The following is a 54806-nucleotide window of genomic DNA, read 5'->3' on the forward strand; positions in this document are numbered from 1 at the left end:
TGGCACATCGACGAGTGGGCCGATTCCTATCCGGGCCGCTTCATCCCGATCGCGATCCTGCCGACCTGGAACCCCGAGGCGATGTGCGCCGAGATCCGTCGGGTGGCGGCCAAGGGCTGCCGTGCGGTCACCATGCCCGAGCTGCCGCACCTGGAGGGCCTGCCCAGTTACCACGACGACGACTACTGGGGCCCGGTGTTCCGCACGCTGTCGGAGACCGGGGTGGTGATGTGTCTGCACATCGGCACCGGCTTCGGGGCGATCAGCATGGCCCCGGGCGCCCCGATCGACAACCTGATCATCCTGGCCACCCAGATTTCGGCGATGTGCGCCCAGGATCTGTTGTGGGGTCCGGCGATGCGCAACTACCCGGACCTGAAATTCGCGTTCTCCGAGGGCGGTATCGGCTGGATCCCGTTCTACCTGGACCGCAGCGACCGTCACTACACCAACCAGAAGTGGCTGCGCCGCGACTTCGGCGACAAGCTGCCGTCCGAGGTGTTCCGCGAGCACTCGCTGGCCTGCTACGTCACCGACAAGACGTCGTTGAAGCTGCGCCACGAGATCGGCATCGACATCATCGCCTGGGAATGCGACTATCCGCACTCGGACTGCTTCTGGCCGGACGCTCCCGAGCAGGTGCTCGCCGAGTTGGAGGCCGCCGGCGCCGACGACTCCGACATCAACAAGATCACCTGGGAGAACTCCTGCCGGTTCTTCGGCTGGGACCCGTTCGCGCACACCGCGCGTGCGCAGGCGACGGTAGGCGCGCTGCGGGCGACGGCCACCGACGTGGACGTCTCCATCCGGCCGCGGGCCGAATGGGCGCAGCGGTACGCGCAGAAGCAGTTGGCGCAGGCCTGACGCGATGGTTTCGGTGATCACCGGCGGCGCCGGCGGGATGGGGCTGGCCACCGCGAAGATCGTCGGTCGCGAGCAGCCGGTCGTGCTCTGCGATGTCCGGCAAGACCGGCTGGACGGCGCGGGGGCCGCCTTAGCCGGCCTCGACATCACGACCGTCAACTGTGACGTCACCGATCGCGACGCGGTCACCGCGCTGTTCGATACCGCGGCCGGCATCGGGCCCGTCACCTCGGTGATCCACACCGCCGGAGTCAGCCCGAGCATGGGGGATGCCGCCTACGTCGTGCGGACCAATGCCGTGGGCACCGTCAACGTCAACGAGATCTTCTTTTGTGCGGCACCCGAGGGCGCGGCGATCGTCAACGTGGCGTCGATGGCCGCGCACCTGCTGCCCGACGAGGTGATCCCCACCGGTCAGTTTCCTTTGGCGCTGCAGGATGTCCACGGCTTCACGCAGGCCATGGCCGCCGTGTGCGAACCGCTTCCGCCGGAGGTGCGTTCGGGTTTCGCCTACGCGGTGAGCAAGGCCTTCGTGCGCTGGTACTCCAGCGCGCAGGCCGAACGGTTCAACGGCCGAGGGTTGCGCATCGTCTCGGTCTCTCCGGGTTCGGTGGACACCGAGATGGGCCGGTTGGAGGAGCGGGCCGGTGCGGGGGCGATGGTCGCCGACGCGGCAGTCCCGCGTTGGGGGACGCCCGAAGAGATGGCTGAACTGCTGGCGTTCTGCGTCAGCACCAAGGCGGGCTATCTGACCGGCACCGACATCCTCAACGACGGCGGTGTGGTGGCTTCGGTGCGGGAGCGAGTGCGGGTGGCGGCCGCCGGCTGAGGGCCGCCGAGATTTGCGCACGTCGACTATTCGACGTAGTTTTCGAAAGTATGACGGCAGCGATGGACGGGGACGGCACGGCGCGCCCGGTCTCGTCGCCGCCGACCGAGCGGGTGATGCGGATCCTGGAGCTGCTGGCCGCCGACCCGGAAAGGCATTTCTCTCTCTCGGAGATCTCGCAGACTCTGGGCATCAGTCACGGCACCTGCCACGCGATTCTTGCCACCCTGGCGGGCCGGCAATGGCTGGTGCGGGACCGCCAGTCGGCCGGGTATTCCTGGGGCCCGGCCCTGGCCGCGCTGGCCCGCCCGGTCAACCGGCAGGCGTTCCGTCCCGAGCTGCAGCGGCTTTTCGACGCGGTCGGCCGGCAGGTGATCCTCGGCGTCCGCCAGGGCGCGACGGTGGTGGTGACCGATTCGGTCGGGGAGTCCATCGCCGGGCTGCAGTTGGGAGCCGGATTCCGGATGCCGCTGGTTGCCCCGTTCGGTCGTGAGTTCATTGCCGGGGTGGGCGAGAACGTCAAGAAGGAATGGCTCAGTGGACTGGGCGCACCGTCGCCGCGGCTGCGGCGCCGGCTGGGCGCGGTGCTCGACGAGGTCGGCCGGCGCGGTTACGCGATCGACCGGATGAGCCGTGAGTACGTCCGGGTGTACTCGGCGCTCCAGGCACTGGCGGCCGACGGCGAGCCTGACGAGATCACCGCGCGACTGGCGACGGCCTTCGCCGATCTCACCGCGGTCGACTACCTGCCCGACGAACTCGGCGGCACCGAGCGGCATCCGATCGCCAGTGTCTCGGCTCCGGTTCGCGACATCGACGGGACGGTGACGATGTCGGTGGGGGTCGCTCCGTTCGCAGCCTTGACCGCCGCGGAGGTCGCCGATCTCGGTGCCGCTGTGCGCGAGACCGCTGCGCGTATCCAATCCCAGTGGACTGCACGTGGAGAACATGAGGAGAGCTCGTGAGCGTGACGCTCAGCGCCGAACAACGCCAGCTTGGAGAGTCGCTGCGGCAGTTCGCCGCCCGGCACGCGCCGATGACCGATACCCGTAAGGCCTTCGACGCACTGGCGGACGGGGAATTGCCACCCTGGTGGGATGACCTGGTCGCCAACGGGTTTCACGCGATCCACCTGCCCGAACAGTACGGCGGGCAGGGCGGCGGACTGCTCGACGTCGCCGCCGTCCTGGAGGCAGCGGGAACGGTGTCTCTGCCGGGTCCACTGCTGCCGACGGTGACCGCCGGCGCGGTCGGTCTGCTCGCCGAGGCCACGCCGGCGCGGGCGGACTATCTGCGTGCTCTTGCCGCCGGTGCGCCGGCAGCCGTCGTGCTTGCCGGGCAGTCGGACTTCACCGCGCGACGAGCCGACGACGGCTGGCTGATCAGTGGTGCCTCCGAGGTGATCTCGGGCGCCCGCTCGGCCCGCCTCGCACTGGTCTGCGCCCGCGGTGAGGAGGGAACCGACCTCTGGGCCGTCGTCGACACAGCCCGGGCGGCGATCCAGCCGGTGGCCGGCACCGACCTGCTCACCGACCTGGCCACGATCACCCTGGCTGATCACCGGGCGAGCGCCGACGACGTCCTGATCGGGATCGACACCCAGCGCGCGGAGTACCTCGCCGTCGGTCTCGCCGCAGCGGTGTGCGCCGGCATCGCCGGGTGGTGCGTCGAGGCGGCCACCGCGCATCTGCACACCCGCGAGCAGTTCGGCGTCCGCATCGGAACATTCCAGGCATTGCAACACCAGGCGGCCATGTTGCTGGTCAACGCCGAATTGGCCTGCGCCGCTGCCTGGGACGCGCTGCGCGCCGTCACCGACACGGTCGATCAGCAGCGCATTGCCGCTGCCACCGCGGCGCTGACGGCGGTCACGCCATGTCCGGACACCGTGTTCGACACCCTGACGATGTTCGGTGCCATCGGATTCACCTGGGAGCACGATCTGCACCTGTATTGGCGCCGCGCCACCAGCATCGCGGCTTCGATCGGCGCCGCCACCGACTGGGCGCGCCGGCTCGGCGAGCTGACCGTCGCGCAGCAGCGGGATTTCACCGTGGACCTCGGCGGCGCCGAAGCCGAGTTCCGGGCGGGTGTCGCCGCGACTCTCGACGCCGCTAAAGTGCTGGACAACGACGGTCCGGGACGCCAGGGCGACTACCCGCACTTCGAGACGGGACCGCAGCGGACGCTGATCGCCGACGCTGGGCTGATCGCCCCGCAGTGGCCCGCACCGTGGGGCCGGGATGCCTCCCCGTTGCAGCAGCTGATCATCATCGAGGAGTTCGCCAAGCGGCCCGGGCTGGTCCGGCCCTCGCTGGGCATCGCCGAATGGATCCTGCCGTCGCTGGTACGCGCAGCACCGGATGCCCTGCAGCAGCGGCTGATTCCCCCGACTCAGCGCGGCGAACTCGCCTGGTGCCAGCTGTTCTCCGAGCCCGGGGCCGGCTCCGACCTGGCGTCGCTCACCACCCGCGCGGTCAAGGTCGACGGCGGTTGGCGCATCAACGGCCACAAGATCTGGACGTCGGCCGCGCAGCGCGCCGACTACGGCGCACTGCTCGCCCGGACCGACCCCGCGGCGGCCAAACACCGCGGTATCGGCTATTTCATCGTGGACATGCGCTCCGCCGGGATCGAGGTCCAGCCGATCGTGATGGCCACCGGGGCAGCCGAATTCAACGAAGTGTTCCTCGCCGACGTCTTCGTTCCCGACCAGATGCTGCTCGGGGAGCCCACCGAGGGCTGGCAGCTGGCGATCGCCACCATGGCCGAGGAGCGCACTGCCATCAGCGGCTACGTCGAGAATGACCGCGCCGTCGCGCTGCGATCCATCGCCGCCGTCCCGGGCCGATCACGCGATGACGCGCTGCGAGCACTCGGCGAACTCGACGCCTACGCCAATGCGATCAGGGCGCTCGGGGTACGCGAGACCATCAGGCTGCTCGATGGCGAGGGATTCGGGGCGTCGTCGAGCATCGCAAAAGTGGCGATGAACGTTCTGCTGCGCCGCACCTTCCACGCGACATTGGCCACCGTCGGCCGACTGGCGATGGTCGCCGATTCCGACCCGGCCGTCGTCGAGCCGTATCTGTTGTCGCCGGCCGAGCTGATCGGCGGCGGTACCAAGGAAATTCAGCTGAACATCATCGCGCAGATGATTCTCGGCCTGCCCCGCAAATGAGATGAAGGACACCCGCATGGGACTACGTGGAGACGCCGCGATCGTCGGCTATGTCGAGCTGCCGCCGGAACGGATGAACAAAGCCACCCCGGCCCCGTTCACCCTGGAGCAGTGGGCCGAGTTGAGCGCCGCGGCGCTGGCCGACGCGGGTCTTTCGGGCGAACTCGTCAACGGCATCGTCACCTCGCACCTGGGCGAATCCGAGATCTTCGTGCCGTCCACGATCGCCGAATACCTGGGGGTCCCAGCGCGGTTCGCCGAGATCGTGGATCTGGGCGGGGCCAGTGCGGCGGCCATGGTGTGGCGGGCCGCGGCGGCGATCGAACTCGGCATCTGTGACGTCGTGCTGTGCGCGCTGCCGGCCCGCTACATCACCCCGATGTCGGAACGTAAGCCTAAACCGCTGGTCGACGCCATGTTCTTCGGCTCATCGAGCAACCAATACGGTTCTCCGCAAGCCGAGTTCGAGATTCCCTACGGCAACCTCGGCCAGAACGGTCCCTACGGGCAGGTCGCCACCCGCTACGGCGCCGTCTACGGCTACGACGAACGGGCGATGGCCAAACTGGTCGTCGACCAGCGCGTCAACGCCAACCACACCGACGGCGCGATCTGGCGAGACACCCCGCTGACCGTCGAGGACGTCCTGGCCAGCCCGGTGATCGCCGATCCGCTGCACATGCTCGAGATCGTGATGCCCTGCGTGGGCGGTGCCGCGGTGGTGATCGCCAGTGCCGAGTTCGCCAAGCGGGCCCGCAACCGCCCGGTGTGGATCAAGGGATTCGGCGAACACGTGCCGTTCAAGACCCCGACGTACGCCGCAGACCTGCTGGCGACTCCGATCCGCGAGGCCGCCGACACCGCCTTCGCCATGACCGATCTGACGCGCGCGGATATGGACATGGTCTCCATCTACGACTGTTACACGATCACTGTGCTGCTGTCGCTGGAGGATGCCGGGTTCTGCGAGAAGGGCAAAGGCATGCAGTTCCTCACCGATCACGACCTGACCTTCCGCGGCGACTTCCCGCTCAACACCGCGGGCGGCCAGCTTGGATTCGGCCAGGCCGGCCTGGCCGGTGGCATGCACCACGTCTGCGACGCCACCCGTCAGATCATGGGCCGGGCCGGGGCCGCGCAGGTGGCCGACTGCAACCGGGCCTTCGTCTCGGGCAACGGCGGGATCCTGTCGGAACAGACGACCCTCATCCTGGAAGGGGACTGAGTGCGATGATGAGCTTCGAGCGGCCGATGCCGGTCAAAACCCCTACCACCGCACCGTTCTGGGATGCGTTGGCGCAGCACCGCATCGTCATCCAATACTCGCCGTCGTCCGAGCGCTACGTGTTCTATCCCCGAGTCCGCGCACCGCGCACCCTGGCCGACGATCTGGAATGGCGCGAGATCTCCGGGATGGGCACGCTGTACTCCTTCACCGTGGCCCGCCGTCCGGTCGGCCTACACTTCGCTGACGCGGTTCCGCAACTGCTGGCGATCGTCGAATGGGATGAGGGCCCCCGATTCTCGACCGAACTGGTCAACACCGATCCCGCCGATCTGGCGGTCGGAATGCGGGTGCGGCCGGTGTTCTGTGACTACCCCGAACACGACGTCACGATGCTGCGCTACGAACCGGCGACGGCTCGTGGCTGACGACGCCGCGGCGCAGATCGAGGCGATCAAACGCCTGAAGTCCCGCTACTGCCGCTACCTGGACACCAAGGACTGGGCGGCCTGGCGCGCCCTGTTCACCGACGACTTCGTCAGTGACACCTCGAGCGCGGGCGGCAAGGTCGTCACCGGAGCCGACGAATTCGTGGCCTTCACCCGCAAAAGCCTGCGAGATCAACCCACGGTGCACCAGGTCCACGCGCCCGACATCGAGCTGGACTCGCCGACCTCGGCGCACGGGGTGTGGGCGCTGGAGGACGTGGTGCGGTTCGGCCCCGGCGTCAACCTGCGCGGCTACGGCCACTACACCGAGACCTACGAAAAGGTCGACGGCGACTGGCGGATCAAGACCTCGACGCTGACCCGGCTGCGCGAGGACATCTTCAACGGGGTGTTCGCGGTCTATCTCTCGCCGCGGGTTCGCGCCGTGCTGGCCAGGGTCGCCGGCCGGTTCATCACCTGACTGCCTGCCGCAGCTGCCCCAGCTCGATCGCCGTGCCCCTTGTACGCCATACTGAATGTATTACGGGAATAGCTATAGTATAGGCACCGGGTCGGATCCCGGATCGTCGTGTCCAAACAAGGGGAGTGTTCGTGGAGATCGAGAACAAGCGCGCGATCATCGTTGGTGGCGCATCGGGGTTCGGTAAGGCGACAGCGGAGCTGTTGGCCAAACGCGGTGCCCAAGTAGCGGTCTTGGATCGGCCGCAGTCCAAAGGTAAGGAAGTGGCCGAGTCGATCGGCGGGCAGTTCTTCGAAGCCGACGTCACCGATTTCGCCGGCACCGAGCGGGTGTTGAACGAAGCGGTCGAGGCGTTGGGCGGGCTACACATTGCGGTCACCACAGCAGGTGGCGGTATCGGTCAACGAACGATCAAACGGGACGGACCGCACGACCTGGAGGCGTTTCGCAGCACCCAGGATCTCAATGTCGTCGGGACCTTCAACGTCAGCCGGCTCGCTGCCTGGCACATGAGCACCAATGAGCCCGAAGACGACGAGCGCGGCGTGATCATCAATACGTCCTCGATCGCGGCGTTCGAAGGCCAGATCGGGCAGGTCGCCTACACGGCATCCAAGGCCGCGATCGCCGGAATGTGCCTGACGATGGCCCGCGATCTGGGCGGCGTCGGCGTCCGGGTGCTGGCGATCGCGCCCAGCCTGTTCGCCACCGGCCTCACCGAGGGCATCCCCGACGAGTTCGCCGCCGTGCTGACCAAGGATGCGGCGTTCCCGAAGCGCCTCGGCCGGCCCGAGGAGTACGCCAAGCTGGCGGCCGCCATTGTCGAGAATCCGATGCTCAACGGCCAGTGCATCCGCCTGGATGCCGGCCAGCGCTTCGCACCGAAGTGACACTGCGTTGACTCTGCGGTCAGGGCGGTGAATTGCGGTGTGTCGCAGCCCTGACCGCAGAGTCAACGTTAGGCGTCGGCGAATGCCGGTGGCTTGAGCGCGGCGGGATCGGGGTTCGCGATGGGTCGTCCCATGAACCGGCGGGCGTTGTCGCCCATGAAGTCATAGGTGCGCCGGACGTCCATCCCCTCGGCGTACTTCCAGAATCCCTTCGGCTCGGCCAGCCCCTCGGGATGCGGATAGTCCGAGCCGAACAGCACCTTGTCCCAGCCGACGGTGCCCACCACATCGGAGATGCACCCTTCCCAGAACGGGCTGACCCAGATGTTGCGCCGGAACACCTCGTGCGGATGCTCCGGGAAGTTCTGCGGCATCTTCTTGTAGAGGTCGCCGAAGTCATCGAAGAGTGGCCGAATCCAGGAGCTGCCGTTCTCGACGCTGGCGATGCGCAGCTTGGGGAACCGGGTCAGGGTGCCGTGGCAGATCAGCGCGGTGATCATGTCGGCGATCTCCCGGTGGCCCAACACCATCCAGCGGAAGGCGCTCTGTGTCATGAAATTCTGCGTGTACGGCGGTTCCCACCGACCGACATAGTCGTCGAGCGGGGGGAAGCTGGCGTGCAGCACGATGGGCAGGCCCGCGGCCTGCACGTCACGCCAGAACGGGTCGAACTCCGGCAGTGCCGGGGAGCGCCAGCCACGGATGCCGTTGACCGGGCCAGGTTTGATCAGGGCCACCGCGGCGCCCTGGTCCAGGATGTACTCCAGTTCTCGCTGGGCGCCCTCGACCTCGGACAGGTTGATGATCGGCGTGGAGAACACCCGGCCGTGGTAGTCATAGGTCCAGTGCTCGGCCATCCACTGGTTCAGCGCGTGAATGATTGCCAGGGTCAGCTCCGGGTCGTCGGCACTGGAATGCTCAACCAGGCTGGCCAGGGTGGGGTAGTTCAACGCTTCGGTGACGCCCTGGCGGTCCAGTTCGGCGACCCGGTCGGCGGGGTTGCGGGTGGCCGCCGGCGCCTCGATGGCCGGGCCCTGCATCTCGCGCAGGGTCAGGCCCTCGTTGTTCTCCCCGGCGAAGAACCTCTCATGTGCGCCCGGCGCGGCGACCCGCTCGAAGGTGGGGTTGGGGATGAAGTCGCTGACCTTGCCGTTGATGATGATCCGGGTCTGGCGGCCGATCTGGGCGAATTGCACCGCCCGCGAGTACTTCTCCGGTAGGTACTTGGTCAGTGAATCGGGGGTCTCGTACATGTGTTGGTCGGCATCGAAGATCGGTGCGTCTCGGAATTGGCTCATGATTTCTCCTGGTCGCTAGCGGGTCAGGATGGTTGCTGCTGCTGTGCCCGGCGCGCCGTAGAGCTGAGCGAAACCCACCTTGGGTTGTCCGGGCACCTGGCGGTTACCGGCCTCACCGCGCAGCTGGCGCACCAGCTCGTGGATCTGACGCAGTCCCGACGCCCCGATCGGCTCGCCGTTGGCGATCAGCCCGCCGTCGGTGTTGACCGGCAATGACCCGGTGATCTCGGTTGCCCCGTCGGCCAGCAGCTTCTCCTGGTCGCCGTCGGCGCAGAAGCCGCACTCGGCCATGTGGATGATCTCGGCGCCGGCATCGGTGTCCTGCAACTGAATGACGTCGACGTCTTCGGGTGCGACACCGGCCTTTTCGAAGGCATCGCGGGCGGCGTACACCGTGGGCGCCACGTCTTCGGTGACCGGGGCGAAGGTGGTGTTCACCTCGTAGGCGCCGTAGCGCCGGGTGCGGACCTCCACCGCCCGCAGGTATACCGGCCTATCGGTGTAGCGGTGGGCGATGTCGGCGCGGCACATGACCACCGCCGCCGCGCCCTCGTCGGGTGCGCAGAACATGTACTGGGTCAACGGGTAGTTCAGCATCGCCGAGCCCAGGATGTCCTCCTCGGAGATCGGCTTGCGCCGGAACGCATTCGGGTTCAGCGCGCCGTTGCGGAAGTTCTTCGCCGCGACCTTGGCCAACGTCTGCCGGGAGATGCCGTGATCGTGTAGGTAGCGATTGGCCTTCATGCCGAAGAACTGGGTGGTCAGGTATTGGCCGTTCTCGGCGTACCACCGCGGCATCCCCACCAGAGCCGGGTCTTCGGTGAACGCGCCGCGCGGGTGTTTGTCCAGGCCGACGGCGATGCCGATGTCGTAGTCACCCAGCCGGATGCCGTCCGCGCAGACCTTGGCCGCACTGGCTGCGGTGGCGCACGCGTTGAACACGTTGGTGAACGGGATGCCCGACAGCCCGACCATCCCGACGATGGCGTCGGGGTTGGCCACCGTCCAGCTGCCGCCGGTCGCGGCCCCGATGTCCTTCCAGTCCACGCCGGCGTCGGCCACCGCGGCGAAGATGGCGTCGACTCCCATCGCCATCGCGGACTTGCCCTCGAATCGGCCGAACGGGTGCAGGCCGACACCGATGATCGCTACGTCATGAGTCATGGGATCGCGGTCTCCTATACCGGCCGGAAGGCGAAGGTGATGACCTCGTTGCCGTCGGCGTCGGAGGTGAACGGAATCATGACCAGCTCCACCGGCATGCCGAATTCCAGCTTGTCCGGATCGTTCTCGGTAAGGCGACCTTCGACCCGGATGACGTCGCCCAGCTGCACCAGACCGACACCGAACGGTACGAAGTCCGTACCGGTGGGACCCAGATACGGCGCCCCGGGCGGAAAGCCCTGAGTGGTCCAGGCCGCCAGGGTTCCGGTGCGCGGCAGCAGCTCCTGGCTCATCTGGTCGCCGCTGCAACTCGGGCAGCGCGGCTGGGCCGGGAACACCGTGGCAGCACAGGCGCCGCAGCGGCTGCCGATCAGCTGAGGGCTCGCCTCCGGCCATGTCGAAATGTCGGGTGCTAGCGCTTTCTGCATCGGTCCTCCGTTGACTCTGCGTTGGTGGCGGAAAAGGTCGAGTAGGCAGCGCCGTGGCCGCAGACTCAACGATGGTTAGGCGATATCGCCCGATTCTTTGAGCTTTTCGATGCGGTCCCAATCCATCCCGAGCTCCATCAGGACGATCTCGGTGTGCTCGGAGGCCTGTGGAGCACGCGTGGTCTCCAGCGGCTCGTGGTTGAACTGAACCGGGCCGCGGACCACCTTGAACGGCGGTCCGCCGTCACTGGGTTCGACCTCGGTGATCATGTCGTTGGCGATGGCCTGCTCGTCGGAGCCCAGATCGACCAGGCTCTGGAACGGCGCCCATTGACCCTTCATGGTCTTGAGGTGTTGGCGCCAGTACTCGAACGGCTTGGCGCCGATCGCGGCAACGATCAGTGCGCCGGCCGCCTCGGCGTTCTGCATCAGCGGCAGGACCTCGGCGAAGCGCGGGTCGTCGGCCGCCTCGGGAATCCCCAGGTGCTCGAAGGTGTCCCGGATGTAGCCGGTCGGGCTGACGATGCACAGATTGATGGTGCCGCCGTCGGAGGTCGTGTAGTTGCCCAGGAACGGGTTCGCGGGGGAGCCGCTCGGCCTGCGCGCCGGTCCCAGCTTCGCCTCTCCTTCGTCGAGCCTCGCTGAACCGCTCGGCCTGCGCGCCGGTCCCAGCTTCGCCTCTCCTTCGTCGAGCCTCGCTGAACCGCCGGATTCCGGCATCATCGCCCGCATGGTCTCGCCGGTGTCCATGCCCTGTGTCACGCTGGCACCGGCCGCCCACCATGCGGTGGACAGCAATGACACGTCGACCTCAAGCGCCTCGCCGGTGCGCTCGCGGTGCAGCAGCGCGGCGGCGATCCCGCCGGCGATGTTCATCCCACCGACGGAGTCGCCGAACGCGGGGATGCCCTGGGGCAGCGGCGCCCCGAGTTCCTCGGGACTCAGCGCGTGGCCTATCCCGCTGCGGGTCCAGAACGCGGTGCCGTCGAAGCCGCCGATGTCGCGCTCGGGGCCCTTGTCGCCGTAGGCACTGCCGCGGGCGTAAACGATGTTGGGGTTGGCGGCGCGGATGTGCTCGACGTCGAACTTGTTCTTCTGCCGCGCGCGCGGCAGATAGTTCGTCAAGAACACGTCCGCCGTTGCCGCCAGTTCGTAAAGGACCTGCTGCCCACCGGAAGTCGATATATCGATGCCGACGCTGCGCTTGCCCCGGTTGGGGTGCTCGATCAGCGGATGCCGGTCGGGGTTGAGCTCGAAACCGCCCATCCGGATGAACCCGCGCTGGGTGTCACCGCGCACCGGGTGCTCGACCTTGATCACGTCGGCGCCCCAGTCGGCAAGGATCGCGCCGGCCGCGGGCACGAAGGTGAACTGCGCGACTTCCAGCACCCGGAAGCCGTCCATGACTTTGATCAACTCAGCGCGCTCCTGCCGCCGTGTGAACCCCTCGAGAACCAATTGAAGTATTCTACTGTAATGGTTACGGTTGGGCATCCGAAAGGGGCGAGGTGAGAGACATCGGACGGCAGACCAGCAGCGTTGAGATCGGCGAACGGGCTGCTGTGGTGGCGGAGTCGCGCCTGCTGATCGACGGCAAACTGGTGGCAGCGGCCTCGGGCGCCCAGTTCGACAACCTCAGCCCGGCCACCGGCCGGCTGTTGGGAACCACGGCGGCCGCCGGCGCGAACGACATGAACCAGGCTATCGCCGCGGCCCGCCGTGCTTTCGATGACACCGATTGGTCGACCAACCGCGAACTGCGCAAGCGCTGCCTGGCGCAACTGCAGTCGGCGCTGGAGGCGGAGAAGGAAGAGCTGCGCACCGAGCTGATCGCCGAGGTCGGCTGCCCGGTGATGACGACCCAACTGGCACAGCTGGATTGGCCGCTCGTAGCTGGGCTGCGCTACCCGGGACGGTTGATCGACGAATTCGAGTGGGAGCGCCGACTCGACGGCGGCGGACTGTTCGGTGACCGCAACGTCCGCACCGTCGTCAAGGAGCCGGTCGGTGTGGTCGCGGCGATCACGCCGTCCAACTTTCCCATCGAGGTGATCCTCAACAAGCTGGGACCGGCCCTGGCGGCCGGCAACACCGTGGTGCTCAAGCCCGACCCGAACACCCCGTGGAACGCCACCCGGCTGGGGCGCCTGGTCGCTGAGCACACCGACATCCCGGCCGGGGTGGTCAACGTGGTGCCCACGCCGTCCAACGAGGTTGCCGGACTGCTGGGCACCGACCCTCGGGTCGACATGATCTCCTTCACCGGATCGACCACGGTCGGCAAGCTGCTGGCCCGCAGCAGCGCCGACACCATGAAGCGGACCTTCCTGGAGCTGGGCGGAAAGTCGGCGCTGATCGTGCTGGACGACGCCGACCCGGCCAAGGTGATCCCCGGTGCGGTAGGGGTGTGCGTGCACGCCGGGCAGGCCTGCGCGGCCACTACCCGGATGCTGGTGCACACCAGTATGTTCGACGAGTTGGTCGCCGCTGTCACCGCGGCCTTCGCGGCAGTGACCGTGGGCGATCCGGCGCTGCCGCAGACCCTGGTCGGCCCGCTGATCAGCGCCGCACAGAAGCAGCGAGTGCTCGACGCCTACGCCCAGGCCCGGCGCGACGGGGCCGAGATCACCACCGGCGGAGGCGAAGTCAACGGCCTTCCGGACGAGCTGGCGGGCGGGCACTACGTGCAGCCGACGGTGATCGTCGGGGTCGACAACAGCGCCGCCATCGCTAGGGAGGAAGTGTTCGGGCCGGTGGTGGTGATGCTGCCGTTCGGTGACGACGACGAGGCGGTGCGCATCGCCAACGACAGTGCCTACGGGCTGGCCGGCGCCGTGGTCTCGGCATCGAACGAGCGGGCACTGGCTGTGGCTCGCCGGATCCGGACCGGCGCGGTCGGCGTCAACGGCGGCATGTACTACGGAGCCGACGCGCCGTTCGGCGGCTACAAGAGCAGCGGCTGGGGCCGGCAGTGCGGGATCGAGGGGTTCTCGCAGTACTTGGAGACCAAGACAATCGGCTACCGCAAACCGCGTGGGGCGTAAGCCGTCACTTCTCGGTGAAGGTCACCGGCAGCGACCGCGGGGAGCGAAACGGCTGCCCGTAGATATGCGGGTTAGCGTCGGTCACCAGGGTGATCTCGTCGAGGCGTTCCAGCAGGGATTCCATCGCGACGCGCATCTCCATGCGGGCCAGATGCAGGCCCATGCAGGTGTGCTCGCCTGCGGCGAATGTGATGTGCGGAATCCACTTGCGGAAGATGTCGAATTCCTCCGGCCGCTCCCACCGGGCCTCGTCGCGGTTCGCCGACCCGATGCAGACGTCGACGACGGCGCCGGCGGGGACTTCGACGCCGGCCACGTCGGTGTCGCGGATGGCGGTGCGCTGCACCGTGGTCAGCGGCGTCTCGTAGCGCAGCCCCTCCTCGATCGCGGCGCCGATCAGATCGTGGTCGGCGCGCACCGCCGCGAACTGTTCGGGATGGGTGAGCAGCAGATACAGCAGGTTGCTGGTGGCCCGGTAGGTGGTCTCCAGGCCGGCCGGCAGCAGCAGGCGTAGAAACGAGAAGATCGCTTCGTCGGTGAGCTTTTCGCCATCGACCTCCGCGGTGACCAGGTCGCCGATGATGTCTTCGGTCGGCTGGGACTTGCGTTTGGCCATCTGGGCCAGGAAGTAGTCCTTCAATTCCGCTGAAGCGGCAAACGCCCGCTCGTAGTTGACGGTGTAGCTGATCAGCTCGATCGCCCGCTGGCGGAACCAGGGCAGGTCCTCTTCGGGCAAGCCCAACAGCTTGGCGATGACTCGGGTGGGGAACTCGAAGGTGAAGCCGGACACCAGATCGGTGGTACCGCCGCCGATGAACTCGTCGATCAGGGCGTTGCAGACCGGCCGGACCACCTCCGGCTCCCAGTGCACCAGTGATTTCCGTTTGAAGGCCGCCGAGACCAGATTGCGATGCTTGCGGTGTGGCTCGCCCTCCATCGCCAGGATCGTCGGTCCGATGAACAGCCCGATGGTGACGTCGTAGATGTGCGAGTTGAAGGAATCCGCCTCGCGGAAAACCTGATTCACGGCCTCGAAGGAGACCGCGGCGAATTGGGTCTTGGGCCGAAGCGATGCCGGAGTCTTGGAATAGTCCATGACCGTTCCGGGGAAGACTCCGAGTCCTTCTCGCTTGCTCCGGAAATACGGATAGGGGTTCTTCAGGTAGTCGGCCGGCTTGTCGAGTGCGGCAGTGATGTCGTCGACCTGACTCTCCACGGCTGATCTCCCGTCGGGTGTAGCTATATACTGTAATACTTACAGTAAATCACTGGGCGCGTGTTGCGCCAGCGTCAGGCCAGGCTGATCGGCATCCGCTTGATGCCGTGCACGAAGGTGCTCTGCAGGTATTCCGGCTCGCCGATCATGACTTCCGGCAGCCGGGTGAGCAGCTCGTAGAACAGGTGACGCAGCTCCATCCGAGCGACGTGGGTGCCCAGGCAGTAGTGCGCGCCGCCGCCGCCGAAGCCCAGGTGCGGGTTGGTGGCGCGGGTGAGGTCGAACTCATGCGGCCGGTCGAACACCGACTCGTCGCGGTTTGCCGAGCAGTAGTACAGCGCCACCTTCTCGCCGGCCTTGATCTCGGTCCCGGCGACCTCGGTGTCCACCACCGCGTGACGGGCGAAGGCGAGTACCGGTGTCGCCCATCGCACGAACTCCTCGACCGCCCCGCCGATCCGATTGTCGTAATCGGCCAGCAGCCAGGCGCGCTGCTCAGGATGTTCGATCAGGGCCTTGAAGGCGTGCGTGGTGGCCTGCTTGGTGGTGTCGTTGCCCGCAGAGCCCAGCAGCACCATGAATGAGCCGAGCTCGGAATCGGTGAGGCGGTGGCCGTCGACTTCGGCATTGACCAACTCGGTCATCAGGTCATCGTGCGGTTCGGCGCGGCGGCGCTGTGCCAGCTCGACGCCGGAGCCGGCCAGCACGCCCAGCTGCGTCATGACGTGCACGGCCCGCTCCTCCAGTGAGGCGTACTCGTCGTCGCTGCCACTGAACAGGCATTCGGCGGCGTAGGCGACCTTCTGCTGGTCGGCCGGGTCGATGCCGATCATGTCCGAGACCGTGCGCATCGGCAGTTGGCCCGAACAGCTTGCGACGAAGTCGATCTGGTCGCCGGTGCGCAACTGGGTCAACAGGTCGTCGACGATGATGCGGGAGTTGGCCTTGATCTGATCCTCGATGCGCCGGACCTGCCGCGGGGTGAATCCCGAACTGATGAGCTTGCGGTACCGAGTGTGATCGGGTGGGTCCATCGCCAGGAAGAACGTCATGTTGCGCTGGATCTCGGCCGGCATCGGGTCGACGCTGACGCCTTCGCTGGAACAGAACAGCTCTTCATGCTGGCTGATGAACTTGACGTCGGCATGGCGGGTCGCCGCCCAGTATCCGGTCTCCTGGTGGGGGAACACCGCGTCTATGGGCCGGTGCCAGGTCAGCCCCGGTTCGCCGCGCAGCGTCGCGAACGTCTCGTCCCGGGTCCGGAAGTCCTTGCCCCAGAACTCGGTTTCGGAGATGTCCAGGCGATGGTAGGGGTGCGGCGATACCGGTGTGGTCGGTGACGAATCCAGGGTCATGGTTTCCTCTCGGGGCGTTGGCCCTACGCGGTGATGGGGGTGCCGGCGGTGATCGAGGTGATGAACCCGCCGTCGACGAGAACGTCCTGGCCGGTGATCCATCCGGCGGCGGGGGAGCCCAGGAAGTCGATCACCGGCACGATGTCGTCGACGCCGGCATGCCGGCCGACGGTGGCGCGTACGGTGTCGAGCAGCTGTTTGCCCATCGACTGCTCGAAGTCGGGCAGGATCGGCGTTTCGACCGGGCCCGGGCTCACCGTGTTGATCCGTACGCCGTACTCGGCGTGGGCCGTTGCGGCTCGCCGCTTGGCGTACAGGATCATCGCCTGCTTGGAGGTGCTGTAGACCGGGTAGGTCGGGTCCTGGCCGGCCTGCCAGCGCAGGACGGCCTGCGCGTCCGTCGCTTCGAGTAGGTCGTTGAGCGCCGGGATGCGCTGCTCCCATCCGAGTGCCGCCGTCGATGCCACCGCGACCACCGACCCGCCGCGACGAAGCCGCGGTAGCAGGCCCTCGGTCATCAGGCGCATACCCAGGTAGTTCACCGTGAGTACGTCGGCAGTCGATGCGGTGCCCGGTAGGCCGGCGACGTGGGCCAGTAGGTCCCAGCCGTCGCCGATTCCGGCGGTGAACTCAGCGATGGCTGCCGGATCCCGCAGGTCGCAGCAGGCGTGTTGCGACGCCGGCGTGTGGTGGGCGCGCACGTCGACGGCGAGAACGAAATCTCCGCGCTCGTAGAAGTGCGCGGCGGTGGCGGCGCCGATTCCCGACCCCGCGCCCACGACCACGACCTTGCGCTGCGGGTTGGTCATCCTCGCCAGCCTTCTGGTGTACCCGAAAAGTCGACAGTAAGCACGACTGTAACGAATTCGGCGCGTGCGGACAATGCTACGGTTGCCCTTACCGGATAGCCGAAAGCTGCCTTGAGGAGCCGAGAATGAGCGCAACGGGCCAGGTCGTCGGGTTCGTGGGAGCCGGCAAGATGGGCGAACCGATGGTCGCGCGCCTGGTAGCCGCCGGCTATCGCGTGCAGGTGTACGCGCGCCGGCCCGAGGTGCGCCAGCGGCTCGCCGACGTCGGTGCCGTGCCGGTCGAGTCGGTCGCCGCGGCCGCCCGCAATGCCGGCGTCGTGATCAGCTGCCTGTTCTCCGACGCCCAACTGCTCGATGTCGCCACCGGCGCCGACGGCTTGCTTGCCCATGCCGACTCCAGCACAGTCGTGGTTTCCCACACCACCGGGACCGTGAGCACTTTGACCAAATTGGCGGCGGAGTTCCCGCACGGCCCGGTGCTGGTGGACGCTCCCGTGAGCGGCGGCGCTCATGACATCGAGGCCGGCAGGCTGACCGTGCTGCTCGGCGGCCCCGACGACGCGGTGGCCCGTGCGCAGCCGGTGCTGGCGTCCTATGCCGATCCGGTGATCACCACCGGGGGGCTGGGCACCGCGCTCAACCTCAAGCTGATCAACAACGTGCTGTTCGCCGCCAATGCGCAACTGGTCGCCGCCGCGGTCGAGCTGGGCAAGAGCCTCGGAGTGCGCGACACCAGCTTGTTCGAGGCACTGTCGCAATGCAGCGGCGGCAGCCGGGCCGCGGGGTATGTGCAGTCGGCCGGTGGTGTGGATAGCTTCGCCAAAGTCGTTGCGCCCTTTATGCGCAAGGATGTGGCGGCCTGCATCGAGGCCGCCGCGGATCGTGGCGTCGAACTGGGCCAGTTGCGTACCGTGGCCGAGAACGGGCCACTGGACCTGTCGTGACGGCCGAGCTGGCAAATCTGCTGGAGAAGCAGCGGCGGTCCTTCGTGGCCGACGGGCCGCCGGGCGCCGCGGTCCGGCGCGGCCGCATCGACCGGTTGCTCGCGATGGTGCTGGACAACGTCGACGCCTTCACCGAGGCGATGGCGCAGGACTTCGGCACCCGGTCGCGAGCGGCCTCATTGGCCACCGAGATGATCGGCATCGTCCCCGTGGTCGAGCACACCAGATCGCATGTCCGACAATGGATGCGGCCGGGCAAGTTGCTGCGTGCGGCCCGGCTGGTCGGGTTGTGTGCCGAGGTGCAGCCCAGCCCGCTCGGCGTGGTGGGAATCATCGGGCCGTGGAACTTCCCGCTGCAACTGGTGGTGGTGCCGGCGGCGGCAGCCTTCGCGGCGGGCAACCGGGTGATGGTCAAGATGTCCGAGATCACCTCGCACACCGCCGAGCTGATGGCGCAGCTGGCACCGAAGTACTTCGACGAGAGCGAGTTCGCCGTCGTCACCGGTGGCGCCGAGGTGGCGGCCGCGTTCGCCGGTCTGCCGTTCGACCACGTCTTCTTCACCGGTTCGCCATCGGTGGGTGCGCTGGTTCAGCGCGCCGCCGCGGACAACCTGGTCCCGGTGACCTTGGAACTGGGCGGGAAGAATCCCGTCGTGGTGGCGCCCGGCGCCGATATCGCGCGATCGGCGAAGCGGATCGCCTCGGCCCGCATGGTCAACGGCGGTCAGGTCTGCGTGTGTCCGGACTATGTTCTGGTGCCCGAGCGCGACATCGACGCATTTGTCGATGTCGCCCGGCAAACGTTGCGGGACATGTTCCCGACGATCCTGGCCAATGGCGACTACTGCTCAAGCGTCAACGAAGCCAACTTCGACCGGGTGCTGGCTCTGATCGACGACGCGCGCGACCGCGGTGCCGTGGTGGAGGCCGTCGAGCCGGATGGGGAGGCGCTGCCGGATCGAGCTTCCCGCAAGATCGCCCCCACCCTCGTGCGCGGCGTCGATGCGACCATGCGGATCGCCGACGAGGAGATCTTCGGTCCGGTGCTGATGGTGCAGGGCTATGGCACCCTCGATGAAGCGATCGAGACGATCAACGCGCGCCCCGCTCCGCTGGTCGCCTACTGGTTCGGTCCCGGCGGCAAGAGCTTCCGGGACTTCGTGCGGCGCACCCGAAGCGGTGGAGTGGCCCGCAACGATTTTGCGGCACAGATGATTCCGCCGGGGGCACCGTTCGGCGGGGTGGGCCGCAGCGGCATGGGCGCTTACCACGGCAAGGCGGGCTTTGACGCGTTCAGCCACTACCGGACCGTGGTGGGCTCCGACCTGCCGTTCAGCATGACCGGTAGTGCGGCGCCGCCGTTTCGACCCGCGATGCGCTTCTACGCCGATGCGATGCTGCGCTCGGCGCGCAACCGGACCCGCCGCCGGATCAAACGCGGCTGACGACGCTAGCCCTGCTCGGCCTGTTCGCGCGCCCACCGGTAGTCGGCCTTGCCGGCCGGGCTGCGCACGATCGTCGCCCGGAACACGACTGCCTTGGGCAGCTTGTAGCGGGCCAGTGACCCGCCGGCATGCTCGATGAGTTCGGCGGCCGTCACGGCGGCACCGTCGGCGAGGGCCACCACGGCCACCACCTCCTGGCCCCAGCGTTCACTGGGCCGGCCCGCGACCACCACGTCGACGACACTCGGATGCGACGCGAGCGCCGTCTCGACTTCCTCGGCGAAGATCTTCTCCCCACCGGAGTTGATCGTCACCGAATCCCGGCCGAGCAGCTCGATCGAACCGTCGTCCAGGTGCCGCGCCCGGTCGCCGGGAACCGCGAAGCGTGCCCCATCGATCACCGGGAACGTCGCCGCGGTCTTGGTTGCATCGCCCTTGTAGCCCAGAGGGACGTAGCCGCGCTGGCCGAGCCAGCCCAGGCCGTCGTGCCCGGGTTGCAGGACGGTCACCAGGTCCTCGGCCACCACGCAGGTGTCCGGTCCGCCGGCGAACGTTCCGGTGGACACGGCACCCGAGGTCGACATGTGACGCATCTGGGCGCCGGTCTCCGAGGAACCGACACCGTCGATCACCATCGCGCCGGGCAGGGTCTCGACGATCTGCTGCTTGACGTACGGCGTCAACAGGGCGCCGCCGTTGGCCACCACCAGCAGTGACGATACGTCGGCGGTGCCGTTGCGGATCGCGTCCAGTAGCGGCCGGGCCATCGCATCGCCGACCACGGTCACCGACAGCACTTTCTCGCGCTCAATGGCGCGTACCACGTCGTCGGCGTCGAAATGGTCCACAACCGAAGGGAAGACCAGGGTTTGGCCGGTGTTGATCGCGGTCATCACCGCCCACTGGGCGGCGCCGTGGATCAGCGGCGGCAGGATCATCAGCCTGATGCCCGGGTTCTCCCGAGCCGGCCCCACGATGTCGTCTATGGAGCTGACCTCTTCGGCGGTCATCAGGTTGCGGCCGCCGAACGAGCCCATGAAGATGTCGTGCTGACGCCAGAGCACGCCCTTGGGCATCCCGGTGGTGCCACCGGTGTAGAGCACATAGAGATCGTCGGGTGAGGGTTGCACCGGAGGCGGCTCCGGCGAGCTCTCCGCCAGCACCGTCTCGTAGTCGACCGCCCCGTCGAGCAGGGTGTTGCCGGAGTCGTCGGCGATCTGGATGAGCACTTTGAGCTGCGGCAGGTCGGGGAGTACTTCGGCCAAGGTGGGGGCGAACGCGGCGTGATACACCAGCGCGGTGGCGCCGGAATCAGCCAGCAGGTACGCCAATTCCTTGCGCACGTAGCGGTAGTTGACGTTGAACGGTGCCACCCGGGCCCGGAAGCTGCCCAGCAGGGTCTCGACGAACTCGTTGCCGTTGTAGGCGTAGATGCCCAACAAGTCCTGGCCGGTCTCGTGCGCGGACAGATCCGACCGCGGCGTGTGGCACCCCAGCCCGCGCGAGTGCAGGTAGGACGCCAGCCGGTTGGACCGCTCGAGGATCTGGGCATAGGTGTAGCGCCGGTCGCCCTGGACGATCATGTCGCGGTCGGGAATCGCCGCGGCCACCGCGTCGGTGACCTCGGGCACGGTGAACTGGGTCAGGGGTGCCACGTGTCCATCAGCTCCTGTGTGGTGGTGATCGTCGCCAGCAGCGACAGCGTGTTGTCGATGATGGCAGCACCGTACTCGGCCGGGACACCGGCCACCGCGTCGCGGGGCACCACCACGCGGTAAGCGGCGTTGACCGCGTCCATGACCAGGTTCGGGATGGCCACGTTCAGCGAGACCCCCACCGCGACAACGGTGGATACGCCCAGGTTGCGCAGGACTGCGTCCAGATCGGTTCCGCCCATCGGCCCGAGGCCGTGACAGCGGCTGAGCACCAGGTCAGACGGCTCCGGCCCGAACTCGGGCAGCAGGGTGGCACCGGCGCTGCCCGGATCGATGCGCACCGCGCGGCGGCCGGCGGCGAACAGTCGCGCGTTGTGGTTCGAGCCCAGGCCGTCCGGGCGGCGGTGCACCAGGCAGTGCACCACCGCAACGCCGGCCGACCGCGCCGCCGGCAGCAGCCGGCCGATGTTGGGCAGCGCCTCACGGCGCGCCTCGTCGGCGAGGGCCGCCAAGCCGGCGTCGGGTCCCACCACCGCGCCCTGCAGCTCCTGGGTGATGAGTGCGGTGTGCTCCGGCGCCACCAATTCCGCCAGTGTGGCGGTCATGCCGGCACATCGTAGAACTGTGTCGCCCACTTCCGCAGTGTCATAAACGGTTTCGCGTCGACCTTGGACAGTGCCGGATTCTGGATGTAGCGCTGGTAGCGCCAGATACCCAGATCGTCTTCGACGGTGGTCAGGAACTGCTTCTCGACACGCGCCCGGACGTCGTCCGGCGGCGCGTCGGAGTCGTCGCCGGGAACCCTCGGCCACCAGATCGAATAGAACAGGTCCGAGCGGCCCTCGTCGACCGGGGTGCAGGTGAAGATCAGCCGGTGCTGCTGCACGCCCTCGAAGATGCTGATCGCCCCGCCGAGCCCGAACAGGTGACTGTGGAAGCGCAACGCCATCTGTTCCGGGTCAGCCGCGCGCTCGTCGGGAAAACCGGCGACGAAGTGCCATTCCTGGCCGGCCATCTCCCAGTCGAGCAGTCTGGGCGTCACCGTCGCGTGGTGCACGTACTGGAAATGCGCGCTGTCAGCGGCATTCTCGGCGACGATCTGTGGATGGACCGGTTCGCTCTCCAGGCGTCGGGAGAATTCCGGGTAGGCCCGATAGTAGTCCTGCGGGCCGGCGGTGAACTGGGGAAACTTGCCGAAGATGTCGGGCATCTCCCAATGGGGTTCGGCGCAACGCCTTGTTCGGCCGGTCCGGCTGATAGGGGATGAATTTGTTGCAGCCGTCGGGCCCCCACTGCCAGCCGTGGAACGGGCACTCGACGCGGTCTTCGACCACCGTGCCGCCGTGGCCCAAGTGGGCGCCCATGTGCTTGCAGTGCGCCTCCATCACGTGCAGTTCACCGCCGGCGTCCCGGTAGGCGACCAGGTCCTCGCCGAAGTAATGCAGGGCCCGGGTCTCTCCGATGGCGAACTCCGGTGACCAGCCGATCATGAACCAGCCGGTGACCTTCCAGGTGAACGGAACCTTCATCGCATTTCCTCCCGCGGCATCCAACTGAATACCGTACCGTAAACCCATCGATAGATGTATCGGCAGGAATGGAGCGTGGTCATGGTCGGGTCCGACCGGGTTCTCGACGAACTGGGCTACTACCTGCTGGCCGGCGCCGGCGGGGAGGGCCCGGCCGCGCTGCTGGATGAAGCCCGCCGCGGCGAGGAACTCGGGTTCGGGACCGCGTTCATCTCCGAACGCTGGAACGTCAAGGAGGCGTCGTCGCTGGTCGGGGCGGCGTGCGCGGTCACCGACCGGATGCAGATCGCCACCGCGGCAACCAATCACAACACCCGCCATCCGTTGATCACCGCGTCATGGGCGACCACCATGCACCGACTGTCGCGGGGACGATTCACCCTGGGCATCGGCCGCGGCGTGGCTGCCCTGTACGCCGCGTTCGGGATCCCGAACGTCACCACCGCGCAGATGGCCGACTTCGCGCAGGTGATGCGCCGACTCTGGAAAGGCGAGGTGATCTTGGGCCACGACGGGCCGATCGGCCGCTATCAGGTGCTGTTCTTGGACCCGGACTTCCGCGAAGACATCCGGCTGGCGCTGGTGGCATTCGGGCCCAAGACCCTCGAGCTGGGTGGCGCATTGTTCGACGACGTCATCCTGCACACCTACTTCACCCCGGCTACCTTGCAGCGCAGCGTGAAAACGGTGAAGTACGCCGCGGAACGAGCCGGCCGCGACCCGGCGAGCGTGCGGGTGTGGTCGTGTTTCGCCACCGTGGGCGATCACCTGCCCGAGGAGTTGCGGCTGAAAAAGACCGTCGCGCGGCTGGCTACCTACCTACAGGGCTACGGCGATCTGCTGGTGCGCACCAACAACTGGGACCCGGCGGTGCTGCAGCGCTTCCGCGAAGACCCGGTGGTGACCTCGATCCCGGGCGGTATCGACCACAAGGCCACCGCCGAGCAGATCGAGCACATCGCGACGTTGATCCCCGGCGAGTGGCTGGAGCCGGCGGCCACCGGACCGGCGCGGCGCTGCGCGGAGCGTATCCGCGAGGAGTTCGACTACGGCGCCGACGCGGTGATCCTGCACGGGGCCACCCCTGACGAGCTGGAGCCGGTGGTCACCGCCTACCGCGACGTCGTGGGGTGAGCGTCAGTCCAGGCCGCCGCGGATCGCATCGAACGCCGCACCGAGAACCTGAGGCAACACCAGCGACTCATCTCCCAGCCAGCGTTCGTAGGCGCTGAGCGCCACCCCCAGCATCATCCACGCCACCGTCTGCGGCCGCAGGTCGTCGGGGTCGCAGCCCGCGCGGCGTGCCACGAACTCCGCGATGACGTTGCGCCAGCCGGCGTACATCGTCATCGAGTACGCCTGCAGCTCATCGGTCTGCAGGATCACCCGCATCCGCCGGCGATGGCGCGCCGTCTCACTCGCGTCGAAGGTGTTGAACGCCAACAATGCCGCGCGCAGCGCATCCCCGAGAGGTGCGGCGGGGTCGATGCCGTCCAGCAGTTCGCGCAGTTGTTGCAGGTGTGCGTCGAAGTCGCCCCACGGGATGGCGTTCTTCGAGGCGTAGTACCGGAATACCGTGCGCCGGCCGATGCCGGCGGCCTGCGCCACGTCGTCGACGCTCACCTCGCCGAATCCGCGGGCGGCGAACAGGTCGATGGCCACGTCGGTGATGTGCTGCGGGGTGGTGGAGCGCCGCCGCCCGGCGCGGGGGTGCGCATCCGGTGTACCGCCCATCTGACAGCCCCACTTCCTTTACGGCACTCGATGCCATATTCTGTCCGAGATTGTGACGGACACGACAGTCCGTTGTCGAACCCGAACGTGAGAAAGGCCCGCGTCATGGACCAGAACCAGCAGAACGAGACCGCAGCCGAGATCGTCACCGAGACCCTGGTCGAAGAGGTGTCCATCGACGGCATGTGCGGCGTCTACTGACCATGCCGGAGGTCGCCGTGGAGTCGGAGGCAACGGTGTTCGACCCCGACCGCGGCTGGGAGCTGCACCCGCAGGTGGCGCTCCGTCCGGAGCCGTTTGGTGCGCTGCTGTACCACTTCGGCACCCGCAAGTTGTCGTTTCTGAAGAACCGCACCATCGTCGAGGTGGTGCGGTCTCTGCCGGAGCACGACGATGTCCGATCCGCCTGCCGCGCAGCCGGAGTCGACGACGCCGACCAGGGTCCGTACCTACACGCGCTGCGCGTGTTGGCGGATTCGAAGATGCTGATGCCCAGGGAGGGCCAATGACATCCGTGGCACCGGTGCCCCGGCTGATCGAACAATTCGAGCACGGGCTTGACGCTCCGATCTGCCTGACGTGGGAGCTGACCTACGCCTGCAACCTGGCGTGCGTGCACTGCCTGTCCTCGTCGGGCAAGCGCGATCCCCGCGAGCTGTCCACGCAGCAATGCAAGGACATCATCGACGAGCTGGAACGCATGCAGGTGTTCTACGTCAACATCGGTGGCGGGGAACCCACTGTGCGCTCGGACTTTTGGGAGCTGGTGGACTACGCGACCGAGCACCACGTGGGGGTGAAGTTCTCCACCAACGGTCTGCGGATCACCCCCGAGGTGGCGGCCAAGCTGGCGGCCAGCGACTACGTCGACGTCCAGATCTCCCTGGACGGTGCCACCGCCGAGGTCAACGACCCGATCCGCGGCCCCGGCTCGTTCGACATGGCGATCCGCGCGCTGGAGAACCTGGCTGCGGCCGGATTCTCCGATGCCAAGATCTCGGTGGTTGCGACCCGCCACAACATCGACCAACTCGACGACTTCGCAGCGCTGGCCAGCCGCTATGGAGCCACGCTACGGATCACCCGACTGCGGCCGTCGGGCCGCGGCGCCGACGTGTGGGACGACCTGCACCCGACCGCCGGCCAGCAGGTCCAGCTCTATGACTGGCTGGTGGCCAACGGGGAACGCGTGTTGACCGGCGACTCCTTCTTCCACCTGTCCGGCCTGGGCGCGCCCGGTGCGCTCGCCGGGCTGAACATGTGTGGTGCCGGCCGAGTGGTGTGCCTGATCGACCCCGTCGGTGATGTCTACGCCTGCCCCTTCGCCATCCACGACCGCTTCCTGGCTGGAAACGTGCTGTCCGACGGCGGTTTCGACAACGTCTGGAAGAACGCCCCGCTGTTTCGTGAACTGCGCGAGCCGCAGTCCGCAGGGGCGTGTGGAAGCTGCGACCACTACGACAGCTGCCGGGGCGGCTGCATGGCCGCCAAGTTCTTCACCGGCCTGCCGCTGGACGGGCCCGATCCGGAATGTGTCCAGGGCTACGGCGCTCCCGCGCTGGCCGCTGATCGCACCAAGCCCCGTCCGGCCGCGGACCACTCCCGCGGCAAGCCGATCACCACTGTGGTGCCGTTGACGCTGTCCATGCGTCCGCCGGCCCGCCTCTGCAATGAAAGTCCAATCTGATCATGGCTCGTGATGTCTGGTTCGAAACTGTTGCCATTGCCCAGGAGCGAGCCAAGAAGCGGCTCCCGAAGTCCGCGTACTCCTCGCTGATCTCGGCCAGTGAAAAGGGCCTGACGGTCAGCGACAACGTGGCGGCATTCAGCGAACTGGGATTCGCACCGCACGTGGTGGGTGCGCCCGCCAGTCGCGAACTGTCGACAACGGTTATGGGGCAAGAGATCTCGATGCCGGTGATGATCTCGCCGACCGGCGTGCAGGCAGTCGACCCGGACGGCGAGGTGGCCGTTGCGCGAGCGGCGGCGGCGCGCGGAACCGCGATGGGCCTGTCGTCGTTTGCCAGCAAGCCGATGGAAGAGGTCATCGCCGCCAACCCCAAGACCTTCTTCCAGATCTACTGGCTGGGCGGACGCGACGCCATCGCCGAGCGGGCGGAGCGCGCCCGGGCGGCCGGGGCCGTCGGGATGATCGCGACCACCGACTGGAGCTTCTCGCACGGGCGGGACTGGGGCAGCCCCACCATCCCGGAGAAGATGGACCTCAAGACCATGGTCAAGATGATGCCTGAGGCTCTCACCAGGCCCGGATGGTTCCTGCGGTGGGCCAAGACCCTGCGACCGCCGAGCCTGCGGGTGCCCAACCAGGCGGGCCGCGGCGAGGCCGGTCCGCCGTTCTTCCAGGCCTACGGGGAATGGATGGGCACCCCTCCGCCCACCTGGGAAGACATCGCCTGGCTGCGTGAGCTGTGGGGCGGGCCGTTCATGCTCAAGGGCGTGATGCGGGTAGACGACGCGAAACGGGCTGTGGATGCCGGTGTTTCGGCGCTATCGGTCTCCAACCACGGCGGCAACAACCTGGACGGCACGCCCGCGGCGATCCGCGCCCTTCCTGCCATCGCCGAGGCGGTGGGCGACCAGATCGAGGTGTTGCTGGACGGTGGCATCCGGCGGGGCAGCGACGTCGTCAAGGCCGTGGCGCTGGGTGCGCGTGCGGTGATGATCGGCCGGGCATACCTGTGGGGTCTGGGCGCCGCCGGGCAACCCGGGGTGGAGAACGTCCTGGACATCCTCCGGGGCGGCATCGACTCGGCCCTGATGGGCCTGGGTCGGTCCTCGGTGCATGATCTGTCGCCGGACGACATCCTGATTCCGGCCGGATTCACCCGGGCGCTCGGCGTCCCGGCCGCCGAGGCCTAGTCGGAAGGCACAGGTCCGCCACTCGTCGGGTCGGCGCGCCCACCTGCTAAATCAGCGTCAGTTCTGATACGCCCGTGGCGGACGGGACGGACGTGATCACTCGAGAGCAGTCCGGGCCCCGGAGCGAAAAATTTACTTGGGTCGTACTCGTCAACAACTGGTGTACGACAGGTGAATTCGCTTACCATCGTCCGATGGCGGTTGGCGGCGAGCTCGGTAGTTCGACCTGGGACGAACTGCAGAACCAGCTACAGGGTCAGCTGCCGGAGCGGGGGATCAGGCTGCTGGTCCCGGTCGGGTCGACCGAGCAGCACGGCCCGCACCTACCGCTGGACACCGATACCCGGGTCGCACAGGCGCTCGCTCAGCGGTTGGCCGAACGGTTGGCAGCAGCCGCGACGGGGCACGGCTGGACGGTCGCGCCGGCCATTGCCTACGGCGCCAGTGGCGAGCATCAGAGCTTTGCCGGCACCATCTCGATCGGCACCGAGGCGCTGACCCAAATGTTGCTGGAGTACGGGCGCTCCGCCTGCTGCTGGGCGCAGCGGGTGGTCTTCGTCAACGGCCACGGCGGCAATGTGCCCGCATTGGTCGAGGCGGTAGGCCGGCTGCGGTTCGAAGGCCGCGACGTGGGCTGGCTTCCGTGCGCCGCCCCGGATGCTGACGCCCACGCCGGACACACCGAAACGTCTCTGCTGCTGCATCTTTCGCCGGAAATTGTCCGGTTCGACCGGGCTCGGCCGGGTAACAGCGCACCGTTGGCGCAGCTGCTTCCCGCGATGCGCGACGGCGGGGTCGGGGCAGTGAGCGCCGTCGGGGTGCTGGGCGACCCGACCACCGCCACCGCCGGCGAAGGGCAGCGGCTCTTCGCCGAGATGGTCGACGCCGGCCTGGCGGCCGTTGATACCTGGGCACCCGGGGCGAACGGGATGCTGCGGTGACCGCGGCCCGGCTGCCTGACGGCTTCGCCGTGCAGGTCGACCGGAAGGTACGCGTCCTGGGACGCGGATCCACACTGTTGGGCGGGTCGCCGACCCGGCTGCTGCGGCTGGCGCCGGCCGCCCAGGGGATGTTGTCCGACGGTCGTCTGGAGGTACGTGACGCGGTCAGTGCGCAGCTGGCCCGTACCCTTTTGGATGCCACCGTTGCCCATCCGCGGCCAGCCGGCGGGCCATCGTATCGAGACGTGACGGTCGTTATTCCGGTGCGGGACAATGTCATCGGGTTGCAACGGCTGATTGCGGCACTGCGTGGCCTGCGGGTCGTGGTGGTGGACGACGGGTCGCAGGTTCCGATCTGCCGGGAGGATTTGACCGCAGCGCACTGCTGCGAGGTGCAGGTGCTGCGCCACCCGGAGAGCCGGGGGCCGGCGGCCGCGCGCAACACCGGGTTGATGGCCTGCACGACGAATTTCGTGGCGTTCCTGGATTCCGATGTGGTGCCGCGTCGGGGCTGGCTGGAGGCCCTGCTGGGGCACTTCTGCGACCCGGCGGTAGCCCTGGTAGCCCCCCGGATCGTCGGTATGGCCGACAGCGGACACCTGGTCGCGCGGTATGAGTCCATGCGTTCGTCGCTGGACCTGGGTGGCTGCGAGGCGCCCGTGGTGCCCTACGGCAAGGTCGCCTACGTCCCCAGCGCGGCGATCATCTGCCGCTCCACGGCGCTGCGGGAGCTGGGCGGCTTCGACGAAGCGCTGCATTCCGGTGAAGACGTCGACCTGTGCTGGCGATTGGTGGATGCGGGCAGCAGGCTGCGCTATGAGCCGATTGCGCAGGTCGCCCACGATCACCGGGTGGAGCTGCGGGATTGGGTGGCGCGCAAGGCTTTTTACGGGGGATCGGCGGCACCGCTGTCGGCCCGCCACCCGGACAAGGCCGCGCCCATGGTGATCTCCGGCTGGGCGCTGGCAGGCTGGGCGCTGATGGCGCTCGGCTCGGCGTTGGGCTATCTGGTCTCCTTGACCATCGCCGCGCTGACCGGGCACCGGGTGGCCCGGTCCATGCGGGGCCCCGACACTGCGCCGGCCGATGTGCTGATGGTGACGTTGCGCGGACTGGCGAGCGCCGGGCTGCAGATCGCCTCGGCGCTGTGCCGGCACTACTGGCCCGTCGCGCTGCTGGCCGCGTGCGTGTCACAGCGCTGCCGCAGGGCGCTGCTGCTGGCGGCGGTCGCCGACGGAGTGGTGGATTGGCTGCGGCACGCGCGCAGTGAGGACGATTCCCGGCCACTGGGGCTGCCGGCCTATCTGCTGCTGAAGCGGGTGGACGATCTGGCCTACGGTGCCGGCCTGTGGAGCGGTGTGGTGCGTGAACGCAACCTTGCCGCACTCAGGCCGCAGATTCGCAGCTAGGCCGCCTTGACCGTTCCGGTGGTACACAGCGATGCGCTGGTGGTGGGGGCTGGAAGCGCGGGATCGATTGTCGCGGCAACGCTCTCGTCGGATCCTTCGTGCACGGTCACGGTGGTGGAATCGGGTCCAGGTCTGGGGGATCCGGTGGTGGCTGCGCAGACCGCCGACGCGATGACATTGCCGATCGGCCCGGCCAGCCGGCTGGTGCATCGGTACCGTGCCGAGCTGATCAGCAGGGCCGACAACGCGGTGACGATAGTGCGTGGTGCCACCTTCGGCGGATCCGGCGCGGTCAACGGGGGGTACTTCTGCCGGGGGCTTCCGGCCGACTTCGCCGGCTACCCTGCGGGTTGGGCGTGGCCGCAGCTGCTGGAGTCGTTTCGGGCCGTCGAGACCGATCTTGACTTCCACGGCCCGCAACACGGCGACACCGGCCCCATACCCGTCCGACGGACTCGTGAAATGTGCGATAGCACAAAACGATTCAATGATTCCGTGCAGCGATCAGGGTTCGGTTGGATCGACGATCTCAACGACGCGACGCTGACGACACGATCCGGCGCGGGTGCCGTCCCACTCAACGTGACTGTCGAGGGCGTGCGCACCGGACCGGGTATGGCGTACCTGCGGCCCGCGCTGTCGCGCGAGAACCTCACTGTCCTGACGCAGACCCGGGCGGTCCGTGTCACCATCGAAGCTGATCGAGCCATAGCCGTGGAAGCGATCGGTGAGCAGGGCCCCATCACGCTTACTGCGGATCGGATCGTGTTGTGCGCCGGGGCGATCGGATCGGCACACCTGTTGATGTTGTCCGGTGTCGGTGGAGAGGTCATGCTGCGCGATGCAGGTGTCGCGGTAAAGGCAGCGCTTCCGGTCGGCGCGCACTGTGCGGATCACCCGGAATGGCTGGTGGCAGCGCCATGGCCGGGCACGCCCGGCCGCCCGGTGCTGGAAGCAGTGCTGCACCACGAGGACGTGGAGATTCGGCCCTACACCGCCGGTTTCGCCGCGATGGTCGGTGAAGTCGACACGCCCGATCAGCCGCAGATCGGGGTAGCGCTGATGACTCCGCGAGCCCGCGGGCGGATAAGCCTGGTCTCGGCGGACCCGCACGTACCACCGCGCATCGAACACCGCTATGACACCGAGCCGGCGGATATGGCGGCGTTGCGCCGCGGCGTGGACCTGGTCGATCAGATTGTGGGCGTGAAAGATGTTGGTGCAGAGCCGCGTTGGTCGACATCACAACACCTGTGCGGTAGTGCGCCGATCGGCGGTGACGGCGACCGGGATGCGGTGCTCGATGCGCAGTGCCGGGTGCGTGGCGTCGACGGCCTGTGGGTGATCGACGGCTCGGCGCTGCCCCGGATCACCAGCCGCGGACCGCACGCGACCATCGCGATGCTGGCGCACCGGGCCGCGGTACTGCTCTGCGGTCAGGACCGCAGCCGGTAGCGGATCGGCAGGTGCTTGAGGCCGCCGACGAACGTCGTCGACGCCAGCTGAGGCTCGCCGGCGAGCTCGATGGCGTCCAGCCGCGGCAACAAGGCGCTGAAGAAACTGCTGATCTCCATGCGCGCCAGGGCGGAGCCCACACAGAAGTGCACTCCGTGCCCGAATGCCAGATGCTTGTTCGGGTCGCGCCCGACGTCGAAGGCGAACGGGTCGTCGAAGACGTCCTCGTCGCGGTTGGCCGAAACATAGGACAGATAGACGGATTCGCCCTCCGCGATCGGTACGCCGCGCACCGCGGTGTCGGCGGTGGCGGTGCGCATGAACTCCTTGACCGGCGTCACCCAGCGGATGATCTCCTCGACCGCGGTCGGCATGAGCCGCAGGTCGGCACGCAGCCGCTCCCGCTGATCCGGGTGTTCGATGAGTGCCCGCAGGCCGCCGCCGATCGCAGCGCTGGTGGTGTCGTGGCCGGCGGTGGCGATGATGACGTAGTAGGAAGCCGTATCCACATCCGACAGCGGTGCGCCGTCGATGGTCGCGTTGGCGATCGTGGAGGCCAGATCGTCGGTTGGTTGGGCGCGCCGCGCCGCGGTCAGCGCCCCGAAGTAGGAGAAGAAGTCGAGCAGCACCGGCAGCTGCTCCTCGGGAGTCAAGCCGCGGCGGTACTCCTCGTCGTCGCCGCCGAACAGTTCCTGGGTCAGCCGCAGCATGCGACCGAAGTCCGTCTCCGGCAGGCCCAGCAGCGACATGATGACGAACAGCGGGTAGTTGACCGCGACCTCCTGCACGAAATCGCACTCCGGGCCGAGCTGCACCATCTTCTCGACGTAGCGATGGGCGAGCTCGTCGATGCGGGTCTTGAGCATCCGCATCGCCTTGGGGCGGAACCAGTCTGAGACGATGGTGCGCATCTTGTGGTGTTGCGGATCGTCCATGTGGATCAGGGTCCGCAGCCCCATTCCGGACTCGAGCAGGGAGCGCTGAAGGTCGTCGGCGTCGGCGGGCGCCAGCACGGGCCGCGGCGCGTTGATCCACAGCACGTTGTCACGCTCGATCTCCATGATGTCGGCGTGGCGGGTGATGGCCCAGAACGGGCGGTAGGGCCGATGGTCGACCAGGGACACCGGTGCGTGTGCGCGCAGGTGGGTCAGGGCCGCGTGCAACCGAGGTTCGTCGGCGTAGGCGCTGGGGTCGACGAACACCTGGGCGGCCTGGTCGATGATCGGTGTACTCATACCCTGCTCCTAGTCCCCATTTTTGACACGTGTCAGGTTTGGGTCCAGTGTTGCGGATCGTCGGCCGTCGTGGCGGCGCTTTGGGTTGATTCGGGCCGATTAGGCTCTTCGGTCATGTCGATCGGATCGTGCCGCTGGCCTCGCAGGGTCGGCGCCGTTGTGCTGGCGCTGACTGCGGTGTTGGCAGCCGGGTGCGCGCGCTCGGACGGCGCGGCGTCCCACTCGAGCGTGGGCCCTCGCGCGGTCGCGCTCAATGCCGACGTGGTGCGGACCGGATCCGGGCTGTTGAAAGGCACCGTCGGGCCGGATCACCGGCTGTTTCAAGGGATCCCGTACGCCGCTCCGCCGGTTGGGCCGCTGCGGTGGCAGCCGCCGGCGCCGATGCCGGCATGGCCCGGTGTGCGTGACGCGGTCAAGCGTGGACCCTGGTGCGTTCAGCCGGATGCCGCCGACGTGGATCCGATCAGCGAAGACTGCCTGACGCTCAACGTGTGGACGCCGACCGGCTCGGCCGCCGAGCCGCTGCCGGTCATGGTGTGGATCCACGGCGGAAGTTTCATGCGGGGCGCCGGCGACATCTACCACGCGCAACGGCTTGCCGTCCGCGGACGCATCATCGTCGTCACCATCAACTACCGGCTGGGCGCGCTCGGATTCCTGGCCGACCCCGCGCTGGGGAACCCCGGCAATTACGGGCTGGCCGATCAGCAGGCGGCGCTGCGCTGGGTTCGCGACAACATCGACGAATTCGGCGGCGACCCGGACAAGGTGACCATCGCCGGTGAGTCCGCCGGCGGCATGTCGGTCTGTGACCACCTGGCTGCCCCGGATTCGGCGGGCCTGTTCCGGGCCGCGATCATTCAAAGCGGCCCGTGTCAGGCCCAGGTCGAGGTGCCCGACGCGCAGCGGATCAGCCGCGAATACACCGAATCCCTGGGGTGCGGCGACCGGGCCACCGCGCCGCAGGACCCCGATGAGCAGATCGCGTCGTGCCTGCGGGCGTTGCCGCCCGACCGGCTGGCCAAGCCGCTGTGGTACTCACGGTTCGGCACCGATCACCTCAGCGGCCCGGTGATCGGAACCGCGCTGCTGCCCAAGGATCCGGTGCGGGTGTTCCGGGAACCTCCGGGCGAGGGCGGCCCCGCGGGTAAGCCGGTACTGCTCGGGGTCAACCGGGACGAGTTCGCACTGTTCGTCGCGCTGCGGTATCTACGCGTCGGGCAGGAGATCACCGCCGCGGAATACCCCGACGAACTCGGCGACACGTTCGGACGTGACTCCGCCGCCGCGGTGGCCGAGCACTATCCGCCGGGCCGGTTCGCCGGCAGCGTCTCGCTGGCCTATGCCGCCGCCGCTACCGACGACATCTTCGCCTGCCTGGCCGACCGGATGGCCCGCGGCCTGGTCGCCGGCGCGCCGGTGTACGGCTATGAATTCGACGACCCGCACGCGCCCGCCCCGGAGTTGTTCGACCAGGTGCCCTTCCCGATCGGCGCCACGCACTCGCTGGAGATGCGCTACCTCTTCGATATCGGTGGTGCCCCGCCGCTCGATCCCGCGCAGCGCCGGTTGTCCGACCAGATGATCGAGTACTGGACCGGGTTCGTCGTGACCGGTGCACCGATCGCCGTCGACCAACCTGACTGGCCCGCTATCGGAAACGGGCCCGACCGGCGGTGGATGTCACTGCGCACCGACGGCAGCCGGATGATCACCGACTACGCCGCCGCGCATCAGTGCGACTTCTGGGCGACGGTGCGGAGCTGACCCGCGAGCCCTGATCCGCGCCGAGCGTGAAGCCATCTTCACGTTCGGCGCTCGAGCGTGAGGCCATCTTCACGCTCGCGACAGAAATCAGGCCGGCGTGACCCAGGTGGTGATGTCGGCGTGCACCACCTCGATGCCGGCCTTGTCGGTGATGCTGACCGGCACCACCACCTCGGTGCCTTCGGTGATCGCACTGAAGTCCGGTGGGTCCAGCCGGGCCGTCGCCCGCAACGACGTCGTCGCCTTGGCCAGGTAGGCCACGTTCATCGCCTTGGGGATCCAGCGGTGGCTGCGCGGCACGGTGGCCTCCATCAACATCCCCATCGCGACTTCGGCAGCGTTGCAGGACGCGATCGCGTGCACCGTGTGCAGGTGGTTGTAGACGAACGGCCACTTGGGCACCAGCACCTCGGCCAGCCCGGGTTCCATCCGGACCACGTGCGGCAGCACCGAGGCGAAGTAAGGGACCCGGGCCATCGCCGCGGCCGAGAACAGCCGGGTCCCGCCGGGGATGCCCGCCAGCCGTCGCCATGTCTGATAAGTACTGGTAGATCCGGTCACGTTGAGCTACCTTACCGGCAAGTAAGGTCGGCCGCCGGACCGCTCGGCGGCGGCTGGTCCGAAGCCCCGCGAGCGCTATCGCTGGGTTGATGCCGCGGTCCCAGTGCCGGCTCTCCTTCGTCGAGCCTCGCTAAACCGCGGGGATTTGGCCGCTGACCCGATCTGGGGCATACTATTCAGGTTCGCCTGCGCCGGGGTTGTCCCTGGCCGGGCATACGACCAGCGCCCACCCGGGCGCATCCGGTCCCATTCTCGCCGTACGGAGCTTTTTCACCGTGCACGGGACCGCGTGAGGGCGACACGCCCGACCGCGGGGACCGGTGGACCAGGACAGGTAAACAGCGGCGGCAGCGCCCAGCGAAGTGTCGACACCGGACTCACGGGTCCTAAAAGGTACAGACGAGCTGGGGCACGTAAGGGTTCGAAAAACGGACCCCCTTTGCAGGAGTGAGGTAGCAGAAGCGTGGCGGGACAAAAGATCCGCATCAGGCTCAAGGCCTACGACCACGAGGCGATTGACGCCTCGGCGCGCAAGATCGTTGAGACGGTCACTCGTACCGGTGCGTCCGTAGTCGGCCCGGTGCCGCTGCCGACCGAAAAGAACGTGTATTGCGTCATCCGGTCCCCGCACAAGTACAAGGACTCGCGGGAGCACTTCGAGATGCGCACCCACAAGCGGCTGATCGACATCCTCGATCCCACGCCGAAGACCGTTGACGCCTTGATGCGCATCGATCTGCCGGCCAGCGTCGACGTCAACATTCAGTAGGAGCACCGAAAACCATGGCACGCAAAGGTATTTTGGGTACCAAACTGGGCATGACGCAGGTGTTCGACGAGAACAACAAGGTCGTGCCGGTCACGGTCGTCAAGGCCGGGCCCAACGTGGTGACCCGCATCCGTACCCCCGAGCGCGACGGCTACAGCGCCGTCCAGCTCGCTTACGGCGAGATCAGCCCCCGCAAGGTGAACAAGCCGGTCACCGGTCAGTACGCCGCCGCGGGTGTGAACCCCCGCCGTCACCTCGCCGAGCTGCGGCTCGACGATGAGGCCGCCGCGGCCGCGTACGAGGTCGGTCAGGAGCTGACCGCAGAAATCTTCGCCGACGGCAGCTACGTCGACGTCACCGGAACCTCCAAAGGTAAGGGCTTCGCCGGCACCATGAAGCGGCACGGCTTCCGCGGTCAGGGCGCCGGGCACGGCGCCCAGGCCGTGCACCGCCGGCCGGGTTCGATCGGCGGCTGCTCGACCCCCGGCCGGGTGTTCAAGGGCACCCGGATGTCGGGCCGGATGGGTAACGACCGTGTCACCACCCAGAACCTGGTGGTCCACAAGGTGGACGCCGAGAACGGTGTGCTGTTGATCAAGGGCGCCATTCCGGGCCGCAACGGTGGGCTGGTTCTGGTCCGCAGCGCGATCAAAAAGGGTGAGAAGTAATGGCCGGCATCAAGATTGACGTCAAGACTCCGGACGGCAAGAAGAGTGGCTCGGTTGAGCTGCCCGCCGAGCTGTTCGACGCTCCCGCCAACATTGCGCTCATGCACCAGGTGGTGATCGCTCAGTTGGCTGCGGCCCGTCAGGGTACGCACTCCACCAAGACCCGCGGTGAGGTCAGCGGCGGTGGCCGTAAGCCTTACCGGCAGAAGGGAACCGGCCGGGCCCGTCAGGGTTCGACTCGGGCACCGCAGTTCACCGGTGGTGGTGTGGTGCACGGCCCCAAGCCGCGTGACTACAGCCAGCGCACCCCGAAGAAGATGATCGCCGCCGCCCTGCGCGGAGCGTTGTCGGACCGGGCTCGTAACGGCCGGATCCACGCGGTCACCGAGCTGGTGACCGGTCAGACCCCGTCGACCAAGGACGCCAAGGCGTTCCTGGGCTCGATCACCGACCGCAAGCAGGTGCTGGTGGTCATCGGCCGGGCCGACGAGACGGGCGCCAAGAGCGTGCGCAACCTGCCGGGTGTGCACATCCTGTCCGCGGACCAGCTCAACACCCACGATGTGCTGCGTGCCGACGACGTGGTGTTCAGCGTTGAGGCTCTGAACTCCTACATCGAGGCTCACACCGCCAAAACCGAGGAGGTTTCGGCCTGATGGCGACCATCACCGACCCCCGCGACATCATCCTCGCGCCGGTCATCTCCGAGAAGTCCTACGGGCTGATCGAGAACAACGTGTACACGTTCGTGGTCCACCCCGACACGAACAAGACGCAGATCAAGATTGCGATCGAGAAGATCTTCGCGGTCAAGGTTGCGTCGGTGAACACCGCGAACCGGCCGGGTAAGCGCAAGCGGTCCCGGACCGGCTACGGCAAGCGCAAAGACACCAAGCGCGCCATTGTGACTCTGGCGCCCGGCAGCAAGCCGATCGACCTGTTCGCCGCACCGGCCTGACCGGAGTGAGAGAGAGATCTAACTGACATGGGAATCCGCAAGTACAAGCCGACGACCCCCGGTCGTCGCGGTGCCAGCGTCTCCGATTTCGCTGAGCTCACCCGCTCTCACCCGGAGAAGTCGCTGGTTCGGCCGCTGCACGGCCACGGTGGGCGTAACGCCCACGGCCGGATCACCACCCGGCACAAGGGTGGCGGTCACAAGCGTGCTTACCGCGTGATCGACTTCCGTCGCCACGACAAGGACGGCGTCAACGCGAAGGTCGCACACATCGAGTACGACCCGAACCGCACCGCCCGCATCGCACTGCTGCACTACCTGGATGGCGAGAAGCGCTACATCATCGCCCCGCAGGGTCTGTCGCAGGGCGACGTGGTCGAGTCGGGCGCCAACGCCGACATCAAGCCCGGTAACAACCTGCCGCTGCGCAACATCCCCGCGGGCACCCTGGTGCACGCCGTGGAGCTGCGCCCGGGGGGTGGCGCCAAGATGGCCCGCTCCGCTGGCTCCAGCATTCAGCTGCTGGGCAAGGAAGGCGCCTACGCCTCGCTGCGTATGCCGTCGGGTGAGATCCGCCGTGTCGACGTGCGCTGCCGCGCCACTGTCGGCGAGGTGGGCAACGCCGAGCAGGCCAACATCAACTGGGGTAAGGCCGGCCGTATGCGGTGGAAGGGCAAGCGCCCGACCGTCCGTGGTGTGGTGATGAACCCGGTGGACCACCCGCACGGTGGTGGTGAGGGCAAGACCTCCGGCGGCCGGCACCCGGTCAGCCCGTGGGGCAAGCCGGAGGGTCGCACCCGCCGGCCGAACAAGCCCAGCGACAAGCTCATCGTCCGACGCCGGCGCACCGGCAAGAAGCGCTAGGAATCGGAGGGAAAGCGATGCCACGCAGCCTCAAGAAGGGTCCGTTCGTCGACGAGCATGTGCTCAAGAAGGTCGACGTTCAGAACGAGAAGAACACCAAGCAGGTCATCAAGACCTGGTCACGTCGGTCGACGATCATCCCGGACTTCATCGGGCACACGTTCGCCGTTCACGACGGCCGCAAGCATGTCCCGGTTTTCGTCACCGAGTCGATGGTCGGGCACAAGCTCGGCGAGTTTGCTCCGACGCGCACTTTCAAGGGACACATCAAAGACGACCGGAAGGCTAAGCGCCGGTGAGCGTTACGACTGAATTTCCGTCCGCTGTCGCCAAGGCCCGCCATGTGGGTATCTCGGCCAGTAAGGCGCGCCGGGTGATCAACCTGGTGCGCGGCAAGTCGGTGACTGAAGCGCTGGACATCCTGCGCTGGGCGCCGCAGCAGGCCAGCCTGCCGTTGGCCAAGGTCATCGCCAGTGCGGCGGCCAACGCCGAGAACAACGACGGTCTGGACCCGTCCACCCTGGTGGTGGCGACGGTCTACGCCGACGAGGGCCCGACCGCCAAGCGGATCAAGCCGCGCGCCCAGGGGCGTGCGTACCGGATCCGTCGGCGCACCAGCCACATCACTGTGGTGGTGGAGAGCCGGCCGTCCTCCGGCGGAGGTTCGGCGCAGTCCGCCGGTGCCACCCGGGCGCGTCGTGCACAGGCCAGCAAGGCCGCCTCCGAGGCGGGCGCGAAGGCGCCGGCCAAGAAGGCACCGGCCAAGAAGGCTTCCGCGGCCAAGGCTGCTGAGAAGACGACTGAAAAAGCGGCGGCTAAGAAGGCGCCCGCCAAGAAGGCGGCAACCAAGAAGGCGCCTGAGACGTCCGACGCGAAGGAGGGCTCGGAGTAATGGGCCAGAAGATCAACCCGCACGGCTTCCGGCTCGGGATCACCACCGACTGGAAGTCGCGGTGGTACGCCGACAAGCAATACGCGGATTACGTCAAGGAAGACGTGGCGATCCGCCGCCTGCTGTCCAGTGGCCTCGAGCGCGCCGGCATCGCCGACGTCGAGATCGAGCGCACCCGTGACCGGGTTCGCGTCGACATCCACACCGCCCGGCCCGGCATCGTCATCGGCCGCCGCGGTACCGAGGCCGACCGGATCCGTGCCGACCTGGAGAAGCTGACCGGCAAGCAGGTGCAGCTGAACATCCTCGAGGTCAAGAACCCGGAGTCGACGGCGCAGCTGGTAGCCCAGGGCGTGGCCGAGCAGCTGAGCAACCGTGTGGCGTTCCGTCGGGCGATGCGCAAGGCGATCCAGTCGGCGATGCGTCAGCCCAACGTCAAGGGAATCCGGGTGCAGTGCTCGGGCCGTCTCGGCGGCGCCGAGATGAGCCGCTCGGAGTTCTACCGTGAGGGTCGGGTGCCGCTGCACACGCTGCGCGCCGACATCGACTACGGGCTGTACGAGGCGAAGACCACCTTCGGCCGGATCGGCGTGAAGGTCTGGATTTACAAGGGCGACATCGTTGGTGGCAAGCGCGAGCTGGCCGCTGCCGCACCGTCGGCCGACCGTCCGCGCCGGGAGCGGCCGTCGGGCACCCGTCCGCGTCGCAGCGGCGCCTCGGGTACCACCGCGACCAGCACCGACGCCGGGCGGGCCGCTGAGAGCACTGAGAACACCGCTGCTGCGGAAACGGTCACCGAGACCGCTCCCGTCGCAGTGGAAACGCAGAGCACGGAGAGCTAATCATGTTGATTCCCCGTAGGGTCAAGCACCGCAAGCAGCACCACCCCAAGCAGCGCGGTATCGCCAGCGGCGGCACCGCGGTGACGTTCGGTGAGTACGGCATCCAGGCACTGGAGCACGCCTACGTCACCAACCGGCAGATCGAGTCGGCTCGTATTGCCATCAACCGGCACATCAAGCGTGGCGGCAAGGTGTGGATCAACATCTTCCCGGACCGTCCGCTGACCAAGAAGCCCGCCGAGACCCGCATGGGTTCCGGTAAGGGTTCGCCGGAATGGTGGGTCGCCAACGTCAAGCCGGGTCGGGTGCTGTTCGAGCTGAGCTACCCGAATGAGGCCATTGCCCGCGCCGCACTGACCCGGGCGATCCACAAGCTGCCGATCAAGGCGCGCATCGTCACCCGAGAGGAGCAGTTCTGATGGCAGTGGGAGTTACCGCTGGCGAACTGCGCGAGCTTAACGCCGACGAGCTCGTCGAGCAGTTGCGCGAGTCCAAAGAAGAGCTGTTCAACCTGCGTTTCCAGATGGCGACCGGGCAGCTCACCAACAACCGTCGGCTCCGCACGGTGCGCCACCAGATTGCGCGCATCTACACCGTGTTGCGCGAACGGGAACTGGGCCTGGCGTCCGGTCCCGCTGGTTCTGAAGGCGAGGCATCGTAATGGCACAGGCTGCAAAGGCTAACGCCGCGGAGAAGGGTGCCAAGCACACCCCGCGCACGGAGACGGTGCGGGGCCGCCGCAAGACCCAGATCGGCTACGTGGTCAGCGACAAGATGGAGAAGACCATCGTCGTCGAGCTCGAAGACCGTGTGCGGCACCCGCTGTACGGCAAGATCATCCGGACCACCAAGAAGGTCAAGGCGCACGACGAGAACAACACGGCCGGCATCGGCGACCGCGTGTCGCTGATGGAGACCCGTCCGTTGTCGGCGTCGAAGCGCTGGCGCCTGGTCGAGATCCTTGAGAAGGCCAAGTAGTACGGCGACGTAGTAACGACAGAGCCCCGCGACCTGGGTCGCGGGGCTTCGTCGTTTCTGGGGTCGGGTGCGGCTTAGGCCGGCACCTTGACCCGCGCCACTGGTTGCGGCGCGGTCGGACCGAGCGGAACCTGCAGTGACTCCTGGCCGTTGAGCGCACGGGCCGGCACCACCAGTGTGCGTTGTGTCGGCGTCGGCAGACTTGTCCGCAGGGCCGTCAGTTGTCGGCCGTTGAGCCGGTTCAATCCGGACGAGGTGTTCCGGCGTAATCTGCTCGCGCTGTGGTAGCGCACCAGCACGGCGACGTCGGTGTTGCGCTGACGCGGTGTCAGGCGGACCGTGACCGCCGTGGTGTCGGTCTCAGGCAGCCACAGCCGTTCCAGGTTCTCCGTGGAGATGTCTCGCGGCGACATCCAGAACGTGGCCGCGAAGTGCTTGGGCCCCTTGGGCTCTTTCTGCTTCAGTCGGCGGCGACGTCGGCGGATCTGGGTGGGCTGCAGGCCCGCCAGCAGCGCCGCATCGACCTGGTCGAACTCATGGGCCGACAGGATGCGCGCGTCCAGGTGACGTTCGCAGAGGTCTCGTGCCAGGCGTTCGGTGGCTACGGCCAGGGTCGCTGCTACTGAATCGCGAACAGCCACCGCCTCGGTGTTGTGCATCGGATCCATCCGCAGGATCAGCCAGTTGTCTTGCGGCCCAGGGCAGCCGGTCCCGGCGGCCGCCGCTGCGTCGTCGTCGGTGTGTTCGTCGTCGGGGGAATCGCACGTTCGTACTGACACGATGTCGATCCCATCCAGGCGCACGTCGAACTGCCGCAGGCCGGCGGCGACGAGCGCCGCGGGAAGCGTCGGTGCCGGTACCGGGGCCGAGACGCGGCGATGCCGCCCAGCCGCTTCGGCCGGGGTGGCGGGCATGGCGGGTATGGCGATCACCGAGACCAGCCGGCCGCGATATTCGCGCACGCCCACCACGTCGCGGCTGTAGCGGCGGCGGTGGTCGAAGCCGGGCGTACAGCCTTCGGTGAGAAACGCCGCGGGCGTGGCAAACCGATCGAACAGCCGCGCCAGCACGATCGCCGTCAGCGGTACCCGGCGGTGCGTGATCAACGCGGCCGTGGTGAGCACCGCGGCAAGGCCGACCGCCGGCCACCATGCGCGCTCGGCCGGCCCGAGCTGCGCCGGCCAATGACCTGCTACCCACAAGATGCCGATGTCGATCAGAAACACCGTGGTCACGCGCAGCCAGGACAGATTCAGCCCCAACGAATGCTGCGCCCTCATCGATGTGTCCAACTCATGGTTCCCCCAGAACTTCCATGAAGTGTGCGGTGACCGGGCTACCCACTGAATCACCGAGCCAAACATCCCAGGCCCGGGGTGCGAGGGTGGACCTGGGATGTTCGGCTTGTGACGCGGGTCAGATTCCGAAGAGGTCCGACGGATCGAACATGCCCGAGATGTCCGGGAGGCCCCCGGCGAGGTCGGCCGCGCCGCCGGCGGCGTCCGCCGCACCACCGGCTGCGTCGGCTGCGCTGCCCGCCGCTGCGGAAGCGGCGTCGGCCGCACCACCCGTGGCATCGGCGCCCATCGCGGACATCCCGAATGCCTCGCCCGGATCCAGGAGCCCGGCCGCGTCGAAATCGGTCGGGATGTTGAAGTCGCCGAACGGAGTCGACAGCGTGTCGGTGATGGAGTTGGCGGCGCCGTCCGCCCCGGGGATATCGGTGTAGACGTTCTCGAACCCGTTGCCGAAGTTCATCACGTCATACACCGTTCCCACCGCGGGAAGGTCCGAGGCGGTCGCACCGGAGGCCGGGTCCACGTCGGTGATGGTGAACTGCGTGTTGTGGATACCGCCGAAGAGGTTCGTGACATTCTCGCTGGCGGTCACGGTGCCCAGGTCGGTGGCGCCGCTCCCGGTACCGCTGGAGACGTCGAACGACTGGTCGCCCTCGCCGACTTGGAACAACGGCGGAGCGCTGAACAGCGGGCTGAGCGGAGTGAAGCCCTCTGACCCGTCGGCCTGCACGGGGTTGAAGGTGGTGTCGCCGATGGTGAACCCATCGCCGGTACCGGGCGTGACGTCACTGGTCGTGGCATCGGGTGTGCCGGCGGGCGTGGCGTCGGGTGTGCCGGCGATCGGCGGGATCGCCCCGGTGTCGCCGAGGGTCGGCGGGCTGGGGGTGCCCGCCGTGGGTGTCAGCGCGCCGAGATCGCCGAGCGGGGCAGGGGTGGGCGTGGACCCGTCCGGGCCGAGGGCACCGGCGTCGCCCAACGCTCCTGTTGCGCCGGTACCGGCGACATTGCTCGCCAGGTCGACTGGAATCGCGGTACTGCCGACATTTCCGGCCGCGCCGACCCCGTTGTCGGCGAAAGCGACTGTCGCGGGCAGGAATGTGGTCGAGAGTAGACCGGCGGTGACCCCACCGGCCGACAAGATGATCCGACGATTCATTTTCGGTACGTTCCTTCCGTACGTGGATGGTCCCGGTCCTGAATGCTCCCCATCGAACATGCCGGGAAGAGCTGAACATCGTCCGTCGTCCCGCGTTACGCGCACGACAAATCCGGCTGAGATGTTGTTGTAGCGGCGATAGTGTTGGGCGACAACGGATGTCCGGATGCCAGCGACTGCTTCTCAACCCCCCGTTGGCATCCTCGTCAGACGCTAACGGGTCGGCGACGCCGTCACCACCCCTGCGGGCGGATATTTCAACAGTTAATCTCAATGTAGAGAATCGCCATCGTCGATCGATGCACGTAAAGGCGGCGATGTAAGTTATTGCGGCAGAGGAATTGTGACTAAGGACAGTTTCTACTGAGGTTTTGTCTCAGCCAGCTCCAAGTAATCGTGTTGGGGTAGGCCAACATTCGATTTGACCAAACCGAGCTGGGCGGCACACTGATCGCTATGGAGCTGCGGCAGTTGAAACATTTTGTCGCTGTCGCCGAGGAGCTGCACTTCACCAGGGCGGCTGCGAAGGTTCACGTGGTGCAGTCCACCCTGTCCGCGTCGATCAGCAGCTTGGAGCAGGAACTCGGTACCGCGCTGCTGGTCCGCAACAATCGCCGCGTCGACCTCACCACGGCTGGACTGGCGCTCCTGCCGGATGCACAGAACGCCCTGGCTGCCGCCGACCATGCGCGAGCCGCCGTCGACGCGGTCCGGGGGGTGTTGTGCGGGCGGCTGAGTATCGGGGTCATCCAGGGACTGAGCACCGTCGGTCTGCCGGGGCTGCTGGCGCGATATCACCGACGCTTCCCGCGCATCGACATCACCCTGCGGCACGATCCCATCGACACACTGGTGCAGGCGACCGCCGATGGCGACCTGGACCTGGCCCTAGTCAGCAGGCCATACGACGACAGCAGAGTCAAGGACCTGCCCTTGGGAATCGAACCGCTGGTGCTGGCGGTGCGCCGCGACGATCCGCTCGCCCGCAGTGCCGTCGTCGCTCTGGCCGCACTGCGCGATCGCGAGTTCGTCGAGCGCCGGGCGGACTTGCGGACCCGACTGCACATCGATGGCGTCTGCGCAGAGCTCGGATTTGTCCGAACCGTCTGCGCCGAATCCAACAGTCCGCTCGACCTGGTCGATCTGGTCGCTGCGGGCCTCGGCGTCGCCTTCCTGCCGCCGGCCTTGGTGGCGAAGTCGGATCAGCTGGTCGGGGTGGCGACCGATCCGGTGATCCCGCGTGAACTCGCACTGATCACCCCGATCGAGCGGGCACCTTCGCCTGCGGCCGCGGCGTTTCTCGGCGAGCTGGTGTCGGCGGGGGCGGGGGACAATCGTCCATCGGGCGCGCCCGAGCGGCCCCCGGCTTCAAAGGCTGCCGCTTCGGCACCGGGCCGGTAGTGTCTCATCCGTTCCGGGGGCCGACGACGGAGTGAGCGATGGTGGAATTCACGGGCAAGGTCAGTCTCGATATCCGGGATTCCGAGCCGGACTGGGGGCCGTTCGCTGCGCCCACCGCCCCCGAGGGGGCGCCCAACGTGCTGTACCTGGTCTGGGACGACACCGGCATCGCCACCTGGGACTGCTTCGGCGGACTGGTGGAGATGCCCACCATGAGCCGGATCGCCGAGCGTGGCGTCCGGTTATCTCAGTTCCACACCACCGCACTGTGCTCCCCGACCAGAGCGTCGCTGCTGACCGGGCGGAACGCCACCAGCGTCGGCATGGCCACCATCGAGGAGTTCACCGACGGCTTTCCCAACTGCAGCGGGCGTATCCCATTCGAAACCGCCCTACTCAGTGAGGTTCTCGCCGAGCAGGGATGGAACACCTTCTGCGTCGGCAAGTGGCACCTGACCCCGCTGGAAGAGTCCAACATGGCCGGCGCCCGGCGGCACTGGCCCACCCAGCGCGGATTCGAACGGTTCTACGGTTTCATGGGCGGCGAGACCAACCAGTGGTACCCGGATCTGGTCTATGACAACCATCCGGTCGCACCGCCGGCCACGCCCGAGGACGGCTACCACCTTTCCAAGGACATCGCCGACAAGACAATCGAATTCATCCGGGACGCTCAGACGATCGCGCCCGGAAAGCCCTGGTTCGGCTATGTCTGCCCCGGCGCCGGGCACGCCCCGCACCATGTGTTCGCCGAATGGGCCGACCGCTATGCCGGACGCTTCGACATGGGCTACGAACAGTACCGGGAGATCGTGCTGGCCAACCAGAAGAAGCTGGGGTTGGTGCCGGAAGACACCGAACTCTCCGAGATCAACCCCTATGCCGGTGTCACCAGTGCCGACGGCCAGCCCTGGCCACTGCTGGACACGGTCCGCCCGTGGGACAGCCTCGATGACGCCGAGCAGCGGCTGTTCGCCCGGATGGCTGAGGTGTTCGCCGGATTCCAGAGCTATACCGACGCCCAGATCGGCCGCATCCTGGACTACCTGGAGGAATCCGGGCAACTCGACAACACCATCGTCGTGGTGATCTCCGACAACGGTGCCAGCGGCGAGGGTGGACCGAACGGGTCGCCCAACGAGAACAAGTTCTTCAACGGTTACATCGACACCGTCGAAGAGGCGATGAAGCTCTTCGACGAGCTGGGCAGTCCGGAAACCTACAACCACTACCCGGTCGGGTGGGCGATGGCGTTCAACACGCCCTACAAACTCTACAAGCGCTACGCCTCCCACGAAGGCGGCATAGCCGATCCCGCGATCGTCAGCTGGCCCAACGGAATCGCCGCGCGTGGCGAGGTTCGTGACACCTATGTCAACGTGTGCGATGTGACCCCGACGGTCTACGACCTGCTCGGCATCGAACCGCCAGCAACCGTGCGCGGCATAGCCCAGCGTCCACTGGAAGGCGTGAGCTTCAAAGCAGCGCTGGTGGATCCGGCCGCAGATACCGGCAAGCACACCCAGTACTACACGATGTTGGGCACCCGCGGGATCTGGCATCGCGGCTGGTTCGCCAACACCGTGCATGCGGCGACCCCATCGGGATGGAGTCACTTCACCGACGACCGGTGGGAGCTCTACCACCTCGCCGAGGACCGCAGTCAGTGCCACGACCTGGCTGCAGAACATCCCGAGAAACTCGAAGAACTCAAGGCGATGTGGTTCGCCGAGGCCGAAAAGTACAACGGGCTGCCGCTCGCCGACTTGAACATCTTCGAAATGACCAGCAGGCAGCGGCCTTACCTGTCCGGCGACCGTACCGGCTACACCTACTACCCCCACACCGCCGAGGTGCCGTTGGGGGCCTGCGTGGAGCTTCGTGGCCGGTCATTTTCGGTCCTGGCCCGTGTCACGGTGGATTCGGCCGACGCGCAGGGAGTGCTGTTCAAGCAGGGCGCCCGGCACGGCGGGCATGCGCTGTTCGTGCAGGGTGGCCGGCTGCACTACGTCTACAACTTCCTCGGCGAGCGTGAACAGTGGCTGTCCTCGCCCGATCCGATTCCGTTGGGCCGGCATGTTTTCGGCGTGCGGTTCGAGCGCACCGGAACCGTCGAGGGCGCTCACACGCCGGTCGGCGAGGCCTCGTTGTACATCGACGACACGGTGATCGCCACTTTGCCGGGCATGGTCGCCCAGCCGGGCGCGTTCGCGTTGGCCGGCGGTGGAGTCAGCGTCGGGCGCAATACCGGCCAGGCGGTGTCGTCGGCGTACCGTGCACCGTTCGCCTTCACCGGTGGGACCATCGCGGACGTCGCGGTGGATGTCAGCGGCGAGCCCTACCTGGATGTGAAAAGAACTATCGCGGCAGCGTTTTCGCGGGACTGATGTGATGCTGACGGACCTCGTCGAGATCCCGGCCGGGGTGTTCCGGATGGGCTCGACGAGTTTCTATCCCGAAGAGGCGCCCATTCACAGCGTGGCGGTGCAGCCGTTCGCGCTGGAGCGCCATCCGGTGACCAATGCGCAGTACGCCGCATTCGTCGCCGCAACCGGGTATGTGACCCTCGCCGAGCAGGAACTCGATCCCGCGCACTACGGCGACGCCGAGCCGGGCGCCCTGGTGTTTCAGCCCACTGACGGGCCGGTCGACCTGCGCGACTGGCGGCAATGGTGGCGGTGGGTCCCCGGCGCCAGCTGGCGACACCCGTTCGGACCGGACAGCACGGTCGAGGACAAGCCGGATCACCCGGTGGTCCAGGTGGCCTATCCCGACACGGCCGCTTACGCCCGATGGGCCAGGCGGCGGTTGCCGACCGAAGCCGAGTGGGAGTACGCGGCCCGCGCCGGGCGCGTGAGCACCTATGCGTGGGGGGAGGAGGAGAAGCCGGGCGGTGCGTTGATGGCCAACACCTGGCAGGGCGACTTTCCGTACCGCAACGACGGTGCACGGGGCTGGGCCGGGACGTCGCCGGTGGGGACGTTTCCACCGAACGATTGGGGGCTGGTCGACATGATCGGCAACGTCTGGGAGTGGACGACCACCGAGTTCTCGGCCCATCATCGGCTCCAGGACCGGCCAGCGCCGCCGAAGTCCTGCTGCGCTCCCGTCGGCCCAGCCGACCCGGGTATCAGTCAGACCCTCAAAGGCGGATCGCACCTGTGCGCGCCGGAGTATTGCCATCGTTACCGACCGGCGGCCCGGTCCCCGCAGTCGCAGGACACTGCCACCAGCCACATCGGGTTTCGTTGCGCGACAGACGGACAGAGCTAGCGCGACCGTGCACGTCTGTACGTCCTGGCGCGGCGTGTCGCTGTGCAAACACGCACGCTGGCGACAAATGCCGGGCGCCTTAGGAGATGGCGTCGATGGCCGCCCAAACCCGTGATTGGAAGTCCGGTGGCAGCGGGATATAGCCCTGCTTGTTCAGATTGGCCTGGCCCAGGCCGGCGGCCGCCTGCAGGAAGCCCTTGACCGCCTGGCCCACGGCGGGGTCGGGATACTTCGAGCAGACGATCTCGTAACCGGCCAAGACGATCGGGTACACGTCGCCCTGGGTCGGGTTGTAGAACGACGAGATATCGACCACGAGATCGTTGCCGCTTCCGGTGATCGTCGCGCCGGCGATGGTTTTGCCCACGGAGTCGGCTCCGATGCGCACCGGGCGCTTGGACTTGCGGCTGGCCGGGGTCTTGATCTCGGCGGCGAAAAGTCCTTGGTCCATGGCGAAAGCCAACTCGTTGTAGCTGATCGAACCCTCGATGGTGCGCACCATCGCGGCGGTGCCGTCGTTGCCTTTGGCGCCCACACCGACGCCACCGTTGAAGGTCTTGTCGGCGCCCTTGTCCCAGACCCCGCCGGATGCGGCCCGCAGGTAGGCCTGGAAGTTCTCGGTGCTGCCGGACAAGTCGCTGCGGTAAACGACACGGATGTCCTGGGCAGGCATGGGCCCGTTGAGTGCGACGAGGTCCGGATCGTCCCAGCGCGTGATGCTGCCGTTGAAGATCTTGGCGATGGTGGGCGCGTCGAGTACCAGCGAGTCGACTTCGGGCAGGTTATAGGTGATGGCCATCGGCCCGAACGCGATCGGTAGGTGCCAGGCGTCCGCACCGCCACAACGCTGCTTGGCCAGCTCCCGCTGCTCGGCGCTCAGGGGTGAGTCGGACGCAGCGAAATCGGTTTCTCCAGCCAGGAAGTCGGCGATGCCGGCGCCCGACCCGTTGGCGGTGTAGTCGAGTGTGCGATCAACGCAGGCGGCGCGGTAGACACCGACGAACTCGGCCATCGCGTGCGCCTGCGCGGTCGAACCACTGGCCTTCAGATCTGTCTTGCCCCCGCACGTCACCAGTTCACTGGCGTAGGCCAGCGTCATATGGGGAACGCTGCACGCCGACAGTGCCACTGCGCCGGCAGTCAGCAGGATGCCGGCGGCCACGGCCGGCGTTCGGGTTGCGACAGCCCGAAAACGATTCATGGCCGTGTGTATAACAACCGAAACCCGCATATTGCCGAACAGTAGGTAAACGGGGTGCGGGCGGAGAGTGACGTCTGAGCTAGTTAGATCGGATTCCGATACGCTTGCTGGCCAGCGTGTTTCGGGACATCTGCTGCTCGGCGCGGTCGGCGCCGCTGTTCGCTACCCTGACTGCCGATGACCACTGAGCCCCAATCAGGCGCGGCCGGCACTGCGGCGGCGAAGCGGCGCCAAAGGCCGCGCTACTTGACCGGCGCGGTGATCCTGGCCGCGATCGTTGTGGCATATGCGTCATCGCTGTTCGGCGTCCACACGCTGCAGAGATCGGACAATCCGCTGCCGCCGCTGGATCTGAGCGCGGCGAATCCGGAAGACACCATCGTGCAGGTGCGCCTTCAGGAGCTGAACCCGGTCGCCAATCGACTCGCGGTGGATGTACTCGTCCATCCCGGAGAGGCGTTGTACGACAAGCGCTTCGACGTGCTGAACACCGAGCTTGCGGTGCGCCTGTATCCCCCGAACGATCTGGGGGACCTCCACTTTCCCGAAGGGGATGCGCCGGCCCGGGTCAGCACGACCATCGAGGCGTACGGCGCCCCCGGAAACTGGCCCTTCGACACCTACACCACCGAAGAGCTGTCGGCCGATGTGTTCGTCGGGACCGGCGAAGACCGCAGGCGGCTGCCCGCCCGAGTGGAGGTCACCGGATCGCTGGACGGCTGGGACGCCAGCGTCGCTCGGGTGCATGACGCCAGCCGGACCCGAAACCAGCGCGGGGATGCCGATGCCGCGGTGGTGCTCAAGATCCAGCGCGCCAGGGGGCCGCTGATCTTCGACCTCGGAATCTGCCTGGTCCTGATCAGCCTGCCCACCCTGGCGCTGATCGTGGCCGTGCCGATGGCGATGGGCCGGCGGAAGTTTCTGCCCCCATTCGCCACCTGGTACGCCGCGAACCTGTTCGCCATCATCCCGCTGCGCAACATCCTTCCCGGCGCCCCGCCGCCGGGCTCCTGGATCGACCAGGCAATCGTCCAGTGGGTGCTGATCGCGCTGGCGGCCGCGATGGGTCTGTTCATCTACGCCTGGGTGCGGCAAGGGGACGACTGAGGCCGCCCGCGCCGGCCCTTCTCCGCCCGGCTTGGCCAGCAATTTGGTGTTGCGGGATCCGTCACCTAAGCTCTAGGGGTTGCCGTCAGCAGACCTCGGCCAGCGCAAGTTGGCCCTGCGTGCACTTCGGCAATGAAGAAGACAATGCACGACCGGGGAGAATCCGGCATGCCACTTGGCGTGCCGGGCGTCGACTCGATTATTTAGGAGATCTGGTGATTCAGCAGGAATCGCGGTTGAAGGTCGCCGACAACACCGGCGCCAAGGAGATCTTGTGCATCCGGGTGCTCGGCGGCTCGTCGCGGCGATACGCAGGCATCGGTGATGTCATCGTCGCAACCGTCAAAGACGCCATCCCGGGCGGCAACGTCAAGCGGGGTGATGTCGTCAAGGCCGTCGTGGTGCGCACCGTCAAGGAGCGTCGCCGCGCCGACGGCAGCTACATCAAGTTCGACGAGAACGCGGCCGTGATCATCAAGGCCGACAACGACCCGCGCGGCACCCGCATCTTCGGGCCGGTCGGTCGCGAGCTGCGCGAGAAGAAGTTCATGAAGATCGTCTCGCTGGCACCGGAGGTGTTGTAGATGAAGGTCCACAAGGGCGACACCGTCCTGATCATCGCCGGTAAGGACAAGGGCGCCAAGGGCAAGGTCCTGCAGGCTTTCCCCACCCGCAACCGCGTGCTGGTCCAGGGCGTCAACCGGATCAAGAAGCACGTCGCGAACTCGGCCAACCAGGCCGGTGCGTCCTCAGGCGGGATCGTCACGCAAGAGGCCCCGATCCACGTCTCCAACGTGATGGTCGTCGACTCCGACGGACAGCCCACCCGGATCGGTTACCGGGTGGACGCCGAGTCCGGCAAGAAGGTTCGCGTCTCCAAGCGCAACGGCAAGGACATCTAGAGATGACGACTGCAGAAAAGATCCAGCCCCGGCTGAAGGTGCGCTACCGCGAGGAGATCCGGGACGCGCTCAACAAAGAGTTCAACTACGCCAACGTGATGCAGATCCCGGGCGTGGTGAAGGTCGTGGTGAACATGGGTGTCGGCGAAGCCGCCCGGGACGCCAAGCTGATCAACAACGCGGTCACCGACCTGGCCGCGATCACCGGCCAGAAGCCGGAGATTCGCAAGGCCCGCCTGTCCATCGCACAGTTCAAGCTGCGCGAGGGCATGCCGATCGGTGCCCGGGTCACCCTGCGCGGTGACCGGATGTGGGAGTTCCTGGACCGGCTTACCTCGATCGCTCTGCCGCGTATCCGCGACTTCCGCGGGCTGTCGGCCAAGCAGTTCGACGGTTCCGGCAACTACACCTTCGGGCTGGCCGAGCAGTCGATGTTCCACGAGATCGATGTGGACTCCATCGACCGTCCGCGGGGGATGAACATCACCGTCGTCACTTCGGCGACCAACGACGACGAAGGACGAGCGCTACTGCGGGCTCTCGGCTTTCCGTTCAAGGAGAACTGACCATGGCTAAGAAGGCGTTGGTTATCAAGGCGGCCCGCAAGCCCAAGTTTGCGGTGCGCGCCTACACCCGCTGCAACAAGTGCGGCCGCCCGCGCGCGGTGCTCCGCAAGTTCGGCCTGTGCCGAATCTGCCTGCGCGAAATGGCGCACGCCGGCGAGCTGCCCGGTGTGCAGAAGAGCAGCTGGTGAGGGTGGAGGAGCAGCCTAAATGACTATGACGGATCCGATCGCGGACTTCCTGACCCGTCTGCGTAACGCCAACTCGGCGTACCACGACGAGGTGACCCTGCCGCACTCGAAGATCAAGGCGAACATCGCCGAGATCCTCAAGCGCGAGGGTTACATCACCGACTACCACGTCGAAGACGCCCGGGTGGGCAAGGCGCTGGTGGTCAACCTCAAGTACGGCCCGAACCGGGAGCGCAGCCTCGCCGGTCTGCGCCGGGTGTCCAAGCCGGGCCTGCGGGTCTACGCAAAGTCGACCAACCTGCCACGGGTGCTCGGCGGCCTGGGCGTGGCGATCATCTCCACGTCCTCGGGTCTGCTCACCGACCGTCAGGCGGCCAGGCAGGGCGTGGGCGGCGAAGTCCTCGCGTACGTGTGGTGAGGGAGTAGCAGACATGTCGCGTATTGGTAAGCAACCGGTCCCGGTTCCCGCCGGGGTCGACGTGACCATCGATGGTCAGAACGTATCGGTCAAGGGGCCCAAGGGCACCCTGGAGCTCTCCGTGGCGGAGCCGATCAACGTTGCTCGCAACGATGACGGCGCCCTCGTGGTGACCCGGCCGGACGACGACCGGCGTAACCGGTCGTTGCACGGCCTGAGCCGCACCCTGTTGGCCAACCTGGTCACCGGTGTGTCGGAGGGCTACGTCCGCAAGATGGAGATCTTCGGCGTCGGCTACCGCGTCGCGCTCAAGGGCAGCGACCTGGAGTTCGCGCTGGGCTACAGCCACCCGGTGCTGATCAAGGCTCCGGAGGGCATCACCTTCGCGGTGGAGACGCCCACCAAGTTCTCCGTCTCGGGCATCGACAAGCAGAAGGTCGGCCAGATCTCGGCGAACATCCGCCGTCTGCGTCGCCCCGACCCCTACAAGGGCAAGGGCGTGCGCTACGAGGGTGAGCAGGTTCGCCGCAAGGTCGGAAAGACAGGTAAGTAGTCATGGCGCAATCACAAACAGGCACCCCGGACCGCAAACCCGTCGGGCAGAACATCTCCGAGGTTCGGCGCACCCACCGGATTCGTCGGCACGCGCGGCTGCGCAAGAAGGTGTCCGGCACCGCCGAGCGTCCCCGCTTGGTCGTGCACCGCTCCTCGCGGCACATCCACGTCCAGTTGGTCGACGACCTCGCTGGTCACACCGTGGCTGCGGCGTCCTCGATCGAGGCCGACGTGCGGGGTGTGGACGGCGACAAGAAGGCCCACAGTGTGCGGGTCGGCCAGCTGATCGCTGAGCGTGCCAAGGCCGCCGGCGTCGAGAACGTGGTGTTCGACCGCGGTGGCTACACCTACGGTGGGCGTATCGCGGCGCTGGCAGACGCAGCGCGCGAGGGCGGATTGAACTTCTGATGACTGACGTGAAGATGACTGGAAGGACCGCATGATGGCGGAGCAGCCGACAGGGGCCTCCTCGGCAGGTCCCGACACGGGCAGTGCCCACCGCAGCGACGGGCGCGACAACCGTGACAACCGGGGTGGACGTGGTGGCCGCGACGGCGGCCGTGGCGGCCGCGACAACCGTGACGGCGACAAGAGCAACTACCTGGAGCGCGTCGTCGCGATCAACCGGGTGTCCAAGGTGGTCAAGGGTGGCCGCCGGTTCAGCTTCACCGCTTTGGTGATCGTCGGCGACGGCCACGGGCTGGTCGGCGTCGGCTACGGCAAGGCCAAGGAAGTGCCCGCCGCGATCGCCAAGGGCGTGGAGGAGGCTCGCAAGGGCTTCTTCCGGGTCCCGCTGATCGGTGGCACCATCACCCACCCGGTGCAGGGTGAAGCCGCCGCCGGTGTGGTGTTCCTGCGCCCGGCCAGCCCCGGTACCGGTGTGATCGCCGGCGGCGCGGTGCGTGCCGTGCTGGAATGCGCGGGCGTGCACGACATCCTGTCCAAGTCGCTGGGCAGCGACAACGCGATCAACGTGGTGCACGCCACTGTTGCCGCGCTGAAGATGCTGCAGCGTCCCGAAGAGGTGGCGGCCCGACGCGGCCTGCCCATCGAAGACGTTGCGCCGGCCGCGATGCTCAAGGCTCGTCGTGAGAGCGAAGCTCTGGCTGCCGCCGCGGCGCGGGAAGGCACGGCGTAATCATGGCAAACCTGAAGATCACCCAGGTCCGCGGCACCATCGGTGCACGCTGGAAGCAGCGCGAGAGCCTGCGCACCCTGGGCCTGCGCAAGATCCGCCAGTCGGTGGTGCGTGAGGACAACCCCCAGACCCGTGGGCTGATCCGGGTTGTTCACCACCTCGTGCAAGTGGAGGAAGCAGAATGACCATCAAGCTGCACGACCTGCGCCCTGCGCCCGGGTCGAACACCAAGAAGACCCGCGTCGGTCGCGGTGAAGGCTCCAAGGGTAAGACCGCGGGCCGTGGCACCAAGGGCACCAAGGCACGCAAGAACGTGCCGGTCCGGTTCGAGGGTGGGCAGATGCCGATCCACATGCGGCTGCCCAAGCTGAAGGGCTTCCGCAACCGGTTCCGCACCGAGTACGAGGTCGTCAATGTCGGCGACATCAGCCGGCTGTTCCCCGAAGGCGGGACCATCGGTCTCGACGAACTGGTCGCCAAGGGTGCCGTCCGGAAGAACACGCTGGTCAAGGTGCTCGGCGACGGGAAGCTGACCGTCAAGGTCGACGTCACCGCGCACAAGTTCAGCGGCAGCGCCCGGGACAAGATCACCGCAGCCGGAGGCTCCGCCACCGAGCTGTAGGGACTGTCTCTGCGAAGCTACAGAATCGCACTCCACCTCCTCGGTGGGGTGCGATTCTGCGTCTGGTGGGCATGTCCGCCGGCGCCGGTAGGCTCAAAATCATGTTCTCCTTGCTGACCGGCGTGCCCGGCCTGGACGACCTGCGCGGCGTCGCGCGCCGCATCGACACGGCTCGCCACCACGGCGTGCCCAACGGCGTCATCCTCGAACTCGACCTGCAGGAGTTGCCCCACGAGACCGGGG

General features: G+C 67.3%; 61 protein-coding genes and 1 pseudogene (2 of these 62 running past the window's edge). 46 read left to right on the forward strand and 16 right to left on the reverse strand.

Going from position 1 to position 54806, the window contains the following annotated elements; translation table 11 throughout:
- From ACJH5R_RS09150 to ACJH5R_RS09185, 8 genes are all read left to right on the forward strand, one after another.
- Positions 1-864, forward strand: partial view of an amidohydrolase family protein gene (locus ACJH5R_RS09150; RefSeq protein ID WP_406757794.1) — the 3' portion only. The gene continues 399 nt to the left of window position 1, outside the view; only the last 864 of its 1263 coding nucleotides appear in the window; its start codon lies off the left edge, out of view; the stop codon is at positions 862-864.
- A gap of 4 nt (positions 865-868) precedes the next feature.
- A complete protein-coding gene (locus tag ACJH5R_RS09155; protein ID WP_406757793.1) occupies positions 869-1693 on the forward strand; it encodes an SDR family oxidoreductase in 825 nt (274 codons plus the stop codon).
- A 50-nt stretch (positions 1694-1743) separates the two neighbouring features.
- Complete coding sequence (locus ACJH5R_RS09160; protein WP_406757792.1) at positions 1744-2658, forward strand: IclR family transcriptional regulator; 915 nt, start codon at positions 1744-1746, stop codon at positions 2656-2658.
- Positions 2655-4874 (forward strand): acyl-CoA dehydrogenase, encoded by a 2220-nt coding sequence (locus tag ACJH5R_RS09165; RefSeq protein ID WP_406757791.1) that lies wholly within the window; start codon positions 2655-2657, stop codon positions 4872-4874. The genes ACJH5R_RS09160 and ACJH5R_RS09165 overlap by 4 nt, the downstream gene beginning before the upstream one ends.
- 16 nt (positions 4875-4890) lie before the next feature.
- Positions 4891-6099 (forward strand): thiolase family protein, encoded by a 1209-nt coding sequence (locus ACJH5R_RS09170; protein WP_406757790.1) that lies wholly within the window; start codon positions 4891-4893, stop codon positions 6097-6099.
- Positions 6100-6104: 5 nt separating this feature from the next.
- Positions 6105-6527 carry a Zn-ribbon domain-containing OB-fold protein gene (locus tag ACJH5R_RS09175; protein ID WP_406757789.1) on the forward strand — a complete coding sequence of 141 codons (423 nt, stop codon included), beginning with the start codon at positions 6105-6107 and terminating at the stop codon, positions 6525-6527.
- A complete protein-coding gene (locus ACJH5R_RS09180; protein ID WP_406757788.1) occupies positions 6520-7008 on the forward strand; it encodes a nuclear transport factor 2 family protein in 489 nt (162 codons plus the stop codon). Before ACJH5R_RS09175 ends, ACJH5R_RS09180 begins: the two co-directional genes overlap by 8 nt.
- Before the next feature lie 131 nt (positions 7009-7139).
- Positions 7140-7898, forward strand: coding sequence for an SDR family NAD(P)-dependent oxidoreductase (locus ACJH5R_RS09185; protein WP_406757787.1), 759 nt, complete (start codon positions 7140-7142; stop codon positions 7896-7898).
- Between the two features lie 68 nt (positions 7899-7966).
- Here ACJH5R_RS09185 and ACJH5R_RS09190 read toward each other — a convergent pair whose 3' ends face one another.
- The 4 genes from ACJH5R_RS09190 to ACJH5R_RS09205 all read right to left on the reverse strand — a co-directional run bounded on the left by ACJH5R_RS09190 (position 7967) and on the right by ACJH5R_RS09205 (position 12192).
- Positions 7967-9196 (reverse strand): amidohydrolase family protein, encoded by a 1230-nt coding sequence (locus tag ACJH5R_RS09190; protein WP_406757786.1) that lies wholly within the window; start codon positions 9194-9196, stop codon positions 7967-7969.
- 15 nt (positions 9197-9211) lie between these two features.
- Positions 9212-10360 carry a thiolase family protein gene (locus tag ACJH5R_RS09195; RefSeq protein WP_406781787.1) on the reverse strand — a complete coding sequence of 383 codons (1149 nt, stop codon included), beginning with the start codon at positions 10358-10360 and terminating at the stop codon, positions 9212-9214.
- Between the two features lie 14 nt (positions 10361-10374).
- Complete coding sequence (locus ACJH5R_RS09200; RefSeq protein WP_406781788.1) at positions 10375-10788, reverse strand: Zn-ribbon domain-containing OB-fold protein; 414 nt, start codon at positions 10786-10788, stop codon at positions 10375-10377.
- Between the two features lie 75 nt (positions 10789-10863).
- Complete coding sequence (locus ACJH5R_RS09205) at positions 10864-12192, reverse strand: CaiB/BaiF CoA transferase family protein (RefSeq protein ID WP_406781851.1); 1329 nt, start codon at positions 12190-12192, stop codon at positions 10864-10866.
- A 104-nt stretch (positions 12193-12296) separates the two neighbouring features.
- Here ACJH5R_RS09205 and ACJH5R_RS09210 point away from each other — a divergent pair, with 104 nt between their 5' ends.
- On the forward strand, positions 12297-13832 hold the full coding sequence (locus ACJH5R_RS09210; RefSeq protein ID WP_406781789.1) for an aldehyde dehydrogenase family protein: 1536 nt from the start codon (positions 12297-12299) through the stop codon (positions 13830-13832).
- Positions 13833-13836: 4 nt separating this feature from the next.
- Here ACJH5R_RS09210 and ACJH5R_RS09215 read toward each other — a convergent pair whose 3' ends face one another.
- The 3 genes from ACJH5R_RS09215 to ACJH5R_RS09225 form a co-directional block, all read right to left on the reverse strand.
- Complete coding sequence (locus ACJH5R_RS09215) at positions 13837-15048, reverse strand: cytochrome P450 (RefSeq protein ID WP_406781790.1); 1212 nt, start codon at positions 15046-15048, stop codon at positions 13837-13839.
- A 74-nt stretch (positions 15049-15122) separates the two neighbouring features.
- The gene (locus ACJH5R_RS09220; protein WP_406781791.1) at positions 15123-16403 is read right to left on the reverse strand and encodes a cytochrome P450; all 1281 of its coding nucleotides are present in this window, start codon (positions 16401-16403) and stop codon (positions 15123-15125) included.
- A 23-nt stretch (positions 16404-16426) separates the two neighbouring features.
- Positions 16427-17212 carry an SDR family oxidoreductase gene (locus tag ACJH5R_RS09225; protein WP_406757780.1) on the reverse strand — a complete coding sequence of 262 codons (786 nt, stop codon included), beginning with the start codon at positions 17210-17212 and terminating at the stop codon, positions 16427-16429.
- Positions 17213-17337: 125 nt separating this feature from the next.
- Here ACJH5R_RS09225 and ACJH5R_RS09230 point away from each other — a divergent pair, with 125 nt between their 5' ends.
- The gene (locus tag ACJH5R_RS09230; protein ID WP_406757779.1) at positions 17338-18156 is read left to right on the forward strand and encodes an NAD(P)-dependent oxidoreductase; all 819 of its coding nucleotides are present in this window, start codon (positions 17338-17340) and stop codon (positions 18154-18156) included.
- A 17-nt stretch (positions 18157-18173) separates the two neighbouring features.
- Entirely contained in the window at positions 18174-19601 is a 1428-nt protein-coding gene (locus ACJH5R_RS09235) for an aldehyde dehydrogenase family protein (RefSeq protein ID WP_406757925.1), read from the forward strand.
- Between the two features lie 5 nt (positions 19602-19606).
- Here ACJH5R_RS09235 and ACJH5R_RS09240 read toward each other — a convergent pair whose 3' ends face one another.
- The 3 genes and pseudogenes from ACJH5R_RS09240 to ACJH5R_RS09250 form a co-directional block, all read right to left on the reverse strand.
- On the reverse strand, positions 19607-21256 hold the full coding sequence (locus ACJH5R_RS09240; RefSeq protein WP_406781792.1) for an acyl-CoA synthetase: 1650 nt from the start codon (positions 21254-21256) through the stop codon (positions 19607-19609).
- Entirely contained in the window at positions 21244-21861 is a 618-nt protein-coding gene (locus tag ACJH5R_RS09245) for a cysteine hydrolase (RefSeq protein WP_406781793.1), read from the reverse strand. Before ACJH5R_RS09245 ends, ACJH5R_RS09240 begins: the two co-directional genes overlap by 13 nt.
- Positions 21858-22785: pseudogene (locus ACJH5R_RS09250) on the reverse strand (Rieske 2Fe-2S domain-containing protein). The gene ACJH5R_RS09245 and the pseudogene ACJH5R_RS09250 overlap by 4 nt, the downstream one beginning before the upstream one ends.
- 81 nt (positions 22786-22866) lie before the next feature.
- Here ACJH5R_RS09250 and ACJH5R_RS09255 point away from each other — a divergent pair.
- Entirely contained in the window at positions 22867-23919 is a 1053-nt protein-coding gene (locus tag ACJH5R_RS09255) for a TIGR03857 family LLM class F420-dependent oxidoreductase (RefSeq protein WP_406781794.1), read from the forward strand.
- A gap of 3 nt (positions 23920-23922) precedes the next feature.
- Here the strand turns inward: ACJH5R_RS09255 and mftR are convergent, their stop codons facing one another.
- The gene (gene mftR, locus ACJH5R_RS09260) at positions 23923-24519 is read right to left on the reverse strand and encodes a mycofactocin system transcriptional regulator (protein WP_406781795.1); all 597 of its coding nucleotides are present in this window, start codon (positions 24517-24519) and stop codon (positions 23923-23925) included.
- Between the two features lie 105 nt (positions 24520-24624).
- Between mftR and mftA the strand changes: the two genes are divergently transcribed.
- From mftA to mftG, 7 genes are all read left to right on the forward strand, one after another.
- Positions 24625-24720, forward strand: coding sequence for a mycofactocin precursor MftA (gene mftA / locus ACJH5R_RS09265; protein WP_406757773.1), 96 nt, complete (start codon positions 24625-24627; stop codon positions 24718-24720).
- Positions 24721-24722: 2 nt separating this feature from the next.
- A complete protein-coding gene (gene mftB, locus ACJH5R_RS09270; RefSeq protein ID WP_406757772.1) occupies positions 24723-25028 on the forward strand; it encodes a mycofactocin biosynthesis chaperone MftB in 306 nt (101 codons plus the stop codon).
- Complete coding sequence (mftC, locus tag ACJH5R_RS09275; RefSeq protein WP_406781796.1) at positions 25025-26206, forward strand: mycofactocin radical SAM maturase; 1182 nt, start codon at positions 25025-25027, stop codon at positions 26204-26206. Before mftB ends, mftC begins: the two co-directional genes overlap by 4 nt.
- A 2-nt stretch (positions 26207-26208) precedes the next feature.
- The gene (gene mftD / locus ACJH5R_RS09280) at positions 26209-27399 is read left to right on the forward strand and encodes a pre-mycofactocin synthase MftD (protein ID WP_406781797.1); all 1191 of its coding nucleotides are present in this window, start codon (positions 26209-26211) and stop codon (positions 27397-27399) included.
- 194 nt (positions 27400-27593) lie between these two features.
- Positions 27594-28340 carry a mycofactocin biosynthesis peptidyl-dipeptidase MftE gene (gene mftE, locus ACJH5R_RS09285; RefSeq protein WP_406781798.1) on the forward strand — a complete coding sequence of 249 codons (747 nt, stop codon included), beginning with the start codon at positions 27594-27596 and terminating at the stop codon, positions 28338-28340.
- A complete protein-coding gene (gene mftF, locus ACJH5R_RS09290; protein WP_406781799.1) occupies positions 28337-29749 on the forward strand; it encodes a mycofactocin biosynthesis glycosyltransferase MftF in 1413 nt (470 codons plus the stop codon). Before mftE ends, mftF begins: the two co-directional genes overlap by 4 nt.
- Before the next feature lie 6 nt (positions 29750-29755).
- Positions 29756-31204, forward strand: a complete 1449-nt coding sequence (mftG, locus tag ACJH5R_RS09295) for a mycofactocin system GMC family oxidoreductase MftG (protein ID WP_406757767.1) — start codon at positions 29756-29758, stop codon at positions 31202-31204.
- Here the strand turns inward: mftG and ACJH5R_RS09300 are convergent.
- A complete protein-coding gene (locus ACJH5R_RS09300) occupies positions 31186-32439 on the reverse strand; it encodes a cytochrome P450 (protein ID WP_406757766.1) in 1254 nt (417 codons plus the stop codon). The two genes, mftG and ACJH5R_RS09300, sit on opposite strands and share 19 nt — an antisense overlap.
- Before the next feature lie 114 nt (positions 32440-32553).
- Here ACJH5R_RS09300 and ACJH5R_RS09305 point away from each other — a divergent pair, with 114 nt between their 5' ends.
- Positions 32554-34206: a carboxylesterase/lipase family protein gene (locus tag ACJH5R_RS09305; RefSeq protein ID WP_406757765.1), complete on the forward strand. Its 1653-nt coding sequence runs from the start codon at positions 32554-32556 to the stop codon at positions 34204-34206.
- Between the two features lie 87 nt (positions 34207-34293).
- On the opposite strand, the gene ACJH5R_RS09310 is transcribed toward ACJH5R_RS09305, so the two are convergent.
- The gene (locus tag ACJH5R_RS09310; protein ID WP_406757764.1) at positions 34294-34767 is read right to left on the reverse strand and encodes a hotdog fold domain-containing protein; all 474 of its coding nucleotides are present in this window, start codon (positions 34765-34767) and stop codon (positions 34294-34296) included.
- A 463-nt stretch (positions 34768-35230) separates the two neighbouring features.
- Here ACJH5R_RS09310 and rpsJ point away from each other — a divergent pair, with 463 nt between their 5' ends.
- Genes rpsJ through rpsQ form a run of 11 tightly spaced genes read left to right on the forward strand, consistent with a single transcriptional unit; the run spans position 35231 to position 40738 of the window.
- Positions 35231-35536 (forward strand): 30S ribosomal protein S10, encoded by a 306-nt coding sequence (gene rpsJ / locus ACJH5R_RS09315; RefSeq protein ID WP_003883485.1) that lies wholly within the window; start codon positions 35231-35233, stop codon positions 35534-35536.
- Between the two features lie 14 nt (positions 35537-35550).
- Positions 35551-36204, forward strand: a complete 654-nt coding sequence (rplC, locus tag ACJH5R_RS09320) for a 50S ribosomal protein L3 (RefSeq protein ID WP_406757763.1) — start codon at positions 35551-35553, stop codon at positions 36202-36204.
- Positions 36204-36860 carry a 50S ribosomal protein L4 gene (gene rplD, locus ACJH5R_RS09325; RefSeq protein WP_406757762.1) on the forward strand — a complete coding sequence of 219 codons (657 nt, stop codon included), beginning with the start codon at positions 36204-36206 and terminating at the stop codon, positions 36858-36860. Before rplC ends, rplD begins: the two co-directional genes overlap by 1 nt.
- Positions 36860-37162, forward strand: coding sequence for a 50S ribosomal protein L23 (rplW, locus tag ACJH5R_RS09330; RefSeq protein WP_024440414.1), 303 nt, complete (start codon positions 36860-36862; stop codon positions 37160-37162). Before rplD ends, rplW begins: the two co-directional genes overlap by 1 nt.
- 27 nt (positions 37163-37189) lie before the next feature.
- Positions 37190-38026, forward strand: a complete 837-nt coding sequence (gene rplB / locus ACJH5R_RS09335) for a 50S ribosomal protein L2 (protein WP_067969766.1) — start codon at positions 37190-37192, stop codon at positions 38024-38026.
- Between the two features lie 17 nt (positions 38027-38043).
- Positions 38044-38325, forward strand: coding sequence for a 30S ribosomal protein S19 (rpsS, locus tag ACJH5R_RS09340; protein ID WP_024440412.1), 282 nt, complete (start codon positions 38044-38046; stop codon positions 38323-38325).
- Positions 38322-38918 (forward strand): 50S ribosomal protein L22, encoded by a 597-nt coding sequence (rplV, locus tag ACJH5R_RS09345; RefSeq protein ID WP_406757761.1) that lies wholly within the window; start codon positions 38322-38324, stop codon positions 38916-38918. The genes rpsS and rplV overlap by 4 nt, the downstream gene beginning before the upstream one ends.
- The gene (gene rpsC / locus ACJH5R_RS09350; RefSeq protein ID WP_406757760.1) at positions 38918-39760 is read left to right on the forward strand and encodes a 30S ribosomal protein S3; all 843 of its coding nucleotides are present in this window, start codon (positions 38918-38920) and stop codon (positions 39758-39760) included. The genes rplV and rpsC overlap by 1 nt, the downstream gene beginning before the upstream one ends.
- 2 nt (positions 39761-39762) lie before the next feature.
- A complete protein-coding gene (gene rplP / locus ACJH5R_RS09355) occupies positions 39763-40179 on the forward strand; it encodes a 50S ribosomal protein L16 (protein ID WP_406757759.1) in 417 nt (138 codons plus the stop codon).
- Positions 40179-40421 (forward strand): 50S ribosomal protein L29, encoded by a 243-nt coding sequence (gene rpmC, locus ACJH5R_RS09360; protein WP_047318355.1) that lies wholly within the window; start codon positions 40179-40181, stop codon positions 40419-40421. The genes rplP and rpmC overlap by 1 nt, the downstream gene beginning before the upstream one ends.
- Positions 40421-40738 (forward strand): 30S ribosomal protein S17, encoded by a 318-nt coding sequence (rpsQ, locus tag ACJH5R_RS09365; RefSeq protein ID WP_067969775.1) that lies wholly within the window; start codon positions 40421-40423, stop codon positions 40736-40738. Before rpmC ends, rpsQ begins: the two co-directional genes overlap by 1 nt.
- Before the next feature lie 74 nt (positions 40739-40812).
- On the opposite strand, the gene eccE is transcribed toward rpsQ, so the two are convergent.
- On the reverse strand, positions 40813-42018 hold the full coding sequence (eccE, locus tag ACJH5R_RS09370; RefSeq protein WP_406757758.1) for a type VII secretion protein EccE: 1206 nt from the start codon (positions 42016-42018) through the stop codon (positions 40813-40815).
- 136 nt (positions 42019-42154) lie between these two features.
- Complete coding sequence (locus ACJH5R_RS09375) at positions 42155-43192, reverse strand: hypothetical protein (protein WP_406757757.1); 1038 nt, start codon at positions 43190-43192, stop codon at positions 42155-42157.
- Between the two features lie 456 nt (positions 43193-43648).
- On the opposite strand from ACJH5R_RS09375, the gene ACJH5R_RS09380 reads away from it, so the two are divergent.
- Genes ACJH5R_RS09380 through ACJH5R_RS09390 form a run of 3 tightly spaced genes read left to right on the forward strand, consistent with a single transcriptional unit; the run spans position 43649 to position 47866 of the window.
- Entirely contained in the window at positions 43649-44593 is a 945-nt protein-coding gene (locus ACJH5R_RS09380) for a LysR family transcriptional regulator (RefSeq protein ID WP_406757756.1), read from the forward strand.
- Positions 44594-44631: 38 nt separating this feature from the next.
- Positions 44632-46980, forward strand: a complete 2349-nt coding sequence (locus ACJH5R_RS09385) for an arylsulfatase (RefSeq protein ID WP_406757755.1) — start codon at positions 44632-44634, stop codon at positions 46978-46980.
- A 4-nt stretch (positions 46981-46984) separates the two neighbouring features.
- The gene (locus tag ACJH5R_RS09390; RefSeq protein ID WP_406757754.1) at positions 46985-47866 is read left to right on the forward strand and encodes a formylglycine-generating enzyme family protein; all 882 of its coding nucleotides are present in this window, start codon (positions 46985-46987) and stop codon (positions 47864-47866) included.
- Positions 47867-47945: 79 nt separating this feature from the next.
- On the opposite strand, the gene pstS is transcribed toward ACJH5R_RS09390, so the two are convergent.
- Positions 47946-49067, reverse strand: a complete 1122-nt coding sequence (gene pstS / locus ACJH5R_RS09395; protein WP_406757753.1) for a phosphate ABC transporter substrate-binding protein PstS — start codon at positions 49065-49067, stop codon at positions 47946-47948.
- A gap of 177 nt (positions 49068-49244) precedes the next feature.
- On the opposite strand from pstS, the gene ACJH5R_RS09400 reads away from it, so the two are divergent.
- The 12 genes from ACJH5R_RS09400 to sppA all read left to right on the forward strand — a co-directional run.
- Entirely contained in the window at positions 49245-50174 is a 930-nt protein-coding gene (locus ACJH5R_RS09400; protein ID WP_406757752.1) for a DUF4436 domain-containing protein, read from the forward strand.
- Positions 50175-50389: 215 nt separating this feature from the next.
- Positions 50390-50758 carry a 50S ribosomal protein L14 gene (rplN, locus tag ACJH5R_RS09405; protein WP_024440402.1) on the forward strand — a complete coding sequence of 123 codons (369 nt, stop codon included), beginning with the start codon at positions 50390-50392 and terminating at the stop codon, positions 50756-50758.
- On the forward strand, positions 50759-51076 hold the full coding sequence (gene rplX, locus ACJH5R_RS09410; protein WP_046188192.1) for a 50S ribosomal protein L24: 318 nt from the start codon (positions 50759-50761) through the stop codon (positions 51074-51076).
- A gap of 2 nt (positions 51077-51078) precedes the next feature.
- A complete protein-coding gene (gene rplE, locus ACJH5R_RS09415; protein ID WP_046285615.1) occupies positions 51079-51642 on the forward strand; it encodes a 50S ribosomal protein L5 in 564 nt (187 codons plus the stop codon).
- 2 nt (positions 51643-51644) lie between these two features.
- Positions 51645-51830, forward strand: coding sequence for a type Z 30S ribosomal protein S14 (locus tag ACJH5R_RS09420; RefSeq protein WP_024440399.1), 186 nt, complete (start codon positions 51645-51647; stop codon positions 51828-51830).
- Positions 51831-51849: 19 nt separating this feature from the next.
- Positions 51850-52248 carry a 30S ribosomal protein S8 gene (rpsH, locus tag ACJH5R_RS09425; protein ID WP_013830245.1) on the forward strand — a complete coding sequence of 133 codons (399 nt, stop codon included), beginning with the start codon at positions 51850-51852 and terminating at the stop codon, positions 52246-52248.
- Positions 52249-52261: 13 nt separating this feature from the next.
- Positions 52262-52801 (forward strand): 50S ribosomal protein L6, encoded by a 540-nt coding sequence (gene rplF / locus ACJH5R_RS09430; RefSeq protein ID WP_046188194.1) that lies wholly within the window; start codon positions 52262-52264, stop codon positions 52799-52801.
- 2 nt (positions 52802-52803) lie between these two features.
- On the forward strand, positions 52804-53211 hold the full coding sequence (gene rplR / locus ACJH5R_RS09435; RefSeq protein ID WP_406757751.1) for a 50S ribosomal protein L18: 408 nt from the start codon (positions 52804-52806) through the stop codon (positions 53209-53211).
- Positions 53212-53245: 34 nt separating this feature from the next.
- Complete coding sequence (gene rpsE, locus ACJH5R_RS09440; RefSeq protein WP_406757750.1) at positions 53246-53941, forward strand: 30S ribosomal protein S5; 696 nt, start codon at positions 53246-53248, stop codon at positions 53939-53941.
- 2 nt (positions 53942-53943) lie between these two features.
- Positions 53944-54126 (forward strand): 50S ribosomal protein L30, encoded by a 183-nt coding sequence (gene rpmD / locus ACJH5R_RS09445; protein ID WP_019738973.1) that lies wholly within the window; start codon positions 53944-53946, stop codon positions 54124-54126.
- Positions 54123-54563: a 50S ribosomal protein L15 gene (gene rplO, locus ACJH5R_RS09450; RefSeq protein ID WP_406757749.1), complete on the forward strand. Its 441-nt coding sequence runs from the start codon at positions 54123-54125 to the stop codon at positions 54561-54563. The genes rpmD and rplO overlap by 4 nt, the downstream gene beginning before the upstream one ends.
- A 101-nt stretch (positions 54564-54664) precedes the next feature.
- Positions 54665-54806: the 5' portion of a signal peptide peptidase SppA gene (gene sppA, locus ACJH5R_RS09455; RefSeq protein WP_406781800.1), read on the forward strand. Its footprint extends 1631 nt past the window's final position; only the first 142 of its 1773 coding nucleotides appear in the window; its start codon is at positions 54665-54667; the stop codon falls past the right edge of the window.

This window comes from Mycobacterium sp. SMC-19 (genome assembly GCF_045310815.1).
Taxonomy (GTDB): domain Bacteria; phylum Actinomycetota; class Actinomycetes; order Mycobacteriales; family Mycobacteriaceae; genus Mycobacterium.

What these genes read in the sequence shown, in the direction of transcription:
- ACJH5R_RS09155 (WP_406757793.1), top strand. Translation starts at nt 869, where the DNA reads ATGGTTTCGGTGATCACCGGCGGCGCCGGCGGGATGGGGCTGGCCACC.
- ACJH5R_RS09160 (WP_406757792.1), top strand. Translation starts at nt 1,744, where the DNA reads ATGACGGCAGCGATGGACGGGGACGGCACGGCGCGCCCGGTCTCGTCG.
- ACJH5R_RS09170 (WP_406757790.1), top strand. Translation starts at nt 4,891, where the DNA reads ATGGGACTACGTGGAGACGCCGCGATCGTCGGCTATGTCGAGCTGCCG.
- ACJH5R_RS09175 (WP_406757789.1), top strand. Translation starts at nt 6,105, where the DNA reads ATGATGAGCTTCGAGCGGCCGATGCCGGTCAAAACCCCTACCACCGCA.
- ACJH5R_RS09190 (WP_406757786.1), bottom strand. Translation starts at nt 9,196, where the DNA reads ATGAGCCAATTCCGAGACGCACCGATCTTCGATGCCGACCAACACATG.
- ACJH5R_RS09195 (WP_406781787.1), bottom strand. Translation starts at nt 10,360, where the DNA reads ATGACTCATGACGTAGCGATCATCGGTGTCGGCCTGCACCCGTTCGGC.
- ACJH5R_RS09200 (WP_406781788.1), bottom strand. Translation starts at nt 10,788, where the DNA reads ATGCAGAAAGCGCTAGCACCCGACATTTCGACATGGCCGGAGGCGAGC.
- ACJH5R_RS09205 (WP_406781851.1), bottom strand. Translation starts at nt 12,192, where the DNA reads ATGGACGGCTTCCGGGTGCTGGAAGTCGCGCAGTTCACCTTCGTGCCC.
- ACJH5R_RS09220 (WP_406781791.1), bottom strand. Translation starts at nt 16,403, where the DNA reads ATGACCCTGGATTCGTCACCGACCACACCGGTATCGCCGCACCCCTAC.
- ACJH5R_RS09225 (WP_406757780.1), bottom strand. Translation starts at nt 17,212, where the DNA reads ATGACCAACCCGCAGCGCAAGGTCGTGGTCGTGGGCGCGGGGTCGGGA.
- ACJH5R_RS09230 (WP_406757779.1), top strand. Translation starts at nt 17,338, where the DNA reads ATGAGCGCAACGGGCCAGGTCGTCGGGTTCGTGGGAGCCGGCAAGATG.
- ACJH5R_RS09245 (WP_406781793.1), bottom strand. Translation starts at nt 21,861, where the DNA reads ATGACCGCCACACTGGCGGAATTGGTGGCGCCGGAGCACACCGCACTC.
- ACJH5R_RS09255 (WP_406781794.1), top strand. Translation starts at nt 22,867, where the DNA reads ATGGTCGGGTCCGACCGGGTTCTCGACGAACTGGGCTACTACCTGCTG.
- mftR (WP_406781795.1), bottom strand. Translation starts at nt 24,519, where the DNA reads ATGGGCGGTACACCGGATGCGCACCCCCGCGCCGGGCGGCGGCGCTCC.
- mftA (WP_406757773.1), top strand. Translation starts at nt 24,625, where the DNA reads ATGGACCAGAACCAGCAGAACGAGACCGCAGCCGAGATCGTCACCGAG.
- mftB (WP_406757772.1), top strand. Translation starts at nt 24,723, where the DNA reads ATGCCGGAGGTCGCCGTGGAGTCGGAGGCAACGGTGTTCGACCCCGAC.
- mftC (WP_406781796.1), top strand. Translation starts at nt 25,025, where the DNA reads ATGACATCCGTGGCACCGGTGCCCCGGCTGATCGAACAATTCGAGCAC.
- mftD (WP_406781797.1), top strand. Translation starts at nt 26,209, where the DNA reads ATGGCTCGTGATGTCTGGTTCGAAACTGTTGCCATTGCCCAGGAGCGA.
- mftE (WP_406781798.1), top strand. Translation starts at nt 27,594, where the DNA reads ATGGCGGTTGGCGGCGAGCTCGGTAGTTCGACCTGGGACGAACTGCAG.
- ACJH5R_RS09300 (WP_406757766.1), bottom strand. Translation starts at nt 32,439, where the DNA reads ATGAGTACACCGATCATCGACCAGGCCGCCCAGGTGTTCGTCGACCCC.
- ACJH5R_RS09305 (WP_406757765.1), top strand. Translation starts at nt 32,554, where the DNA reads ATGTCGATCGGATCGTGCCGCTGGCCTCGCAGGGTCGGCGCCGTTGTG.
- rplC (WP_406757763.1), top strand. Translation starts at nt 35,551, where the DNA reads ATGGCACGCAAAGGTATTTTGGGTACCAAACTGGGCATGACGCAGGTG.
- rplD (WP_406757762.1), top strand. Translation starts at nt 36,204, where the DNA reads ATGGCCGGCATCAAGATTGACGTCAAGACTCCGGACGGCAAGAAGAGT.
- rplW (WP_024440414.1), top strand. Translation starts at nt 36,860, where the DNA reads ATGGCGACCATCACCGACCCCCGCGACATCATCCTCGCGCCGGTCATC.
- rplB (WP_067969766.1), top strand. Translation starts at nt 37,190, where the DNA reads ATGGGAATCCGCAAGTACAAGCCGACGACCCCCGGTCGTCGCGGTGCC.
- rpsS (WP_024440412.1), top strand. Translation starts at nt 38,044, where the DNA reads ATGCCACGCAGCCTCAAGAAGGGTCCGTTCGTCGACGAGCATGTGCTC.
- rpsC (WP_406757760.1), top strand. Translation starts at nt 38,918, where the DNA reads ATGGGCCAGAAGATCAACCCGCACGGCTTCCGGCTCGGGATCACCACC.
- rplP (WP_406757759.1), top strand. Translation starts at nt 39,763, where the DNA reads ATGTTGATTCCCCGTAGGGTCAAGCACCGCAAGCAGCACCACCCCAAG.
- rpmC (WP_047318355.1), top strand. Translation starts at nt 40,179, where the DNA reads ATGGCAGTGGGAGTTACCGCTGGCGAACTGCGCGAGCTTAACGCCGAC.
- rpsQ (WP_067969775.1), top strand. Translation starts at nt 40,421, where the DNA reads ATGGCACAGGCTGCAAAGGCTAACGCCGCGGAGAAGGGTGCCAAGCAC.
- eccE (WP_406757758.1), bottom strand. Translation starts at nt 42,018, where the DNA reads ATGAGGGCGCAGCATTCGTTGGGGCTGAATCTGTCCTGGCTGCGCGTG.
- ACJH5R_RS09375 (WP_406757757.1), bottom strand. Translation starts at nt 43,192, where the DNA reads ATGAATCGTCGGATCATCTTGTCGGCCGGTGGGGTCACCGCCGGTCTA.
- ACJH5R_RS09380 (WP_406757756.1), top strand. Translation starts at nt 43,649, where the DNA reads ATGGAGCTGCGGCAGTTGAAACATTTTGTCGCTGTCGCCGAGGAGCTG.
- ACJH5R_RS09385 (WP_406757755.1), top strand. Translation starts at nt 44,632, where the DNA reads ATGGTGGAATTCACGGGCAAGGTCAGTCTCGATATCCGGGATTCCGAG.
- ACJH5R_RS09390 (WP_406757754.1), top strand. Translation starts at nt 46,985, where the DNA reads ATGCTGACGGACCTCGTCGAGATCCCGGCCGGGGTGTTCCGGATGGGC.
- pstS (WP_406757753.1), bottom strand. Translation starts at nt 49,067, where the DNA reads ATGAATCGTTTTCGGGCTGTCGCAACCCGAACGCCGGCCGTGGCCGCC.
- ACJH5R_RS09400 (WP_406757752.1), top strand. Translation starts at nt 49,245, where the DNA reads ATGACCACTGAGCCCCAATCAGGCGCGGCCGGCACTGCGGCGGCGAAG.
- rplX (WP_046188192.1), top strand. Translation starts at nt 50,759, where the DNA reads ATGAAGGTCCACAAGGGCGACACCGTCCTGATCATCGCCGGTAAGGAC.
- rplE (WP_046285615.1), top strand. Translation starts at nt 51,079, where the DNA reads ATGACGACTGCAGAAAAGATCCAGCCCCGGCTGAAGGTGCGCTACCGC.
- ACJH5R_RS09420 (WP_024440399.1), top strand. Translation starts at nt 51,645, where the DNA reads ATGGCTAAGAAGGCGTTGGTTATCAAGGCGGCCCGCAAGCCCAAGTTT.
- rpsH (WP_013830245.1), top strand. Translation starts at nt 51,850, where the DNA reads ATGACTATGACGGATCCGATCGCGGACTTCCTGACCCGTCTGCGTAAC.
- rplF (WP_046188194.1), top strand. Translation starts at nt 52,262, where the DNA reads ATGTCGCGTATTGGTAAGCAACCGGTCCCGGTTCCCGCCGGGGTCGAC.
- rplR (WP_406757751.1), top strand. Translation starts at nt 52,804, where the DNA reads ATGGCGCAATCACAAACAGGCACCCCGGACCGCAAACCCGTCGGGCAG.
- rpsE (WP_406757750.1), top strand. Translation starts at nt 53,246, where the DNA reads ATGGCGGAGCAGCCGACAGGGGCCTCCTCGGCAGGTCCCGACACGGGC.
- rpmD (WP_019738973.1), top strand. Translation starts at nt 53,944, where the DNA reads ATGGCAAACCTGAAGATCACCCAGGTCCGCGGCACCATCGGTGCACGC.
- rplO (WP_406757749.1), top strand. Translation starts at nt 54,123, where the DNA reads ATGACCATCAAGCTGCACGACCTGCGCCCTGCGCCCGGGTCGAACACC.